Origin of the sequence: Streptomyces adelaidensis (assembly GCF_016598475.1) — a bacterium.
Lineage (GTDB): Bacteria > Actinomycetota > Actinomycetes > Streptomycetales > Streptomycetaceae > Streptomyces > Streptomyces adelaidensis.
On sequence record NZ_JAEMUX010000047.1, the window covers coordinates 1 to 56373 of the forward strand.

The window sequence follows — 56373 nt, forward strand, 5'->3', positions numbered from 1 at the left end:
GGCGGAGACGAGCTTGGAAGGGCAACTCGACGCCGGCTCATTCGGAGCATGGCTTGTCGCGCGCCGGGGGCGTGACCGGTACGTGGTGCGGGGCCGGGGGTGCCTGGGTTCCCGTGTCCACGCCTCGGTGTCACACGGTGAGGGGGAGGGAGGTGAGGCCGCGCATCAAGCGGGTGTGTCGCCAGTTCAGTTGCTCGGTGGAGACGGCGAGCCGGGCGTCGGGGAAGCGGGAGATCAGCGCCCCGAGTGCGAGTTCGGCTTCGGCTCGGGCGAGAGGGGCTCCCAGGCAGCGGTGGATGCCATGGCCGAAGGCAAGGTGTCCGGTGGGGCGGCGGGTGAGATCGAGGTAGTCCGGGTCCGGGAATCGGCTGGGGTCGCGGTTGGCGGCGCCGGGGGCGATGAGTACCGGAACGCCTGCGGGGATCATGGTCCCGCCGAGCGTGAGCGCTTCCGTGCTGTAGCGGAACGTGGCGATCCCGACCGGCGAGTCGAAGCGCAGCAACTCGTCCAGCGCGCTCCCGAGGAGCTGCGGCTCGGCTCTCAACCGTGCGAGCGCCTCCGGGTGTCGCAGAAGAGCCAGGGCCGCGTTGCCGATGAAGTTGGTGGTGGTCTCGTGGCCGGCCACGAGGAGGAGGACGGCGAGTGAGACGAGTTCGTCTTCCGTCAACCGGTCCTGGCCGTCGCGTACGGCGATGAGGTCGTCCAGCAGGCTCTCGCCGGGTGAGTCGCGGGTGGAGGTGACCAGGTCGGTCATGTAGCCGGCGATGGCATGGGAGGCGGCGTCGATCCGGGCGGGGTCTCCGGCGGCGAACAGGTCGCTCGACCAGGTGCGCACGAGCCGACGGTCGGAGTCCGGTACGCCCAGCATCTGGCAGATGACGGTGACCGGCAGCGGTACCGCGAGGCTGGCGACGAGGTCCACCGGTCCGTGTTCCGGCCAGGCGCCGAGCAACTCGTCGACCAGGCCGGCGATGTAGGGGCGTAACCGCGTGACGGCGCCGGTGGTGAACGCCTTCGTCACCAGCGCCCGCAGCCGTGCGTGCTGCGGGGGATCGGTCGCCAGCATGTTCTGGGAGACGGCCTGATGAAGGTCGCGCCGCGACGGCCGACCCGCGAAGAACCGCGTGGTGTTCTTCGAGAGGCGAGCGTCGGTGAATGCCTCCCGGGCCTCCGCGTAGCCCGTGACCAGGTAGCTGTGGCGCCCTTCCGAACCGGTGGGCACCTTCCGCACCGGCGCCGCGTCTCGCAGGCGGGCGTAGGTCGGGTAGGGATCGGCGAAGAACCGCGGGTCCTGCAATGGGTCGGTCACGCCGGCGGGTCCGTTCCCGAGGGGGCCAGTACGTCAGTGACGGTACGTGCGATCTCGCCCTGCGAGTAGGCGTGGGCGACGAAGAGAGGCGGTGGCGGGGGGTGGTCTGGCGAGGTGCCGGGCCTTCTGGCGCACACCTGCATGCAAACGCTTCCAGTCGATGGGCGTGCCTGTGACTGGGCTCGTCAATAGTGGTCAGGGATCGCGTCGCTTCGTCCGTCAGGGCAATGACCTGATGAGATGGGGCTCGGCAAGCTCCCCCGACGTCACCGCGCCGGCAATCTTGACGCGTACTCATCACGGTGCTTCCATCGCAGATGTGTAAACGATTTAACTCTCCCGGGTTTCCAACCGGGGCCGACCCTGCCCGACTCTGCCCGCCCCGCCCCGCCCCGTCCCGACCCGGGCAGCCCACCCGCACCCCGACCGCGAGCAGCTCCAGGGAGTGGATTGTCATGCACATGATTAGCAATAAGCCCCTGAAACGCCGCCGAGCAGCCCACCGGGCCGCCCCTCTCACCCTCGCGGCGGTTCTGGCCGTCTGCGCCACGCTGGGCATCGGCCCCACGAACCCCGCCTCGCCCAGCGCGACCACGGCCACCACCACAGCCGGCGGCACGGCCGTGCGAGCCGCGCGAGTGATGGAGAACCTCGGGCGTGGGGTCGTGGCGGTGCGTTCCGGCGCCGCCCAGGTGCTGGTGTCCTGGCGGTTGTTGGGGCTCGACCCTGAGGGGCTCGGCTTCAACGTGTATCGGTCCACCGGGGGTGGCGCGTACGTCAAGCTCAATGCCGGTGTCCTGACGGGCGGAACGAACTACGTCGACTCCACCGCCGACCTGACGCGGTCCAACAGCTACCGAGTGACCCCGGTCGTGAGCGGCCAGGAGCAGGCGCCCAGCGGGGCCTTCACGTTGACGGCCGACCACGCCACCGAGCCCGTGGTCCGCGTGCCGTTACGTTCCGGCGGCCCGGTGAAGTTCGTCTGGGTCGGCGACCTCGACGGCGACGGTGAGTACGACTACGTGGTGGACCGGCAGACCTCCCCCCAGACACTTGAGGCCTACAGCGGCGACGGCGACTTCCTCTGGGAGGTCGACCTGGGACCGAACAGTCAGAACCAGGACAACATCGAGCCGGGGTCGTCCGCGATCGACCTGGGCCACTGGGACGGCGTCACGGTCTACGACTTCGACAGCGACGGCCGCGCGGAGGTCGCCCTGCGGATCGCCGACGGCGTCACCTTCGGCGACGGGACGACCTGGACGCACGCGGACGACGCGCGTCAGTTCATGGCCGTCCTCGACGGCCGGACCGGAGCGCTCCGCAACTGGTCCGCGGTGCCGACCACCTATCTGGGCGACGGTCCGATGGGCGCGCGTCTCGGGGTGGCGTATCTCAACGGCACCACGCCGAGCCTGGTCGCCTACATGAAGAACCGGCGCGACGACGGGTCGTTCAACCTGATGATGGGCGCCTGGAAGTTCGACGGCGACTCGCTGGACCGCCAGTGGACGTGGCTGCGCGGCAGCCAGGACGCGCCCGACGGGCACAACACGCGCGCCATCGACGTCAACGGTGACGGGACGGACGAGGTCGCCGAGATCGGATTCGTACTCGACGGCAACGGCTCGCTGCGCTACTCGATGGCGCCCCAGGGCATCATCCACGGCGACCGCTTCCACATCGCGGACATGGACCCCGCCCGTCCGGGCCTTGAGGGCTACGGCGTACAGCAGGACAATCCGAGCGGCCTGCTGGAGTACTACTACGACGCCGCGACCGGCTCCGTCATCTGGAAGCACACCGGCAGTCCCGCCGACGTCGGGCGCGGCATGGCGGGCGACGTCGACCCGCGCCACCCCGGTATGGAGGTCTGGTCCTTCTCGGGTCTGTACAACGCGCCCGCCAACACGCTCGCCGAGCCGAACGCGTCCTTGCGCCCCTGGCCGCAGCTGGGCCTGTGGTGGGACGGTGACCTCACCATGGAGCTGCTCAACGACGGCAAGATCGAGCAGTGGGACCCGGCGAACCCGACGCCGAGCGGCAGCCTGCCCCGGCTGGTCAGCACCTGGAACTACGGCGCGGTCGACGCCGCCCAGGGTGTGCAGCCCACCTTCGTCGGCGACATCCTCGGCGACTGGCGCGAGGAGGCCGTGTACACCAACGCCTCCTACGACGAGTTGATCGTCTTCTCCACGAACCAGCCGACGACCACCCGGCTGTACACGCCGGCGCACAACCCCGCCTATCGCAACGCCATGACGTTCAAGGGATACCTGCAGTCCCACCACCCCGATTACTTCCTCGGAGCCGGCATGGCCCAGCCGCCCCGGCCGAACATCGCCTACGCGGGGAGCGGTTCCGCCGCCGTCACCACGGGAGCGCCGGTCCGTCCGGCCGGCCCCGGCAAGTAGGCCAACGGGCGCGGGTCGCCGGGCGCGCGCCGGGCGCCTCGGTCTCCGCGCACGGGCGGCACGGCGGCACAGAAATGCGGCGGCACGGAGATGCGGCAATGCGGCGACAGTCACAGTGCGCGGGCCGAGTACGTGCGCGGGCCGAGGTCGGCCAGAATTCTGTCTTGGCCGCATCACATGTCCGGACTCGGCGGCGCTAGGGTTGGCGGGCGAGACAAGTAGTTGGTGTTGGAACGGGCGTAGCTCGAGTGGTGCGAGGGGCACGGTCGTTGCGGCGTCCTGGAACGAAGGTGTCATGTCCGCCGAGAACGCTTCTGTCGTCGGCCGTCTCGATGACGACGGCTACCCCGCCTACACGATGGGGCGGGCCACTGACGTGCTCGGGATCACGCCTGCGTTCCTCCGGGCCGTCGGGGAGGCCGGGCTGATCGTTCCCCTACGGTCGGAGGGAGGGCATCGACGGTACTCGCGGCGGCAGTTGCGGGTCGCCGGGCGGGTCCGTGAGCTGGTCGATCAGGGGACGCCGATCGAGGCCGCGTGCCGGATCATCTCTCTTGAGGACCAGTTGGACGACGCCCTCCGCCTGAACCGGGACATGCGCCGGAAGCTGGGCGAGGCGGGGCAGATACCTGCTGCCGCCGGTGCAGAAATTCACCCTCCGGCCGGGTGAGGTTTCCCGGTTGATCATCGAAACACATGGGAGATCCCTCCCGACCTGTGTTAACGTGATAACAGTTGCAGTTTTGGTTGCCAGAGACTTGTTTCAGAGACTTGTTTTCTTAGCAAAGCTTTCCGGATGTTTCAAAGAATCTTTCCGGAGGGGCGATCATCGCGGCGACTCGGGGTCCACAAAGTACGGACTTCGAACACTGCCCCAAGGGAGATTCAATATGGCATCTGGCACCGTGAAGTGGTTCAACGCGGAAAAGGGCTTCGGCTTTATCGAGCAGGAGGGTGGCGGCCCGGACGTCTTCGCCCACTACTCGAACATCGCCACCCAGGGCTTCCGCGAGCTTCAGGAAGGCCAGAAGGTTACCTTCGACGTCACGCAGGGCCAGAAGGGCCCCCAGGCCGAGAACATCGTTCCCGCCTGACGCTGACGCGAATTATTGTGGCTGGGGCCCGCGCTCTTGGGGTGCGGGCCTCAGCCCATTGCTTTTCCAGATTTCGAGGGTCCATCGATCCGGAAGTCTGTAGGTCTGTGGGTTCATGAGGTATCCGGGTGTTTGAGTTCCCGGCTTCATGGGTTCCCGAGGTTCTGAGTTTCGCGCACCGCCGACTGGGTCGGCCGCAGCGCTGATCAGCTCGGCTTTTTGTATTTTCTTCGGCTCATTCTTGTGAATCCTCGTGCGGCTCTCCACCGCCGGGCGGAATTCCTCGATACGTGCCGCATCGAGGAAGGTTCCGCTATGAACCGCACCCGTCGTACCGGCGGCAGTTCCGGTCGTCATCGCACGGAGAGAGTCGCGGAGCGAGTAGAGCGAGGTGCCGCCGGCTCGGCAGGCTCCGGCCGCGGCAGTCGCTCCCGTACGCAGGACTCGCGTCCGTTCGGTTCTCGTCCGACCGGTGGCCGCAATGGCGGTCAAGGGGCACGCTCCGGCGCGCGCCGGCAGGAGTTCGCGCTGCCGGTGACAATCACCGAGCCGCTGCCGGCGGTCGGGACGTTCGCCGAACTGGACATGCCCGAACGGCTGCTGACCGCGCTCGGCACCGAAGGCGTGACCGTCCCGTTCCCGATCCAGGCGGCCACGCTGCCGAACTCGCTGGCCGGCCGGGACGTCCTCGGCCGGGGGCGTACGGGCTCGGGCAAGACGCTCGCCTTCGGTCTGTCCGTGCTGGCCCGGCTGGACGGTAAGCGGGCCCAGCCCCGGCAGCCGCTGGCTCTCGTCCTCGTACCCACCCGGGAACTCGCGCAGCAGGTCACCGACGCGCTCACCCCGTACTCCCGTGCCATGCGGCTGCGGCTCGCCACCGTGGTGGGCGGGATGTCGATCGGCCGGCAGGCGAGTGCGCTGCGGGGCGGGGCCGAGGTCGTCGTCGCGACGCCCGGCCGGCTCAAGGACCTCATCGAGCGGGGCGACTGCCGGCTGGACCAGGTCACCATCACGGTGCTGGACGAGGCCGACCAGATGGCCGACATGGGCTTCATGCCACAGGTCACCGAACTGCTCGACCAAGTCGGCCCCGGCGGCCAGCGGATGCTGTTCTCGGCCACCCTGGACCGCAACATCGACCTCCTGGTACGGCGTTACCTCCACGACCCCGTGGTGCACTCGGTCGACCCGTCCGCGGGCGCCGTCTCCACCATGGAGCACCACGTGCTGCACGTGGCGGACGCCGACAAGCACACCGCCGCCACCGAGATCGCCGCCCGCGACGGGCGGGTGATCATGTTCCTGGACACCAAGCACGCGGCGGACCGGCTGGCCAAGCACCTGCTGTCCGTCGGCGTACGCGCCTCGGCCCTGCACGGCGGCAAGTCGCAGCCGCAGCGCAACCGGACCCTCGCACAGTTCAAGGACGGCCACGTCACGGTCCTCGTGGCCACCAATGTCGCCGCCCGCGGGATCCACGTCGACAACCTCGACCTCGTCGTCAACGTCGACCCGCCCGGCGACCACAAGGACTACCTCCACCGCGGCGGCCGTACCGCCCGGGCCGGTGAGTCCGGCACGGTCGTCACCCTCGTCCTGCCTCACCAGCGGCGGGCGATGGACCGGCTGATGGCCGACGCCGGCATCACCGCCAACGCCGTGCGGGTCCGCCCGGGCGAGGCCGAACTGCAGCGCATCACCGGCGCCCGGACCCCCTCCGGCGTGCCCGTCATCGTCGCCGCGCCCGCCGCGCCGGCCTCCGAACGACGCGCGCGTTCGGGTGCCCCCGGCCGCGGTCGGGGCAGCCGAGGCGGACAGGGGGGCGGCCGACCCCGTCGCTCCGCCCCGCGGAACAGCCAATAGCCGGGCCAGGACCCGGGGACTGGTTCCCAGCGGTCGGGACGAGCCTTCGCTCGTCCCGGCACCCCGACCACCCCGACGAAGAGGAGAAGCCCGTGACGCCCGTTCCCGCCTGCGCCGGTACGGACCTGACCGCCCGTGACGCCATGCACGCTCCCGGGCCCCAGGTGGACGATCACATGACCGTCGACGTGGCTCTCTCCGTGCTCATCGGCGCCCGCGTCCCGCATCTGCTGCTCCGGGACGAGGACGGCCGGTGCGCGGGACTGGTCACCCGGGCTCAGCTCGCCGCGCACCGCGGCGGCGGCCCCTGGTACGGCGACCGGACGCGGCTGCGGGACATCCCGCTCGACCGCGGACCGTTCACCTCGTCCATGTCCTTTCTCGGCGAGGCGGAAGACGCCATGCGGGTCCGGACACTGGACGTGTCCCCCGTGATCGACGAGTACGGCTTCGCCCTGGGCGTCCTCGCTCTGACGCCCTGACCGCCGTCGCGCGGTCGACCACCCCTCCGGAGTTCCATCCCCAGCCTGTGGAGGCACGCATGCGCTGTGTCATCGCCCGATTCCCCTTCGACCTGACCAAGAGTGAGGTCGAGCACTCGATGGGAAGCGTCACTCCCGAGCCCGTCGAAGGCGTGTCCGTGACCATCGGCAGCCGTGTCTTCCCGGTGATGCAGGTCGGGGAAGTGATCACCAATCAGAACCGCCGTGACTTCACCGTCGGTGAGATGCGCCGCGCGCTGACCCGGCTCGGCTTCACCTGCCACGACGCGCCCCCGGCCCCGCAGGCCTGGGAGGCCCGATCCGACCAGAGCGCGCTGGGCTGGTGATACCCCTGGGCAGCGGCGACCGACGACAGCTCGGCGCCGCTCCCATGCTGTCGGGGACGTCGGCTGCTCGGGCCAGTACGGCCGAGCAGCTTCGTTCCGTCTGAGCACGCACATAGATATCTGCATACCTACGCGCCTACGCGCCCTGCATACCTACGCACTTGTACGTGAACACCTGTATGCACCTGGCTATATAGCGATCGCTTCCGTCCGGCACCGGTCCCTCCCCACGTGGGGACCGGTGCCGAACGGTGCGGGGGTGCCGATCCGCGTCCGAGGACGTGGATCGAGGACGGTGGTGGACGGGTGTGGACATCTGCGGAGCGTGTCGTCGCTGAAGCTGACCGAAAACGTACGGACTCGTGCGTGGTCTCTGCGGGCGCTGCGCCGGTTGGCCTGCACGGGCGGCGCCCGGCGGGTACTTGAGTGGTACACGGCTTGGTCTTGATCCTGCCAGTCGGGGGGCCCGGCGAGGAGGGTCCGGACGTCCGGCGAAGGCTTCGCCGCAGGTCAGCCATATAAAGTGAGTTTTCCGGTCCGGATGTCCAGGCAGCGGGAAAGGTCAGGGATGGATGCCTTGAGTTACGACTCAGGGGCACGCACAGCCTTCGCGGAGCGTCTCGCGCTGCTCTACAAGGAAGCGGGCAATCCTCCCCTCAAAAGCGTCGCGGAGTCGGTCGTCCGGCTCAAGCGGGTCGACGAACGCGGGCGGCCCGTACGGGTTTCCGCCCAGCGGATCAGTGACTGGCGGCGGGCCAAGAACGTGCCCGCGAACTTCGCCGCCCTCGCCGCCGTACTGCAGGTGCTGATCCCCGAGGCGCGGCGGGCGCGGCCCGCTCCGGTGTCCAAGGGGCTGTACGACATGGGCCAGTGGCAGCGGCTGTGGGAGCAGGCGCTCGCCGACCCCGCCGGTGAGCGCCCGGCGGTCGCCGGGTCCGCCCCCGGAGAGGACGAGCAGCAACCGCCGGCCGAGGGACCGTCCGTGCCGGGCGGCGTCTGCCCCTACCGGGGACTGGCCTCGTACCGGCAGCAGGACGCCCGCTGGTTCTTCGGGCGAGAGCGCAGCACCGACGCCCTCGTCGCCCAGTTGCGCGCGGCGGAGCGGACGGGTGGCCTGGTCATGCTCGTGGGCGCCTCGGGCGCCGGGAAGTCCTCCCTGCTGAACGCCGGTCTGGTGCCCGCGGTGCGCGACGGCGCCCTCGGCGGCAGCGGGGCGGGCGAGGTGCTGCAGCTCGTGCCGGGAGCCGATCCGCTCGGGGAGCTGACCCGGCGGATACCGGAGCTGGGGCGGGTCGTGTCCGCCGCGTACGAGCCCGGTACGCCGTTGTTCGCCGAGGCGGTGCGGGAGGCCATCGGGGCGTGGGCGCGTACGCGGGCGCGGGCGGCGGGAGCGGGGGCGCGCGACGAGACGTCCGCCTCCATCCCCGGCTCCACCACCCCCACCACCCGCCCCGTCCTCATCGTCGATCAGTTCGAGGAAACCTTCACCCTCTCCGCCGACGAGGCCGACCGGCGCACCTTCGTCCAGCTCCTCAGTGCGGCCTGCACACCAGGCACTCCCAGCAGTCCGGACGGTCCGGACGGTCCGGGCACTCCGCACGAACCGGCCCCCGTCCTCGTAGTCCTCGGTGTCCGTGCCGACTTCTACGAGCAGTGCCTCGGGTATCCCGAGCTGGCGGACGCGTTGCAGCATCGGCACATGGTGCTCGGGCCGTTGACCGTCGCCGAGCTGCGGGAGGCGGTGACGGGGCCGGCCAAGGCGGTGGGGCTGGAGCTGGAGCCGGGGCTGGCGGAGCTGATCGTGCGCGAGGTGAGCGCGGACGGGCCGAGGGGGGCGCACGACGCGGGCGGGCTGCCCCTGCTGTCGCACGCGCTGCTCGTGACCTGGCAGCGGCGGAAGGCCGGGCGGCTGACGCTGGCCGGGTACCGGGCGTCGGGCGGTATCCAGGGCGCGGTGGCGGCGACCGCTGAGCAGGCCTGGTCGGGGCTGGACCCGGCGGCCCGGACGGCGGCGCGGCTGCTTCTGCTGCGGCTGGTCCGGCTGGGCGAGGACACACAGGCCACACGGCGGCGCGGCACGCGGCGGCAGCTGGCGGACGGGTCGGCGGACCCGGACAAGACGGAGGAGTCGCTGGAGGCGCTGGTCCGCGCCCGGTTGGTGACGCTCGACTCGGAGACCGTGGAGATCACCCACGAGGCACTGCTGCACGCCTGGCCCCGGCTGCGGGGCTGGATAGACGAGGGGCGCAACGACCATCTGCTGCGGCAGCGGCTGGAGGAGGACGGCCGGGCCTGGGAGGACTCCGAGCGGGACACCTCGCTGCTCTACCGGGGCTCACGCCTCGAACAGGCCCACACCTGGGCGAAGTCCGCCGGGAACACCTTCCTGACCCGGAGCGCGGTGGAGTTCCTGGCCGCCTCGGTCCGGCTGCGCCGGCGTACCGTCTGGATCAGCCGGAGTGCCGTGGCGGCGCTGGTGGTGCTCTCCCTGGTGGCCGTCGGCTCGGCGGTGGTGGCGTGGCAGCAGCGCAACGACGCGGTGTTCGAACAGGTGGTCGCCGAGGCCGATCGGGTCCAGTACACGGACCCGTCGCTGTCCGCCCAGCTCGACCTGGTGGCGCACAGGCTGCGGCCGGACGACGAGGGCACGAACAACCGGCTCGTCTCGATCGTCAACGCGCCCCTGGCCACCCCGCTCCTCGGCCACGGCGGCGCCGTCTACCTCACCTCCTTCAGCCCGGACGGCAAGCGCCTGGCCACCGCCAGCTACGACCGGACCGTACGGCTGTGGGACGTGGCGGACCCGTCCCGGCCCAAGGCCCTGGGCAAGCCGCTGACCGGGCACACGAGCTGGGTGAGCACCGCTGTCTTCGGTCCGGACAGCCGTACGCTCGCCAGCGCCGGCGACGACGGCACGATCCGGCTGTGGGACGTACGGGACCCGGGTGCCGCGCGGACGCTCGGCGCGCCGCTGACCGGGCACGACGGCACGATCTATCTGCTCGCCTTCTCCCCGGACGGGAAGACGCTGGCATCCGTGGGTGAGGACCGCACCGTCCGGCTGTGGGACGTGAGCGACCCGGCGCACGCGACGGCGCTCGGCGCGCCGCTCACCGGGCACACCGCTCCCGTACGCGCCGTCGCGTTCAGTCCCGACGGGAAGACGCTGGCGACCGGGGGCGACGACGACACCGTCCGTCTGTGGGACATGGCCGATCCGCGTGATCCGGCGCCGCTCGGCACCGCGCTCGAAGGCCATACGGGCCTGGTGCACTCCGTGGCCTTCAGTCCCGACGGGAAGACGCTGGCCAGCGGCAGCTCCGACAACACGGTCCGGCTCTGGGACGTTGCCGATCCGCGGCACGCGAGTGCGCTCGGCTCACCGCTGACCGGGCACACCGGACCCATCTGGTCGGTGGCCTTCAGTCCCGACGGGGGTCTGCTCGCCGCCGCCAGCGCGGACAGTACGGCGAGCCTGTGGAACGTCGACGACCCGGCGTTCCCCTCGCAGGTCGGCGAGCCGCTCGCCGGGGCCAGCGGGGAGATGTACGCCCTGGGTTTCAGTCCCGACGGCCGGACCCTCGCCACCGGGAGCGGCGACAGCAAGATCCGGCTGTGGTCGATACCGGCCTCGGACGTGGTCGGCCAGAACGGGGTGTTCCGCCCGGACGGGCAGGTGCTCGCCACGGCCGGGCGCGACGGCCGGATCCGGCTGTGGAACGTGCGGGAGCCCGGCCGGCCCGTACGGCTGAGCCAACCGTTCATGGCCAAGGACGGCGGCAACCGCACCCTGACCTTCTCCCCCGACGGCCGCACGCTCGCGGTCGTGGCCGGAAACCGGGTGCTGCGCCTGTGGGACGTCAGCGATCCCACCCACCCGGTCCCCCACGGGTCGCCCGTCACACTGCGGACCCGCTACGCCGACGCGATGACCTACAGCCCGGACGGGCGCACGCTGGCCACCCCCTACGACGATCACACCATCCAGCTGTGGAACGTCAGCGACCCGTCCCGGCCCGTGCCGCTCGGCAGGCGGCTCAGCGGCCACAAGGGCTATCTCCTCTCCCTCGTCTTCAGCCCGGACGGCCGCACGCTCATCAGCGGCAGCGCGGACGGCACCATCCGTCTGTGGAACGTGGCCGATCCGGACCGCGCCACCCGGCTCGGCGAACCCCTCACCGACCACCGCGGCCCGGTCAACACCCTCGCCCTCAGCCCGGACGGCAGGACCCTGGCCAGCGGCAGCGACGACGACACGGTCCGCCTGTGGAACGTCGGCGACCCACGCGACGCGACCCGGCTGGGCTCCGCCCTCACCGGCCACACCGAGGCGGTCGTGTCGCTGACCTTCAGCCGGGACGGCAGGACACTGGCCAGCGGCGGCAACGACAACACCGTCCGCCTGTGGGACGTCACCGACCCCGCCGACGCCTCCCCCATCGGCCAGTCGATGAGCCCCCACGCCAGGACCGGCAACTTCCTCTCCTTCAGCCCCAGGAGCCACATGCTCGGGGTCTCCAGCGGCGCGGACACCGTACGGCTGTGGAATCTGGACGCCGACGAGGCCGTACAGCACATCTGCGGGACGACCCGCGGGGTGCTCACCCGGGAGAAATGGGACGAATATCTGCCCCGGTTGCCGTACGAACCGCCGTGCGGTGAGCGCTGACGTGTACGTGATACCGATCACAACTGCTCGACGTACCCGAGCAGTCTGCTCCCGTCGCGCGGGCAGCCTTGTTAGCCTTGGCCATAGCCCGGTCGCTGGTGCATCCCCCGTCGCCAGCGACCGGGCGCTTTGCGTGGCGTTCGACGGATGGTGGGTGGTTCAGCCGTGACCCGGCGCATCGTCGTCGTCACCGCCGTCCACGCCCCCTCGGCCCCGTTCCTCACCGAGGCGCACAAGTCGCTGTGCGAGCAGGAGTTACCGCGCGGCTGGGACTGGCACTGGGTGATCCAGGAGGACGGCACCTCGGCCGACGTCGTCCCGTACGTTCCCGACGACGACCGCGTGACCTTCCGCCAGGGCCGCCCCGGCGGGCCCGGAGTCGCCCGCACCATGGCCCTCTCGCAGGCCGACGGCGCGTACGTGAAGGTCCTGGACGCCGACGACCGGCTCACCCCGGGCACGCTCGCCCGCGATCTGGCCGCCCTCGAAGCGGACCACAGCATCGGCTGGGCCACCTCACGCGTCCTGGACGTCCTGCCCGACGGCTCCACCGTCGGCTTTCCCGGCGACCCCGGGCACGGCCCGATCGAACGGGGGTCCGTCTTGGGCCACTGGACGGCGCACGGCTTTCTCGCGCCCGTCCACCCCGCGACACTCTTCGTCCGCCGCCAGCTCGCCCTCGCCCTCGGCGGCTGGATGGCCCTCCCGGCCTCCGAGGACACCGGCCTGCTCCTCGCGCTCGACTCCGTGAGCCGAGGCTGGTTCTCGGCCGAGGTCGGCCTCCTCTACCGCAAGTGGGAGGGCCAGGCGACCGGCCAGAGCGCCCACACCGACTCCACCGAGCGGAACGCCCGGATGGCGGTGATAGAGGCCAGGGCCCGCGCCCTCGCGAACTTCCGCTGGAGCTACCCGGACCGCCTCGAAGCGGTGGGCGCCGGCACAGGGCGGTGACGGTTCGCCGCCGGACCGCTCGCTCGACCGCTACCGGTCACCGCCGGACGCGGTGAGCCAGTGGGCGACCCTGCGGACGGTCGTCTCGTCCAGCCCGTCCACGACCGCCCGTACGGCGGCCAGGTCGTCCGGCCCGAGGTCGTACAGCCCCGCCTTGCTCAGCCCGGCCATGAGCACCTGCTGCCGTCGGCCGGTCATCCGCTCCTCGAACTTGCCGGGTGCGGCGCCGGGGGCCTTGGCCTCTACGGCCTGGGGCTGCGGCGCGGCGACGGCCGACGGGTCGTGCCGCTCCCACTGCCCGTCCTCCCCCTCCCCGCCCTTGGGGCCCCACAGCGTGACGGCCGGATCCTCACCGCGCGCCCGCAGCGTCTGGCTCATCTCCCCCATCGCGTACACCACGGGGAAGCGGTACGGCGACTGGGCGCCCACCCGCCAGGAGGCCGAGGAGGGCTGGTAGAACATCGCGACCCAGCGCGGGGTGCCGGGGGGCTGCGGACTGTCGGGGCGGGTCTGCACGGCGCTCATCCCTGCTCATCCCTTCGCGGTACGGCGTTACGGCTGACGGTATCTGACGGGCCGTCAGCTAGCCAGGGTGCGTGGCGGCAACACGACCGTCAGCCGTTCCAGGCCTCGTCGTACGGGTCCTGCGGGGCCTTGACCGGCTTGGTGGTGGTGACGTCGAGGAAGGGGACGGCGGTGCCGTTGACCGGGTCCTTGGTCTGTTTGGGGGTGTAGGTGCCGGTGACCTCGATCCAGGTGTCGGGGCGGAGGACGGCCGGGAGTTCGCCGGAGAGGGCGATCTTGACGGGCTGGGCGTCGGCGGCGCAGCAGTTGAGGGCCATGCGGACGAGGTACGGGGTGCCGGCGCCGTCCAGGGCGAGGAAGCCGGTGACCTTGAGCGGGCGGCCGGCGAGGGCGCGGCCCTTGTCGTAGACCGCGCGGCCCGCGTAGTCGGCGACGCTGAGGCGGAGGGTGCCGTCGGCGGGGAGCGTGGGGTAGCCCCAGGGCTGTTGCTGGAGGGCCGCGCCGGTGCGCATGGCGGTGTAGGAGCCGACGGCGGGCGGGGCGACCAGGACGAGGGCGAGGAGGGGGAGGACGAGGAGCCAGGAGACTCGGGGTTCGTGGTGTGCGTGGGCTTGCTCGTGCTCGTGGCCCTGGGTCTGGGTCTGGGCTTGGCTGTGGCGGGTGGTCCGGCGGTCGTACCAGAGCGTCGCGATCGCCACGGCTATCAGCACCACGCCCGCGCTGATCAGCAGCGGCTGCAGGCCGGCCTTGACGTAGCGGAGATAGAGGTCGGTGAAGCCGGCGTGGAGGAGGGCGCCGCCGGTGAGGAGGAGGACGACGGTCTGGGCCTGGCGGTTCACAGGAGCACCGCCCCGACGAGGGCCGACACCAAGATCGCGAGGGCGAACGTGGCGGGGGCGAAGCGGAGCGCGAAGGCGCGGCCGAAGGTGGCGGTCTGCATGGCGAAGAGTTTCAGGTCGATCATCGGGCCGACGACCAGGAAGGCCAGCCGGGAGGTCAGGGAGAACTGGGTCAGCGAGGCGGCCACGAACGCGTCCGCCTCGGAGCAGATCGAGAGCAGTACGGCCAGGACCGCCAGGGCGAGAATCGCGATGAGCGGGTGGTCGGCGGCGGCGTTCAGCCAGCTCGCCGGGACGACCGCCTTGAGCGTGGCCGCCGCCATCGCGCCGACCACCAGGAACCCGCCCGCGTGCATCACGTCGTGCCGTACCGAGCCCCAGAAGGCCGCACCCTTGCTCTGGCCCTCGTAGGACGGGCGCTCCGGCGGGCGCATCCACTCGCCGCGGCCCACCCGTTGCCACAGCCAGCCCATCGCGCACGCCACCAGCAGGCTCGCCACGAATCTGGCCAGCACCATCTCGGGGTTCCCCGGGAACGCGACGGCGGTCGCGGTCAGCACGATCGGGTTGATCGCCGGGGCGGAGAGGAGGAAGGCGAGCGCCGCCGTGGGCGTCACACCCCGGCGCACCAGCGCACCCGCCACCGGCACCGAGGCGCACTCGCAGCCCGGCAGCACGACACCGGCCAGGCCCGCCGCCGGCACCGCCAGCGCGGGGCGCTTCGGTAGGGCGCGGGCGAAGAACGACGCCGGCACGAACACCGCGATCACCGCCGACAGCAGTACGCCCAGCACCAGGAACGGCAGGGCCTGGACGACCACCGCCACGAACACGGTCATCCAGCTCTGCGTCACGGGGGCGTCCAGCAGGCCGCGCAGGGGGTCCTGGGCGACGACCGCCAGGATCAGCAGCATGGTGAGGACGAGGGGGGCGTCGAGGTGTCGGCTGCGGTGGGGCGAGTCGGGTGAGTCCGGTGAGTCGGGTGAGTCCGGTGTGCGGGGGGCTTCTTCCTTGGTCATGACCACGGGGGACGGTACCTCCGTATGGAACGGCTGGGCTGTGCGGGCTGGTTCGCCCTTGTCTGTGGTCATACGGCTGGCGGGGCGGGGTTGCTCATGGCCGGTGCGCCGACCCTTCTTCGTAATGGAATCCATTTTCATGTAGCGTCTCGGGGAGTCGCCTGTCGTTCGTCGAGGAGAGTGCCATGGCCGTACCCAAGCGGAAGATGTCCCGCAGCAACACCCGCCACCGCCGCGCCCAGTGGAAGGCGAGCACCCCGCAGCTGGTGCCGTTCACGGTCGACGGCGCCACTTATCTCGTACCGCAGCGGCTACTGAAGGCGTACGAGCGCGGGCTGATCCAGCCCACGGGCTGAGGGCCGGATCAGGTCATGGCCTACGAACGGCTCCCCGTCACCGTGCTCTCCGGTTTCCTCGGCGCGGGCAGGACCACCCTTCCCAACCATGCCCTCGCCAACCGCGAGGGGCTGCGGGTGGCGGTCATCGTCAATGACATGAGCGAGGTCAACATCGACGCGGCCCTCGTGCGCGGCGGCGAGGCCGCGCTGTCGTGCACGAAGGAGCGGCTGGTCGAGATGACCAACGGCTGCATCTGCTGCACCCTGCGCGACGATCTGCTGGAGGAGGTGGACCGACTGGCCCGCGAGGGCCGTTTCGACTACCTGCTCATCGAGAGCAGCGGAATCTCGGAGCAGATACCTCACTCACACCCGCAACCGGCGATGGCCCACACGAGGATCCCACCCAGGCCGAACAGCACAGCGAGGTAGCCGACGAGGAACCGGCGATCAGGCTTCACTACAGGTCTCCTTGGTAGCGCGGATGTACGTGGGGAGCCCCTTGATGAAGTGAGTGACCCGCCGGACAGCGGCGGCGGGTCACCGGCCACCCGACCCCTCAGTGAGGGGCGATCCCCCGGGCGGCCCGAATCCCGGCACCGGCCACCCAAGAGGGCCGGCGCCGGGGAGTCAGTGGCGGAGGGAGATCGGGGCGGGCTGTGTCGGGGGCTGGGGGCACAGCTCCGCGTGGAGATAGACCGTGGGGGCAGCGCCTGTTCCCGAGTCCGGGACGTACGTCGTGTGCTCCTCGTCGCCCCGGATCGGCTTCTGGCAGCGTCCGCAGATCATGTGCCCTCCTTGCGGGCCGCGCGCCGCGCCGCCCTATGGGCCTCGATCAGGCGGTCGCCATTGATGCACATGCCGTTGCCGAGCTTGATGCCCTTGTCCCGTATCAGCTTGCAGGCCCAGCAGGCCGCAGCGTGCTTGATCAGCTCCCCGTACGCCGCCTGCACGGCGGGCGTGGAGTCGACTGACGTCATGACAGATCACCCCTAGACCGAGCGTTGGCCGCTGCCACGCCCGCGCTCAGGGCCTCGCCGGGCGTGGCCTGGCGAATGTGCTCCGGCTTCGCGTCCCACTCCCGCCCGCCGCCGGGCGGCCGGAGTTGTACGTACGGCCCCTCGTGGCCCATGACCCGGCCGATCCTGTCCCGCTTGGTGTCCTTGACGATGTCGCCGAGGCTCGGCTTGAACGCGGTCATGGTCACCGGGCCTCCCTCGTCGGAGAGGCCAGAGTTCGGGTCCTCGCGTCCTCCGGTAGCACGTAGGCGCGCACGAGGGCGCCGGTGATGGAGTCGTCCTCGACGGCGGGGAGGCCAGGGCACGGCCACAGGTGAGGGGCTCTGCGGCGTCGGGCTGTCGCCAGGAGCGCGCCCCATGTCTCAGGTGAAGTGGCCCCGGTCGGGCGTGGACTGGCTTCCGGCGCCGGGGCGCTGCAGGCGACTTCGCTGGGCAGTCGCACTGCGAACAGGTGTTTCATCACCCTTTTGAGTGCATGTGATACACAATGCATGTCGATCTCCTTACTAGATCGGCCATGCCCCGGGGCTGTTGCTGGCAGCTGCCGGGGTCAGTTCCGTTCACGCATTGAGACTCGCGTCCTGCACGCAACTCCGGGATGACCAGCAGGTGTTACCGAGGCGGTAATACACTCGTTTCTGATTCAGCGCGGGCAGCCCCCGTGCATACGATCACTCCGGAAGTTGGCCACCATGGACGCCACACCCCCTGGCCCGCTCGCCCCCGAGATCCTCGACCGAGACGACGTCAAGCGAGCTCTGGCAGAGCACGACTTCGCTGCTGCCTTCACCCTCGTCAAGAAGTGGGGCGGCCTCTCCCAGAACAGGATCGCGTCGGCCTGCCAGCTCACGCCCGGCAAGGTGAGCACGATCATCAGCGGGCAACAGCAGGTGACAAGCTTCGAGGTGATTCGCCGCATCGCTGACGGGCTACGGATTCCGGGCCGCATGGTCGGACTCGCAGAGCGTCCGTGGGAGAGGCAGTCCGACGACCCCGACCCACCGAAGCCGCCGACCACAGGGCTCCCCGTTGACGAAGCTCCCTGGCGCCCCACCACGACCGTGCACCTGGCATCAGAACTGACCAGGAACGACCTCGTGATGGATCGCCGCGCAGCCACGCGCGCCCTAGCCGGCGCCGCCATGGGAGGCACCGCCCTTCTGGATCCACTCGAAGCCTGGCTACAGCCGACCATCGCGGCCGACCCGTCGCCCAAGCGCGGACGACTCGACAAGCGAGACGTTGAAGAGCTGGAGGCCACCACCCGGGCGTTCCGGGCCTGGGACCACAAGTTCGGCGGAGGCCTTCGTCGCAAGGCTGTCGTCGGACAGCTCAACGAGGTTGCGGCCCACCTCGAAGAGCACCAGGCACCCGTCGTGGAGCAGCGTCTGTACCGGGTGATGGCGCAGCTCGGAGGCATGGCGGCCACGATGGCGTGGGACTCCGGGTATCAACAGCGGGCCCAGGACTATTACCGCCTGGCTCTGCGGGCGGCGCACGCTGGAGCGGACCGTGCGTTCGGCGCCAACGTTCTGGCAGGGATGGCCCGCCAGATGCTCTACCGTGACCGGCCGCAGGACGCCCTTGAACTAGTGCACCTCGCGCAGAAGGGATCGGGCAGGGACTCGGGCCCGCGCGTGCGAGCCATGCTCCACACCCGGGAGGCCTGGGCATACGCCGCGCTCGGTCGCTCTGCGGCATTTCAACGGGCCACTGACGAAGCCGTCGCGGCGCTAACGGATGCTGAAGCCGGGCAGGAGCCGTACTGGATCGCCTACTTCGACAGCGCCGAGCTGGCTGGCGTGACTGGTGGCCGCCTGCTCGACATGGCCCGCAACAACCCGCATCGCCACGCCGAGGCCGCCGCTGGATCCATCCGCCAGGCCCTGTCAAGGCGAGGGCCGGAGGCCGGCCGAAGCCACGCCCTCGACCTGATCGGCCTGGCCGAGTGCCACTTCCTCGTCGGAGACGTGGCGGGCGCCGTCGAGCACACCCGCAGTGCGGTCGACGCCGCGTCGCGCACACAGTCCAGCCGAGTGCGAGCCCAGCTTGGCCAGCTGTACCCGTACACCGTCGGTCGGAGTACGTCGCGCGCAGTGGGCGAGGCACGCACTATGATCCGCGAGCTGCTGTCGAGCTGAAGGAGCAACGTGACCACCATCGCCGTGACCGGGCACATGGACCTGACCGAGGCCAGCGTGCCGTTGGTGCGCGACGCACTACGGCAAGCGCTGAAGCCGTACGCCGATGGCGAGCTGACAGGTGTGTCCTGCATCGCCAAGGGCGCCGACTCCTTGTTCGCCGAGGCCGTCCTTGAGGTCGGCGGACGCCTGGTCGCGGTCATCCCCTCACAGGACTACCGCCGGAACAAGGTCAAGCCGGACCACGCGGCGACCTTCGACCGGCTCGCTGCGGCAGCCTCCGAGGTGCTCGTACTCCCCAACGAGACAGCCAACCGAGCCGCCTATGGGGACGCCAACCGCACATTGCTGGAGCGAGCCGACCGCCTGATGGCTGTATGGAACGGCGAGCCGCCAAACAGCAAGGGAGGCGGGACTGCTGACACCGTCATCGAGGCACAGGAATCCGGTCTGCCCGTCGACGTCGTCTGGCCGGACGGCGCAGCACGTCGGAGCTGAATCAGCAGAACGACGACGTGCCCCCTGCACGACCCGTGAGGGCCGTGCAGGGGGCACAGTGTCATGTGTTGTCGGTGTCGGCTGTGAGGGTCCATGTACGGGCGTCGACCCAGTCCACGGCGTCCCTCAGCGACTGCCCGCTATTGGGGGCTGCAGCTCGTGCTCGACGGAGGTCAGACGGACCGCGATCTGACGCAGGCGCGCCATCACGCCCAACCGTCCCGGCACACCCGGCCGTTCGGGCACACCGTGCCAGTCGTCAACCAAGTCATCCATCCGGTCGACAATCCGACGCACGCCCCGGAACGTCCTCCAGACCAGCGCGGCCTGGCCCGCGACCGCCACGGCGGCCACGCTCCAGATGACCAGCACGTCGACGGCGGCGCCCGCAGCCCTGTTGACCACGGCGGACACCCGGTCGAGGAGCGCGGCGGCGGCCCGGGCGCGCCCCACCACCGGCCGCTGCGCGACCCGCGCGGTGGGCGGCACGACGAGCGTCACCTGCTCCTCGTACACGTTCCGCAGTTGGGCGGCGAGCCGGTGCGCCAACCCGTCGTCACCGCAGACGACCATGTGCGCGCCGGAGTCGGCGGCTGGCCTCCCCTCCCGCTCTGTCCGCTCGGTCCGGGCCGACGCCGACCGGAGCGGCGGACGGTGCCGCTGTGCCGGTCGTACCGCCCGCGTCGGCCGGACCCGCCTGTCTGCCCGGACCGGTATGGCTGCTCTGGCTGCTCTGTCGCGAAGGGCTCCCCACGAGGCAGAAGACTGCCTCATCGGGGCAGCCGGTTCCTTCGCGCGTGATCCAGATCACAGTTGACGGTGTGAGTGCGACGACGGGTGGACATCCGTACTCAAGAAGGACGGGGTGACGACCGGTGTCCGGATGCGAGGATGGGGCGCCATGACCGCAGGGTGGGGTTCCCGCACAGTACGAGCCGCGATGTTCGCGGCCGTCTGTGTGCTGCTCGCCGCCCTGGGCCACGTGATGATGTCCGGCAACCATGTGCCCTGGTGGGCGCTGTCCGCCGGGGCCGCCGCGACCGGCGCCGTGGGCTGGTTCCTGGCCGGACGTGAACGCGGCCTCCCTCTCATCACGTCCGTCGTGGTCACCGCCCAGACGGCCCTTCACGCCGGCTTCGAGCTGGCGCAGTCGTCGAGCCCGATGGGCTCGGGCGGTTCCATGGACATGGGCTCCGCCCACATGATTCACACGGTCCACACGGGCGCGGCCGGTCACATGAACCATGCGAACCCCACCGGGTACTTCCTCGACGGCACCTCGTCCGGCATGGTCGCCGCGCATCTGCTGGCCGCGCTGCTGTGCGGGCTGTGGCTGGCGAGCGGCGAACGCGCCGCCTTCGATCTGCTGCGGGCCGTGGCCGGCTGGCTGGCCGCGCCGCTGCGACTGTCGCTCGCGCTGCCCGCCGCACCGGAGCGGCCGCGTCCGCGGGTACGCCGCGGACGCTCCGACCGTTCGCCGCTGCGGCTCCTCCTCGTCCATGCGATCACCTCTCGGGGTCCACCCGCCGGAACCGCTGTCATCTGACGACAGCCGGTGCCCCGAGGCCGCTCTACGCGCCTCGGGCCTCGGCCGTACGCCGCCGAAGCGCGTGCCGTACGGCCGGTTCCTCCTCCCTCACCGAACCGCCGCGCGTGCCCGTGCCGGCGGTCCGGATTCCGGATGCTCCGCGAAGGACACCACGTGATCACCCTTACTCCCCTGCCCGCCTCCGTCCCCCAGCCGAGGTCGGCCACGACCGACGAGTCGATAACCGCCTGGGCGCTCGCCGCTCGTGGGGGTGACCCCGAGGCCGTCGAACGGTTCGTCGGTGCGCTGCACCGGGACGTGCAGCGGTTCGTCGCCCATCTGTGCGCCGATCCGCAGGCGGTCGACGATCTGGCCCAGGACACGTTTCTGCGGGCGCTCGGCAGTCTGCATCGGTTCGAGGGGCGTTGTTCGGCCCGCACGTGGCTGCTGTCCATCGCCCGGCGGGCGGTGACCGACAGCTTTCGGTATGCGGCGGCTCGGCCGCGGTTGTCGGACGCGGCGGACTGGCGGGTGGCTGTCGAGCGGGCTCAGCCTCGGGGGTTGCCCGGGTTCGACGACGGGGTCGCGCTTGTCGATCTGCTGGGGGCTCTGCCGGATGAGCGGCGTGAGGCGTTCGTGCTCACGCAGGTGCTCGGGTTGTCCTATGAGGACGCGGCGGAGTTGACCTCCTGTCCTATCGGTACCGTGCGGTCGCGTGTGGCGCGGGCTCGGGCGACGCTTGTGCAACTGCTGTCTGCCTGAGCCCCGATTTTGGCTGCGGGTGCGTGGGGGCTTGTCGCGCAGTTCCCCGCGCCCCTGAAAAGCAGGGGCTGCGCCCCGTGCTTTTCGCCTTCAGGGGCGCGGGGAACTGCGCGAGCAACCCCCACGCACCCGCAGCCGACCGACAACCCGCTACGGGCTTACGCCGAGGTGGCGTTCCGCGAAGGCCAGTTCCAGGCGGAGTTGTTTGATGCGTTCGTCCACTACGAGGGAACCGTGGCCGGCGTCGTAGCGGTACACCTCGTGGATGGCGGCCCGGTTCACCAGGCGGGCGACGTAGTTGTCGACCTGGCGGATGGGACAGCGGGGGTCGTTGACGCCGGCGGAGATGTAGACGGGGGACTTCACCGCGTCGACGTATGTCAGGGGCGACGACGCCTCGAACCGCTCGGGCACCTCCTCAGGCGTGCCCCCCAGCAACGTACGGTCCATCGCCTTGAGGGCCTCCATCTCGTCGTGGTAGGCGGTGACGTAGTCCGCGACGGGCACGGCGGCGATGCCGAGGCTCCAGGCGTCCGGCTGGGTGCCGAGGCCGAGGAGGGTGAGGTATCCGCCCCAGGAGCCGCCGGTGAGGATCAGCCGGTCGGGGTCGGCGAAGCCGGAGTCCACGGCCCAGTCCCGCACCGCCGCGATGTCCTCCAGCTCGATGAGGCCGACCCGGTGCTTGAGGGCGTCGGTCCAGGCTCGGCCGTAGCCCGTGGAGCCTCGGTAGTTGATGCGGATCACCGCGTACCCGTGGTCCAGCCAGGCGGCGGGGCCGGCGGCGAAGGAGTCGCTGTCGTGCCAGGTCGGGCCGCCGTGGATGTCGAAGACGGTGGGGCAGGGGCCGGCCGGGAGCCCCGCCGGGCGTTGCACGAGGGCGTGGACCCGGCCACCGGGGCTCTCCACCCACACGTCCTCCACCGGCACCGAACCGGGCGACTTCAGGCCCGGCGGATCCAGCACCACAGCACCCGTCGTCGACCGGACGACCGGCGGCTCGGCGGCCGACGACCACAGGTACTCGACGCTGCCGTCGGGGCGGACCGTGGCCCCGGAGACCGTGCCCCTCGGGGTGTCCACGCGCTCCAGGCGGCGCGTCGCCAGGTCATAGCGGAACAGCTCGCTGCGGGCCTCGAAGCTGTGGGCGACGAGGAGGGCGGAGCCGTCCGGATACCACTCGGCGCTCAGGTCGCCCGCCAACCGGCCGGCGAGTCCGAGGTCGGTCTCCTCGCCGGACACCACGTCCCAGACGAGCGGCTCCCAACGGCCGCTCCGCTGGTGCCCGATGAGCAGCCGGGTGTCGCCGTCGACAGGTGCGAAGCCCATCACCTCCAGGCCCAGCTCGACCGTGCCGCCCTTGGTGTCGTCCAGTTCGGCGACCGCCGTGCCGTCCGGCCGGACCACGCGCAGCGCCGAGTGCATCGCGTCGCCGTGCTCGGTGTGCTCGATCGCGATGAGCGAGCCGTCGTGGGAAAGGTCGCCGACCCCGGCCGACTCGCGGTGCCGGTAGATCTCGACGGGGGCCGCGTCCTGCCGGGACAGATGGATCGTGGAGCCGTCCTCGTCCGTCGAACGGCCGACGATCGCCGTACGGCCGTCGCGCCCGATGGCCAGGCCCGCCGGGTACGACGCGTCCAGACCAGGTGCCGCCTCGTCGTCCGGGCCGCCGTGGAAGGGCTGGCGCCGCCAGACGCCGAACTCGTCGCCGTCCTTGTCGTCGAACCACCAGATCCACTCGCCGTCCGGCGAGAGCACACCGTCCGTCGTACCGTTGGCCCGGTTCGTGACCTGGCGCTGATCGCCGGTCTCGCGGTCCCACGCGTACAACTCGTACGTGCCCGTGGCGTTGGACACGAACAGTGAGCGGTGCGGTGCGTCTTCCGCCCAGTCCGGCAGGGACACCCTCGGCGCCCGGAACCTCTTCTCCCAGTCGGGCATCTGCCCGCTCTGCTCCTGCGGGGTGGACCCGTTGCTCTCAGTCATGGCCCCATACTGCCCCGCCCGCATGACAATGTGCCGCCGAGGTCCCCAGCCTGTGGATAACTTCCGACCGGCCGGGGCCCCGCCGGTACCGCCCCGATGCCAACTCGGTGCCGTATACCCAGGTCAGGACCGATTGTCAGTGGCCGGGTGCAGACTCTGCGCATGACCTCAACGACCGATCTACGCAAGACCGTCGAGAGTTTCTGGGCCGCCGCCGAGGGCCGGGACTGGGCCGCGTTCGCCGAGACGCTGGCCGAGGACGTGGTGTACGAGCTGCCGCAGACGCGGGAGCGGATCCTCGGCAGGCAGCGGTATGTGGAGTTCAACCGGGAGTATCCGGGCGACTGGCACGCCCGGATCGAGCGGATCGTCGCCGAGCCGGGGCAGGTGGTCAGCTGGACACACGTGACCGTGGGGGTGGAGGAGATGCACGCGATCTCCTTCTTCACGGGGGACGAGGAGGGCCGGATAGCCACGGTCACCGACTTCTGGCCCGAGCCCTACGAGCCGCCGGCCGGTCGTGAGCATCTCGTCGAGCGGTACTGAGCGGCGGGCCGCCGCCTTCCGGGTGCCCGTGGGGGCCGAGACCGCAGCCGACCCCGCAGCCGGGCGCCCGGCGCGGGCCCCGTACGGTGGACGACGTGTACCGGTTTCTGCTGACGCCCCGATGGTGGGGGATCAACGTCTTCGTGCTGCTCGCCATCCCCTTCTGCGTGTTCATGGGGTCGTGGCAGCTGAGCCGGTTCGAGGACCGCATGGCGGACCACCGCGCGGCGACCGAGCGGATCGACCCGGCGGACCGGGCCCCGGCACGGCCGCTGGCCGAGCTGCTGCCGGTGGACAAGGTGACCTCGGGCGAACTGGCCACCGCGACCGGCCGGTACGGCGAGCAACTCCTCGTGCCCAACCGCGAGTTGGACGGCAGGAACGGCTTCTACGTGCTGACGCTGCTGCGCACCGACGAGGGCAGGGCCCTGCCTGTCGTACGGGGCTGGCTGCCCGGCACCGCGGACCCCGACCGGGCCCCGGCCGCGCCCACCGGCGAGGTCACCGTCACCGGTTCGCTCCAGTCGGCCGAGATCCCGGGGTCGAACGGCGTGCCCGCCCAGGGCGGGCTCCCGGCCGGCCAGACCGCGGCGATCAGCGCGGCGGCGTTGGTGAACCTGGTGCCGGACGACCTGTACGACGGCTGGATCACGCTCGAAAGGGGCGACTCGGGGATGAAGGCGGTGCCCGCGACGACCCCGCAGGACACCGGGCTCAACCTGAAGGCGTTCCAGAACCTCGGCTACACCGGCGAGTGGTTCGTCTTCGCCGGCTTCGTCGTCTTCATGTGGTTCCGGCTGCTGCGCCGCGAGGTCGAGTTCATCCGGGACGCGGAGCTGGGCCTGGTCCCGGACGAGGACTCCGGCGACGGGGACCCCGTCGACCAGGACTCCGTCGAAGCGGACTCCGCTCAGGAAACCGCCACGAGCCCCGTCCGGTAGACCACGCCCGCGCAGGCGTTGCTCACACTGGTCGTGAGGGTGGTCACGCCGCCCTCGGCCGTGTGGGAGACGAGGACGCTGCCGTCGACGACGCCGTCCTCGGTGAGGAGCTGGGTGGTCGCGGAGTTGGTGCCGTCGGTGGTGGTGCCGCCGGTCTCCTCCTCCGTGGGGGTCGGGTCCGCGGTCGGGTCCGTGCCGCCGTTGCCGCCGCCGTCGGTCGTACCGCCGGTGGAAGTGGTGGGGCAGGTCTCGGACGGCACCCAGGCGAACCGCACCTCGTACGCGGCTCCCGGCGCCAGCAGCAGCTGGGCGGGGGAAAGCGACGGGTCGGGCAGTCCGGCGGCGGCGTCACCGGCGACATGGTTCACCACGGTGATCTTCGCGGCGTCCGCTGCGCCCTGCGGGGTGGTGCTCACGGCGCCCGCGCCGGCGACCGTACAGCTGCTGCCGGAGATGTTGGAGACGCGGAAGCTGCCGTAGACGGCGCCGCCGGAGTCCGGGGAGCCCGCGGCGGCGCTGCCGCCGAGCTGGGCGCCCGTGCAGGCGGGCGCGGCCGCGGACTCGGGCGTCGGCTCGGCGCCGCCCGTGGACCCGTTGCCCTCACCCTTGTCCTGGTCGCCCTTGTCCTTGCCGCTGTCCTTGCCGGCGTCCTGGGAGCCGCCGGAGGAACCCCCCGACGAACCGCCCCCTCCGGTCTGCCCCTTGGACTGGCCCGCGGACCCCTGGGTCTGCGAGCCGTTGCCGACGGCGGAGGGGTTGATCTCGGAGCCGGTGGAGTTGGAGACGTGGACGAGGGCCGGGATCGCCGTGCCGATGAAGAGCGCGGCGGCCGCCATACCGACGACGGCCTGACGCTTGCGCGCCCGCCGGGCCGGCACCGCTCGCCGCAGGTGTTCCAGGGTGCCGTCCGTGGGCTCCATGTCCGACACCGCGTGATGCAGCAGATTGCGCAGCACCAGCTCGTCCGAGTCGAACCCGCCCAGGTCCGGGGCGGGGACCTGGTGCGCCGGCTCGGCCGCATCGGCCATGTCCGTACGGGAGACGTCCGTACGCGAGACGTCCGTACGCGAGACGTCCGTATCCGACTGGTCTGGGCTCAGGTCGTCCGGAGCGTCCGGAGCGCGGCCTTCGAGACCCTGGCCCTTGGGTGTGGGGCCTTGTTCTTCGGGGCCGTGATTCACAGTTCCGTTCCCAGCGTGCGATTGCGTTTCGTCGTGCTCGTCGAGCCCGCGCCCCCCGGCGCGCCCGTCCCGCTCGCGCTCCTCGGCGCGTTCCTCGGCGCGTTCCTCGTCGTCCCGGCGTCCCCAGGAGGCACGCCTCCGGGCGTCGAGCTCGTCGTGCCTGTCGGGCCCGTCGTCCCTGCCGTGCGCGCTCATGCCGACGCCTCCATGGCGACGCGCAGTGCCGCGATGCCCCGGGAGCCGTACGCCTTGACCGAGCCCAGCGATATGCCGAGCGTCTCGGCGACCTGGGCCTCGGTCATGTCGGCGAAGTAGCGCAGCACGAGGACCTCGCGCTGACGGCGCTGGAGACCCTTCATCGACTTGATGAGGGCGTCGCGCTCCAACTGGTCGTACGCGCCCTCCTCCGCGCTCGCCATGTCGGGCATCGGCTTCGACAGAAGCTTCAGGCCGAGGATGCGGCGGCGCAGGGCGGAGCGCGAGAGGTTCACGACCGTCTGGCGCAGATAGGCGAGCGTCTTCTCCGGGTCGCGGACGCGCTTGCGGGCCGAGTGCACGCGGATGAAGGCCTCCTGGACGACGTCCTCGCAGGAGGCGGTGTCGTCGAGGAGGAGGGCCGCGAGGCCCAGAAGCGAACGGTAGTGAGCGCGATAGGTCTCGGTCAGATGGTCGACCGTCGTGCCGGAGGCCGGCACCGTGGACGTGTCGTCCGCGCCGTCGCGCTGATTGGGTATGCGGGTCGGCCGCGCCGCGGGCATCGGCGCGATCACCGGCATGCCGCCGGGCGAACCTGGCATACGGGGACGGCGGGGTGGACGAAGGGCGGTGCCCCTCGTCTGTACCGCGGTGAAATCCAGAACCTCTGCCACGCCTGTTGGACCCGCGTCCCCCCCTCGGGGTTGTACGCGACAGGCATCACTTTTGCGTCAGACCGCACGCGTGTCCGTATGGCAGCTGCGCCCGCCGGTTCGGCGGACATGCCGGGCGGCACGCTCCGCGCCCCCGTCTGCACGACCCACCGAACACCGGACAGTGCGTCGAACGCCTTCATGCGTACCAGCTCTTCCCCTGTGCCCGAGTGTGCGACGCCCAGCCCCGCCGAAGGGCGCCCGTTAAAGACGCTCCCCGTCCTCCGCTCGGTTGCGGACGACGGGGGGAAAAATCCGCGATCACCGGGAGGCCTGAATCAACCCGGAGATCTGGCGGCCGTCCGGCCGGAAATACTCCGTCCGCCGGACCGCCGACTCGAAGAACTTACACGCCGCCACCGACAACGGCCGACGCCAGCGAGCCGCGATCTACGCGCGGCAACAGCCGTTCTACGCACGGCGACACGCCGTCCGCAATCGGAACCGGCGCACAGTGCACCGAAAGGCGACGGACAGTGCGCTCTCAGGCAAGCGCCGGTGCCCTCATGGGCAGAGAGCCCTCGGGACGGCGAGCCCTACGCCGTCCGCGGATTACGCTCCGCCGCCACCAGCTCCGCGATCTGCGCCGTGTTCAGGGCGGAGCCCTTGCGCAGGTTGTCGCCGCAGACGAAGAGTTCGAGGGCGGTCGGGTCGTCCAGGGCCCGGCGGAGGCGGCCCACCCAGGTCGGGTCGGTGCCCACCACATCGGCGGGGGTGGGGAACTCCCCCGCGCCCGGGTCGTCGTAGAGCACGACGCCTGGGGCGGTGGCGAGGATCTCGCGCGCCTTGGCGACGGTGACCTCGCTCTCGAAGCGGGCGTGGAGGGTGAGGGAGTGCGCGGTGACGACGGGGACCCGGACGCAGGTCACGGCGACCGGCAGTTTCGGCAGCCCGAGGATCTTGCGGGACTCGTCCCGCACCTGCATCTCCTCCGACGACCAGCCGTCCGCGCGTGGCGACCCGGCCCACGGCACCACGTTCAGCGCGACCGGCTCCGGGAACGGCCCGGTGTTGTCGCCCACGGCCCGCCGTACGTCACCGGGGTTGGTCCCCAGCTCCGTACCGGCGACGAGGGCGATCTGCTGCCGCAGGGTCCGCACCCCGGCCCGTCCCGCACCGCTGACTGCCTGGTACGAGGAGGCCACCAGCCCGCGCAGGCCGTACTCGGCGTGCAGCGCGCCGAGCGCCACGATCATCGAGAGGGTCGTGCAGTGGGGGTTGGCGATGATGCCGCGCGGCCGCACCCTGGCGGCGTGCGGATTGACCTCGGGGACGACGAGGGGCACCTCCGGGTCCATCCGGAAGGCGCCCGAGTTGTCCACCACGACCGCACCCTTGGCCGCCGCGATCGGCGCCCAGTGCTCCGCCACCTCGTCCGGTACGTCGAACATGGCGACGTCGACCCCGTCGAAGGCCTCCTCCGACAGGGCCACCACCTCGACCTCCTCCCCGCGCACGGCCAGCTTGCGGCCGGCTGAGCGGGGGGAGGCGATCAGCCTGATCTCGCCCCAGATGTCCGCGCGGTGGGACAGGATCTGGCGCATGACCGTGCCGACGGCCCCGGTCGCACCCACGACCGCGAGCGTCGGCCTGCCGGACCGCCCGGCGTCGGCGGCCATCAGCCGACCGAGGTCTCCGCCGGAACAAACGGGCGGGTGGAGCGGACGCTCATCGTCCGGTGCCTCCGTAGACGACGGCCTCGTCGCTGTCGGAGTCGAGCCCGAAGGCGGAGTGCACGGCGCGCACGGCCTCCGGCACGTCGTCGGCGCGGGTGACCACCGAGATACGGATCTCGGAGGTCGAGATCAGCTCGATGTTGACCCCGGCGTCGCTGAGCGCTTCGAAGAAGGAGGCGGTGACCCCCGGGTTGGTCTTCATCCCGGCGCCGACCAGGGAGATCTTGCCGATCTGGTCGTCGTAGCGCAGCGAGTCGAAGCCGATGCCGTCCTTGTTCTTCTCCAGGGCGTCGATCGCCTTGCGGCCCTCCGTCTTCGGGAGGGTGAAGGAGATGTCCGTCAGGCCGGTCGTCACGGCGGAGACGTTCTGCACCACCATGTCGATGTTGACCTCGGCGTCGGCGATGGCGCGGAAGATCGCGGCGGCCTCGCCCGGCTTGTCGGGCACCCCGACGACCGTGACCTTGGCCTCGGAGACGTCGTGGGCGACTCCGGAGATGATGGCGTGCTCCACCTTGTGGTCCCCTTGCGACTCAGGCTTCTCGTTGCTGACCCAGGTGCCCGGCAGTCCGGAGAAGGACGAGCGGACGTGGATCGGGATGTTGTAGCGGCGGGCGTACTCGACACAGCGGTGGAGCAGCACCTTCGAACCGGACGCCGCCAGTTCGAGCATGTCCTCGGAGGCGATCCAGTCGATCTTCCGTGCCTTCTTCACGACCCGCGGGTCGGCGGTGAAGACGCCGTCGACGTCGGTGTAGATCTCACAGACCTCGGCGTCCAGCGCGGCGGCCAGCGCGACGGCGGTCGTGTCCGACCCGCCGCGGCCCAGCGTGGTGATGTCCTTCTTGTCCTGGCTGACGCCCTGGAAGCCGGCGACGATCGCGATGTTGCCCTCGTCGAGCGCGGTGCGGATCCGGCCGGGCGTGACGTCGATGATCCGGGCTTTGTTGTGGACCGAGTCGGTGATGACGCCTGCCTGGCTGCCGGTGAACGACTGGGCCTCGTGGCCCAGGTTTTTGATCGCCATGGCCAGCAGAGCCATGGAGATACGCTCTCCGGCGGTCAGCAGCATGTCGAACTCACGTCCGGCAGGCATGGGTGACACCTGCTCGGCGAGATCGATCAGCTCGTCCGTCGTGTCGCCCATCGCGGAAACGACGACGACCACCTGGTGGCCGTTCTTCTTCGCTTCCACGATCCGCTTGGCGACGCGCTTGATGCCCTCGGCATCGGCTACGGAGGAGCCTCCGTACTTCTGCACGACAAGGCCCACGTGCGCTCCTCGCTCGGTTCAGTCCCTATCCGCACATACACACGTACTGCGGTCGGCTCAGTTTAACGAGCGGCCGAATATCCCTGCCCCGGTACCGCATGGTGAGATGTCCCGCCCACCCTTTGATCGCCTGGGCTTTCTCCGGACGTCCCCCGGATTTCCCCCGGCTTCTCGCCCGGACCTTCGACCGCTCCGGGAACGTCTCTGCCCAGGTCGGGGCCGAACAGTCGACGCGAAGGGGTAAAAGTGCCTGGAGTCACATCCCGGTCCCGCCCACGCGTTTCTGGTGTCGGCGGAAGCGCAACTTTCAAGTACTAACGTCGGTGCGTGCGCGTACTTCTGGTGGAAGACGACGAGCCGGTCGCCGAGTCGCTCCGGCGCGGACTCCTGCGATACGGCTTCGAGGTGGAGTGGGTGTCCACGGGCGGGGCGGCGCTGTCGTACGAGGAACCGTACGACGTCGTGCTCCTCGACCTGGGTCTGCCCGACACCGACGGCCTCGACGTCTGCAAGGCGCTCCGAGGCCGCAGCGATGTGCCGATCATCGTGATCAGCGCGCGCAGCGACGAGACGGACCGCGTGGTCGGCCTCGAACTCGGCGCCGACGACTACGTCTCCAAGCCGTTCGGCGTGCGCGAGGTGGCCCGGATAAGGGCCGTCATGCGCCGCATGCAGCCCCGCGCCGCCGACGCGCCCCCGGCCGGCCCCGACCGCTACGGCCCCCGCCTCACCGTCGACCGCAAGGCCGCGCGCGTCCACCTCGACGGTACGGAGGTGGGGCTCGCCCCCAAGGAGTACGACCGCCTCTCCTTCCTCACCGAGGAGCCGGGCGCCCTGATGTCGCGCGAGCAGATCATGGAGGCGGTCTGGGACGCGAACTGGTTCGGGCCGACCAAGACGCTCGATGTGCACGTGGCGGCGCTGCGGCGGAAGCTGGCGGGGGCGATCACGATCGAGGCGGTGCGGGGGGGGGTGGGCTTCCGGCTCATCGTCGATGAGGGCGAGAGCGGTAGCGGTAGCCGTAGCGGCGGCATCGGCGGGAGTGGCGGCGGCGTCTCATGATCCGTCAGCTCATCCGCAGCTACGTACTCCTCGTGGCTGTGGCCATCGCCCTGTTCACCGTGCCGGTGGCCTTCACGCTCACCGATCAGTTGCGGGGCGACACCGAGCACTCCGTCGAGCGCGAGGCCGAGACGATGGCCCGGTTGCTCGGTACCGGAGGCAGCGCCTCCTGCCAGGCCCTGGGGCAGATGGCCAAGGCGTACCCCGAGACGGTCGAGGTGACAGCCACCAACGGGTGCGCCCCGAAGGGCCTGCGCGCACCGGCCCGCGACACCGCGCTGACCACGGCCCTGGAGAACGGCGAGCCCACCACCGACTGGGGCTCCGACTTCATCTGGGGCAAGAACCTGGTGATCACGGTCCCCGCCCATGAGCGCACGGCGGACGGGAAGATCGACGAGGACAAGGTCGTCGGCGCCGTACGCGTCGTGTTCGCGACCGACGAACTCACCGACCGGCTCTGGCAGATCTGGGGTTTCCGGGCGGCGCTCGCCGCGCTCGTCCTGTCCGCCGCCGCGTTCATCGGTGTCTTCGCCGCCCGGCGCCTGACTGCTCCGCTGCGCCAGCTCAACGAGATGGCGAGCAAGATGAGCGACGGCGACCTGACGGCCCGTTCCCCGATCACGGGCCCCCAGGAGACCCAGACCCTGGCGCGCACGCTCAACCAGGCGGGCGAGCGCCTCGACACGCTGATCGCCTCGCAGCGCATCTTCGTCGCGGACGCCTCGCACCAACTGCGTACGCCCCTCACCGCTCTGCGGCTGTCCCTGGACAACATCGCGGACGGTACGGACGACGAGTTCGTACGGGAGGACGTGGAGCAGGCCACCGCCGAGGTGGTCCGGATGAGCCGCCTGGTCAACGGCCTGCTGGTGCTGGCGCGGGCCGAGGCGAAGGTGACGGCGGCGGAACCGCTGGCCCTTCGGGAGGTCATTCAGGAACGTCTCGACGTGTGGAGACCGGCCGCCGACGAGCGCGGAGTCACCATCACGCTCAGGGGGAGTGCCGACGGCCGGCCGCTTGTGCTGGCCAGTCCCGGTCATCTGGACCAGGTCCTGGACAACGTGCTTTCGAACGCCCTGGAGGTCTCACCGGACGGTGCGACCATCACCGTTCTGGTGGAGGCCAGGGGCGATGTGGTGGTGCTTTCGGTGCTGGACGAGGGGCCCGGTATGTCGGACGCCGAGAAGTCCCGCGCCTTCGACCGCTTCTGGCGCGGCCAGGGCCTCACCGGGAAGTCCGGTTCCGGCCTCGGCCTCGCCGTCGTCAAGCAGCTCATCACCGACGACGGCGGGACCGTGGCCCTCAAGGACGCGCCCGGGGGCGGGTTGTGCGTCGCGCTCACGTTGCGGGCGGCGCGGCACGGGGGTGGCTGAGCCGGGGGGTGGAGGGCTCAGCCACGGCCTGGGGTACGGCTGGTGATCAGCCCTCGGGCATCGCGGAGGAGTGGTGGTTCACGATCTTCCACACGCCGTTCCGCTTCTCGTACTCGTACGTGTAGCGGGCCTTGACGACGCTCTTCTCGCCGGTCTTCTTGTCGGTGAGCGTGAACTGGTACGTGCCCGCGTCGATCGCCGAGTTGCTGTCCAGCACGTTGATGATCGTCTGGATCTTCTTGCCCTTGGGCTTGTTCTCCAGGAAGTGGTCGAAGTGGTCGACGATCCCGGCGCGGTCCGTGCGGACCTTGTTGGAGACAGTCGGCAGCAGCACCGCGTCCTTCGCGTACCGGTCCGCCACCTTCTTCGAGTCGCCGGTCTGCAGCGACTTGTTCCAGCCGTCGAAGAGCGCCGCGATCTCCTTCTTGGAGGGCTTCTTCGGGGCGGCCTCGGCGCCGGCCATGCTGACTCCGGCGGTCACCGTGCCGACGGTGACGAGGGCGGTGGCGGTGACGATGGCGGCGCGTATGCGGTTCTTGCGGGTCATCGCGATCTCCAGTGCGAAGTGGGGTGTTACTGCCTCCGCTTCTTGTGCGGTGGAAGCGACTCAAGATTCGCGTGACGCCGGTTAGGGGCTGTGCAGTGGACGTACAGGCCCGGGGCAACGTTCGTACAAGGTGTTCCGGAGGGGTCACAACGGCAGGTCGGGGGAGCTCGGGCGGTCGGGTCCGGCCATGAGCCAGCGCACGTTTCTGCCGATCCGCGAATTGCCGAGCGTACGCAGGGCGTCGTCGCTCACGCCGGCCGCCAGCGCCTCGGCGCGTTCGTTCTCCCCGGCCTTGCGCAGTTCCATGACCTGGTGCGCGCGGACGAGGAGGGTCACGGGCGAGGTGTCACCCAGGTCACGGCGGGCCTGCTCGAGGGCGAGTTCGGCCAGCGCGACGGCCCGCTCCGTGTCGCCGTCCCTGGACGCCGCGCGGGCGAGGGTCAGCAACTGGAAGGGGTCTTCCGGGTCGTCGGAGGAGTCCGTCCCGGGTGTCGCGTCGAGCGCCCCCTGTACGGCGGCGTCGGCGCGTGGGCGGTCCGCGCCCAGGGCACGCTCCGCCTCTCGGGTGTGCCGGTAGGTCACCCCGAGATCACGCGCCTGGGCGGCCGCCTCCGCGAGTGTCCGGGCCAACTCGTCCCGTACCCGGACCGTGGCCTCGTGGTCGGGGCCGAGCAGACGCTCGTGATCGGCCAGCATCCGGGTCCTCAGCTCAAGGGCCCGGTCGACGTCTCCGGTCAACGAGCAGGCCATCGCCAGGGCCTCCCGTACGGCGTCGGTCTCCACGTCGTACGGGCCGAAAGCGCGCAGCGCGGCGACGAGCGCACGCTCGCACAGCGACACTGCGCGCGGGGGTTCGCTCATCACGAGCATCACGCCTGCCTGGGCGAAGAGATCCGCGGTGTCCGGCGTGTCCTCCTCCGCCGGATACAGGGCCGCCAAGGCCTCCACATGCGTCGCCCAGACGCGCCTCTCGGGTCCCAACGTGTCCTGTACGACGCTTCCTTCGACCCGCTCGCCCGCCCGCGACCGGTCCAGTCTCGCCTGCGCCTCGGCCAACCGCGCCTCCGAGTCGGCCCGATTGAACCGCGACTCGGCGAGAGACAGCAGCTGGACGGCGACGCGGCGACCGCCGACCGTGTCGGTCTTCGTCCGGTGGGGGTCCTCGGGATCCGGTGTACGGGTCACCGCCCGCACGAGCCGATGGACCGAGATCGTCCCGTCCCGCACGGTGATCATGCTGTGCGCGGTCAGCCGCCGGATCGCCTCCGTCGCGCCCAGTGGGTCGCCGGGCAGCTCGACGTACGCGCGGGGAACCCCCTCCGGGCCCAGCCAGGCGAGGGTCTGCAGCAACATGCCCGCCTTCGGGGTGTCCGCGAGCCGGTCGAGGGTCACCCGCCAGACCCGCGCGACGGTGCGCTCCGCGTCACCGCCCTCCGGACCTGAGGCGTACAGGGCGGCGGGCCGCGCGGCCAGGAGCCCCAGATACGCCCTCGGACCGATCCCCGCCTCCCGGCAGTACGCGGCGGCCTGGTCGATCGCCAGGGGCAGGCACCCCAGTTCGGCGCACAGTTCCTCCACGCCGTCGGCCGGTCCGCCGTAGATGCGGGTGAACAGCTCCACCGCCTCGCCGAGTCGAAGGACATCCAAGTCCAGCGTCCGTGCGAGTGCCCGCCAACTCGTCGCGCCCCGGCGGGTGGTGACGAGGAACCGGCCGTTCGCCGCCCGTGCGAGCAGCGGCTCGATGTCGGCGGGGTCGTCGACGTTGTCGAGGACGAGGAGCCAGCCGTCGTGGGCGGCCAGCCACCGAAGCGTACGTTCCCGGAGGGCCGCCTCCGGGAGGGTGCCGGCCAGCGCGGGCTGGAGGGCCCGGCCGAGGTCGGCGAGGCCGGTGTCCAGCTGGGTCCGGGACTCGGCGGTGATCCACCAGACGGGGTTGACGTCGGCGGCCCGCCGGGCGGCCCACTCCGCCGCCAGTGTGGATTTGCCGACGCCGCCGAGCCCGTGCACGGCGTGCACCACGACTCCACCGGGCGTCTCGAACGCCTCGTCCAGCAGGGCCAGTTCACGTTCACGGCCGACGAACTGCACGGTACGCCGGGGCAGATGGCGCACCGGTCCGCCGACCGGCGCGAGCGCGAGCGCCTCCACGGGCAGTACGGTCGCCCGCTCGACCTGCGTGACGAAGTCGCCGGTGGCGACCTGCCCGATGTCCCGCCCGGCCGCGACGGACCGCTCCCCGGACGCCTCCACCGAAGGCTCGCCGGCCCCCTCCCCCGATGCGCCACTCACGCGTTCGCCCCCGTCCGTGCCCGATCCGTGGGAAACATCATGACGGCTGTGGTGCGGTGAAGTCAGGGGGCCGGGAGCCCGGACGGGGCATGGCGTTCCAGTTCCTCGAACTCCTCGACGGACACCTGCGGCGGCCGGTGCTCGGCCCCCGGGGTCATGGCGTCACCTCCTCGACTCCATGGTGCGCTGACCGGCGCGTCCTGCACGCTCATACGTCCCTCCCGTCCGACGGGCCCCCGACGGGAGGCCCGCCCTGCGCGTCGTCCGCCCAACCCATGAGGCGGTCGATCCAGGCGTCGGCCGCCGCCAGTTCCTCCGCCGTGAAGGGCCCGTGTTCTGCCTACGGGCGTCGGGTCCCGGGGCTCAAGCTCCGGTTCGATCTTGCTCCGGAGATCGTTCTGCTGGACGCTGAGGCATGCAGAATCTGCCGACATTCGTATTGGTTCACGGGGCCTTCGCGAACTCGTTCTCGTTCGCGCCGCTACAGGCCGAACTCGCCTTGCTCGGGCACCGATCGGTCGCGGTCGACCTTCCGGGGCACGGATTCGAGGCGACGTTCCCCGCGGCCTACCAGGCTCCCCAGGATCTCGACGCACTCGCCGCGGAACCGGGGAGCATCAAGGGAGTCACGCTCGCCGACAATGCCGCCCGCGTGATCGAAGTCCTCGAACGGGCCAAGCGGAACGGGCCCACCATCCTCGTCGCCCACAGCAGGGGCGGCATCACGACCACCGCCGTCGCCAACGCCCGGCCCGAGCTGATCGACCGGATCGCTTACGTCTCCGCCTGGTGCCCCGTCGATCTGGACGTGAGCGACTACTACGCGCAGCCGGAGATGGCGGACGTCGACGCGGGGGCCTTCGTCGCCACGCTCGTCGGGAACCCGGCCGAACTCGGTCTGCTCCGGACCAACTTCCGCACCGCCGATCCGACGGCGCTCGACGCGTTCAAGCGAGCGTTCGCCGCCGACCTCACCGATGACGAATTCCGGACCTTCCTGAACACCTTCCAGCCTGATGAGAACCTCGACGCCGGTACGTCCGCCGACCGGGCACAGGCCACGACCTGGGGGCGGATTCCCAAGACCTATGTGCGCCTGGACGCCGATGCCAGCCTTCCGCTCGCCGTGCAGGACCGCATGATCCGCGAGGCCGACACGCTCACACCCGACAACCCCTTCGACGTCCGGACACTCGAGGGGAGTCACCTGCGCTGGCTCGTCCACCCGAAGCCCGCCGCCGAGCTGCTCGCCGGACTCGCAGCGCGCTGAGCCGCGTACGTCGCGTGGTCAGAGGGTCCCCAGTGCCGGTGCGAAGGCGATGAGGAGCGGGAGGAGGGCGAGGAGCGCGGCGGCGGTCGTGGTGGCCGCGCGGCTGGTGCGGTCCAGGCGGGGCGGCGGCTCCAGCAGGCGGTCCACCCGGTCGCCCAGCAGGCGGTGGGTGTTGGCGCAGCTCAGCACGCCCCGGTGCTGGTTGAGTTCGATGAGGGCGAGCGCGGTGGTGAGGTGGCCGCAGCGGCGCGATGCCGTGTCGTCGGCGGCCAGTTCGACGAGGCGGTGGGTCTGGTCGGCGAAGTGGGCGAAGAGGGGGATGCGCGGGAAGCCCGTGGCGAGGGCGGTGGAGAGGTGGAGCAGCCAGTCGTGGCGGGCGCGGGCGTGGCCCAGCTCGTGGGCGAGCACGGCGTCCAGCTGACGGTCGCTCAGCTTGGTCAACGCCCCTGTGGTGACGACCAGTTGGGGTACGGCTCCCGGCATGAGCCAGGCGTCCGGGTACTCGTCCTCCAGGACCAGCAACGGCCCCTTCGTCTGCGGCAGACCGGCCGGCAGGTCAGGGGCGCGTTCCCGCAGTTGCGCGCGCCGCAGCTGACGGCGGCGCCGGGCATCGACGAGCTCCCGCGCGAGCATGGCACCGCTCCACGCCGCCCCGCAGGCCAGCAGCAGCGTCAGTACGGCCGTCCAGGGCGGCGCGGCCGTCAGGTCGTACGCGGCGGTCACGGCCGGCGGCGCCGGCGCGAAGGCGTGGGTCCGGACCGTCTCGAACACCCCCGCCGCGCCGAGCACCAGCGCCGCGAGACAGCTCAGCAGTGCCGCCGCCACCAGGCACTGCCACACCCACAGCGCGACCACGGGTTCCCGCTCGGGCCACACCGCCCTCAGCAGGGCGCGGGGGCCCAGCACTGCGGCGGTCAGGGCCACGGCGGTGAGAAGCAGCAGGAGAACGGTCACGTCATTGGGTCCGGTTCCTGTCGGGGGTCGGGCGGGGCGGGAGGAGCGAACGAAGCATCCTCCACGGCCCGAGTGAACACGCTACCGGTGAACGGGGCGGATGCCACCGGCGTAAGCACTCCTGATCGCGTCGGTCCGGCGGGCCCGACGAAGGTCGGGACCGCGTGGTCCCCGGTGAAGGCCATGTTCCCGGTGAAGGCCATGCCGATCGACCGGCCCGCCGCGATCGATCTCTCGCCCGACGACTCCGCCGCCGCCCCGGTGTCCGTACCACCCATCAGGTGCCCGTGGACGCCGAGCCGATGTCACCGCCCGCCGCGATGGAGCCGTGGCCGGAAGCGGTCACGCTTCGGTCGGTAGCGGGTGTGCCGGCGGGCGGTGGGGTGGGCGGGTTCTGCGGCGGGACGGCCGGCGGGGTCGCGCCACCGGTCGAGGCCGCACCGATGCTGCCGCCCGCGGCGATCGCGCTCCGGCCGGAGGCGGTCACGCTGTCGGCCGGGGCGACCGGGGCGGGGGCCGGAGCAGGGGCCGGAGCAGGGGCCGGAGCGGGGGCCGGAGCGGGGGCCGGAGCCGGCGGCGTGACGGTGGTTCCGGCCGTCGACGCGCTGCCGATGTCGCCGCCCGCGGCGATCGCGCCGGCACCGGAGGCGTCGACGGTCCGCGAAGGGGGCGTGGGCGGGACGGGAGGGGGCGGCGTCGAGCCGCCGAACTGCACGATGGCGGCGAGCACGAACCCGAAGACACCCACGGACCCACCAGCCACACTCGCGATCTGGTCGGCCGACCCCAGATCGACGAAGGCGAACCCGACCAGCGCGACCACACCCACCCCGGCGATCCCTAGACCGGCCCATGCCCATGGTTTCAGCGTCATGGGGGCATTGTGGCGCGCATCGGGGGCGTATGGGGGTGGAGCCACCCAAGTCGGTACGGACGGACGGACGGGCCGGCAGGGTTCACCCGGCGATGCTCGGGCTGCCGCCGCTCCGCTCGCCGGTGCCGACCAACAGGGCTGCCCGGGAAGGGAGGTTGGTGAGCATCGGCGGGCAGTCCACCCAGCGGCGAACGACTGGGGAGTCGGACGCGTCGTGTTCTTGCGTCCAACTCCCACCGTGGGAAGCGTGCCTCGCCGTGGACCGTGTCCCGCCGCCCCGTCGGCGGCCGGTTACTTCACCTTCCGCAGGCCCAGCGGTCCAGCGATCTCCTCCGCCATGACCTTGCCCGCCTCGAACTCCAGGGTCTCGTCGCCCATCAGTTCCTCGTCGGTGTCGAGGCCGTCGAGCTCGGCGAGGGGCTGGTTGAGGCGGACGTGGGCGACGATGGACTGGAGGGCGCGGAGGGTGGCGGAGGCGGTGGAGCCCCAGTTGGAGAAGTAGGAGAACTGCCACCACCAGAGGGCCTCGGTCGTGCGGCCCGCGCGGTAGTGGGCCATGCCGTGGCGGAGATCGGCGATGACGTCGGAGAGGTCGTCGGAGATACGGGCCGGGACGGGCGCCTTGCGGGGCTCGTACGGGTCGAAGACCTCGGAGTAGACATCGACCGGTTCCAGCATCAGGGCGAGGCGTTCGCGCAGGTCGTCGACGTCCGGCTCCGGGCCCGGGTCGGGCTCGTAGCGCTCGTCGGGCACGATGTCCTCGTGCGCGCCGAGGCGGCCGCCCGCCAGGAGGAGCTGGGAGACCTCCAGGAGGAGGAAGGGGACGGCCGAGTCCGGCTCGTCGCCCTTGGCCACCTCGGTGACGGCGACCAGGAAGCTCTCGATCTGGTCCGCGATCTGGACCGCGAAGTCGTCCGGGTTGAGGCCGGTCGCGTGCAGCGTGGCGTCAGACATCCAGCAATCGTCTCCCCTCGAAGGCGCGACCGAGGGTCACCTCGTCCGCGTATTCCAGGTCGCCGCCCACCGGGAGGCCGCTGGCCAGGCGGGTGACCTTGAGGCCCATGGGTTTGATCATGCGGGCGAGGTACGTGGCCGTGGCCTCGCCTTCGAGATTCGGGTCCGTGGCGAGGATCAGCTCGGTGACCGTCCCGTCGGCCAGGCGGGCCAGCAGTTCTCGTATGCGCAGGTCGTCGGGGCCGACGCCCTCGATCGGGCTGATCGCGCCGCCGAGGACGTGGTACCGGCCGCGGAACTCACGGGTCCGCTCGACGGCGACGACGTCCTTCGGTTCCTCCACGACGCAGATGACCGAGAGGTCGCGGCGGGTGTCGCGGCAGATACCGCACAGCTCTTCCTGCGCGACATTGCCGCAGGTCGCGCAGAAGCGGACCTTCGCCTTCACTTCGAGGAGGGCGTGCGCGAGACGCCGTACGTCCGTCGGCTCCGCCTGCAGGATGTGGAAGGCGATCCGCTGCGCGCTCTTGGGACCGACGCCGGGCAGCCGCCCCAGCTCGTCGATGAGGTCCTGGACCACGCCTTCGTACACGGACTGCCGTCCTTCCTGGTGTCTATCAGTACGTACCGTAGTCGGCCGCGGCCGCTCCGAGGAAGGCGGTACGGGGCACGGATGGGCTCGGAGGGGGGTCGCTCGGGAGTGTCAGAAGGGCAGACCGGGAATGCCCGCGCCACCGCCGCCGAGGCCCTGGGCGAGGGGGCCCAGTTTCTGCTGCTGGAGGGTCTGGGCGTTCTCGGTGGCCGCCTGGACGGCCGCGACGACCAGGTCGGCGAGGGTCTCGGTGTCCTCGGGGTCCACGGCCTTGGGGTCGATCTTCAGCGCGCGCAGTTCGCCGGAGCCCGTGACCGTGGCCTTCACCAGGCCGCCGCCCGCCTGGCCGTCGACCTCCGTGTGCGCGAGCTCCTCCTGTGCCCGCGCCAGATCCTGCTGCATCTTCTGGGCCTGCTGGAGCAGCTGCTGCATGTTGGGCTGGCCACCACCGGGGATCACGATCAGCTCCCTAGTACTTAAGTACTTAATGAGTTCTTGCGGTCGTTCCTGCGACCTGTGCGGTCGTCACGAGCCTACGTGGTCGATGCGGCCGCTGCCTTGCCACTCTTTCGAGTGAGTCGGCGGGGATTCGTATACCTGATCAAGGGCACCTTCCAGGGGGAAAAGCGATGAAAACGGGGTCTTCGCCACCCATTGGGAGGTAGGAAGGGTCCGGCCGCGTCAAGGTGCGTCAGCTCCGCACCTACGTGTGTCTCGCACTGTCGTCAGCAGCAACGTCAGTAGGGAGTGCCGGGTGAGCCAGCCGGAGATGCAGCCCGAGGGGGGTCCCCAGGACGGGCGGGGTGAGGGGCCCGGGCTGTGGGCGGAGCCGTGGCCGTCGGCGGTGGCCGGGCCATGGGTGGGAGAGCTTGCCGGGCGGCCGTTTCCGCACGGCGACTGGGGGGCGCCGGCGGAACGGCTGGACGAGTTGTACCAGTGGGTCGAGCGGGCGGCGCTGGACACCGCCGCGTGGTATCTCGCGGACCGGGTGTGGAAGCGGCTGGCGGCGCGGGTGCTGCGGGGCGGGGCGTCGCTGGGGGCGCTCGCGGGGGCGGCGCTGCCGCTGCTCGACCTCACGGGGGTGGTGGGCGGGGCGGCTCCCTGGGGATATCTCGCGCTGCTGTCGTGCGTGGCGTGTGTCGCGGTGGATCGGTTCTTCGGGGTGACGTCCGGGTGGATGCGGGATGTGGCTACGGCGCAGGCGGTGCAGCGGCGGCTTCAGGTGTTGCGGTTCGACTGGGCGTCCGAGAGTGCGCGGGAGGTGTTGGGGCCCGCGGAAGGGACGGCGGGGGAGGCGGCCGAGCGGTGTCTTGGGGTGCTGCGGCGGTTCTCCGAGGACGTGACGGAGCTTGTGCGGGTGGAGACGGCTGACTGGATGGTGGAGTTCCGGGGTGGGGGGGTGCCGCTCGGTGTGCCTGGCGGGGCGGGCGGCACGCGGCCGGAGGCGAGTCCCAACGGGCGGTTGTCCTTGCCGCCGGGGGCTCGGCCGAACATGCCTCGGCAGCGGCCGCCGGAGGCTCGGTGACGGTGGGGTGGCGATGGGCTGGGGTGGATGGGGTGGAGTGGGGTGCGTTTTCGGCTGTGGGTGCGCCGTGGTTGCTCGCGCAGTTCCCCGCGCCCCTGAAAAGCAGGACTGCGCCCCGCGCTTTTCGCCTTTAGGGGCGCGGGGGACTGCGCGCCCCGCCCCCACCCGGCCCGCAGCCGAAAACGCACCCCGAAGAGTGGCACCACCTGGCGCCACTTGGCACCACACAACGTCACCGTGGTGCCACTATCACCCGCGTAGGCGCCATAGCGTTATCGCAGGTCAGGGCGGCCTCATCAGTTTTGGCACCAGAAGTGCCGCCATACGGCTTGCCGGTGGAGCCATAGTGGTGCCATGATGGCGTCATGGACCTCACCCCCTATGTCGACTCCCTCCGCCGTGAACTCGCGGTGGCCGCCGAAGCCGGCGGTGACGAAGCGCGCGAGCTGGCCGAGAGGCTCACCGCTCCCCTGGAGTCGGCGACCCGGCTGACCATGCTCAATGTGCTCTCGGCCGCGATGGACGAGGTCACCCGTGAACTCGCCCCCGGCTCGGTCGACGTACGGCTGCGCGGGCTCGACCCCGACTTCGTGGTGACACGGCCGCCCACCGAGGGGGGCGGCGGCGCCGTGGAGCCGACCGCGCCCGCCGAGCCGTTCAGGACGCCGGCCCCGGCCGACGGCGACGAGGGCGGCACCGCCCGCGTCAATCTGCGACTGCCGGCCCACCTCAAGGCACGCGCCGAGGAGGCCGCGAACCGCGAGGGCCTGTCGGTCAACGCGTGGCTGGTGCGCGCCGTGTCGGCCGCGGTCGAGGGCGGCACCCGGCCGCGCCCGGCGGAGCGGACCCAGACCCTCGGCCAGAGCTTCACGGGCTGGGTGCGCTAGCCGCGCCCAGCCCGCCCCGCTCCACCCACACCACTCCACCCACACCACGTCCCACCAGCGGGGACGCCCCAAGAACACAAGAGGACGGGACAGCCATGCCTTCTTTCGACACTCCCGAACCGATCTCGGTCACGGCGCACGTGGGCGCCGGTTCCATCCAGTTCACCGCGAGCGACCGCCTCGACACGGTCGTCGAGGTCCGGCCCGGGGACCCGAAGCGGGACAAGGACGTACGGGCCGCCGAGCAGACCGAGGTCACCTACGCGAGCGGCGTTCTGACGGTCAGGACGAAGGAGCGACGCCTCATCGGACCCTCCGGTTCCGTCGGCGTGACGGTCGACCTGCCCACGGGTTCGCGCATCGACATGACCGGCTCCTGGACCCAGGTCATCGGCGAGGGTCGGCTCGGCGAGGTCCGGGTGAAGGCCTCGGGCGGCGACGTCCGCCTCGACACCACGGGCCCGCTGGAGCTGACCGCGTCGCACGGCTCGGTCACCGTCGACCGGGTCGAGGGCATGGCCGAGATCACCACCAGCAGCGGCAACGTACGCGTCGGCCTCATCGACGGCCCGGCCGTCCTCAAGAACTCGCACGGCACCACGACCGTCGGCGCCGTGACCGGCGACCTGCGGATGAACGGCGCCAACGGCGGCATCGACATCGAGCGTGCCGAGGCGTCGGTCACCGGCACCTCGACCCACGGCCACCTTCGCGTCGCCGAAGTCGTCCGGGGCGAAGTCCAGTTGGAGACCTCCAACGGCTCCATCGAGGTCGGTGTCCGCGAGGGCACCGCCGCCTGGCTCGACGTCAGCTCCAACCGGGGACAGGTACGCAACAGGCTCGCCGCGTCCGAGGCCCCGGAGCGGACCGAGGACACCGTCAAGGTCCGCGCCCGGAGCAACTGGGGCAACATCGACGTCCTCCGCGCCAAGGCCTGAGCGCCCGCATCCCCCGCACCGGCCCCATCTCTGCCGGTCCCCCACCCCCTCAGCTTTCGAAGCCTCCAACACCTCCAACCACCTCCAACACCTTCACGCCTTCACGCCTTCACGCCTTCACGCCTTCAAACGGAGAACCCCATGCCTTCTTCTGTCATGCCCACATCAATACCACCACAGAGCGGCGGTCACCCGTCCCCGGCCGCCGTCTCCACCGTCGGTCTGCGCAAGTCGTACGGCGACAAGACCGTCCTCGACGGCATCGACCTGCGCATCCCGGCCGGGTCCGTGTTCGCGCTGCTCGGCCCGAACGGTGCCGGCAAGACCACCGCCGTGAAGATCCTCTCCACCCTCATCACCGCCGACGGCGGGCAGGCCCAGGTCGCGGGCCACGACATCGCCACGTCACCGGACGGGGTGCGTGCCGCGATCGGCGTGACCGGGCAGTTCTCCGCCGTCGACGGCCTGATCACCGGCGAGGAGAACATGCTCCTCATGGCGGACCTGCATCACCTGTCCAGGCGGGAGGGGCGCCGCGTCGCCGCCGAACTGCTGGAGCGGTTCGACCTCACCGACGCCGCGAAGAAACCCGCCTCCACCTACTCCGGCGGCATGAAGCGCCGCCTCGACCTCGCCATGACCCTGGTCGGCGACCCCCGCATCATCTTCCTCGACGAACCGACCACCGGCCTCGACCCCCGCAGCCGCCACAACATGTGGCAGATCATCCGCCAACTCGTCTCCGACGGCGTCACGGTCTTCCTCACCACCCAGTACCTGGAGGAGGCCGACGAACTGGCCGACCGCATCGCCGTACTCAACGACGGCAAGATCGCCGCCGAGGGCACCGCCAAGGAGCTCAAGCGGCTCATCCCCGGCGGACACGTCCGACTCCGCTTCACCGACCCGGCCGCGTACCGCAGCGCCGCCTCCGCACTGGGCGAGGTCACCCGGGACGACGAATCCCTCACCCTCCAGATCCCCAGCGACGGCAGCCAACGCGAGCTGCGCACCATCCTCGACCGGCTGGACACCGCCGCCATCGAGGCCGACGAACTGACCGTGCACACCCCCGACCTCGACGACGTGTTCTTCGCCCTGACAGGCAACACCGACCAGCCGAACAAGCCGAACCAGCCGAAGGAGACCGTCCGATGAGCACCCTCTCACTCGCCGTGCGCGACTCGTCCACGATGCTGCGCCGCAACCTCCTGCACGCCCGGCGCTACCCGTCCCTCACCCTGAACCTGCTGCTCACCCCGGTCATGCTGCTGCTGCTCTTCGTCTACATCTTCGGCGACGTGATGAGCGCGGGCATGGGCGGCGGCGGGGCGGACCGCTCCGCGTACATCGCGTATCTGGTCCCGGGCATCCTGCTGATGACCATCGGCGGCACCACGGTCGGGACCGCGGTGTCCGTCTCCATGGACATGAGCGAGGGCGTCATCGCCCGCTTCCGCACGATGCCGATCCACCGCCCTTCGGTGCTCATCGGACACGTCGTCGGCAGCGTGCTGCAGTGCGTGATGAGCGTGATCCTCGTCGGGGCCGTCGGTGTGGCCATCGGGTTCCGGTCCACGGATGCCACGGCCCTGGAGTGGCTGGCGGCGTTCGCACTGCTCGTGGTGTTCGCCATGGCGCTCACCTGGATCGCGGTCGGGATGGGCCTGATCAGCCCGAACGCCGAGGCCGCCAGCAACAACGCGTTGCCGCTGGTCTTCCTGCCGCTCATCTCCAGCACCTTCGTCCCGGTCGACGCGATGCCGGGCTGGTTCCAGCCGATCGCCGAGTACCAGCCCTTCACCCCGGCCATCGAGACCCTGCGTGGGCTGCTCCTCGGCACCGAGATCGGCCACAACGGATGGCTCGCCGTCGCCTGGTGCCTGGGACTGGCCGTGCTCGGCTACTTCTGGTCCAAGTCGGTGTTCGATCGCGACCCGAACTAGGGAGCGGCGGCCCGAAGGCCGCGGCCCGCAGCTCGTCCCACTCCGGGGCGGCGTACTCCGACACCACGTCGGCGTGCGCCGCCCATCGGCGTTTCCGCCGTCTGCCGGGCCCCGGCTCAACCCCTGCTCAGTCCGCCTTCGTGTACGTCAGCGACTCCCCCGAGTCGGTGTTGACGCGGCGGAGGCGGCCGTCGGGGAGGAGGGTGACCGTGGTGGCGCCGCCCGCGGAGCAGGAGGTGGCCGGTTCGCCGACGGTGACGGTGGAGGGACCGATGTCGAGGGGGCCGCCGTCGGCCGGTTCCGCGGTCAGCTCCGCCTCGAACACGCAGTGGTACGTGCCCGCGCCGGCCGGGCCGTCGGCGGTGAGCGAGAGCACGGTGTCGCCCACCTCGCCCTGCTGGATGAGGAGTTGGCGGGTGTTCTCGCCGTCGTCGTTGGCGATGCCGGCGTTCCAGGTGCCGAGGAACTCCTCCGGGATCGTGCCCGCGTCCGGCGACTCGGTGGTCTCGTCCGGCGAGGTCTCCGGGACCGACGGCTCGGCCGAGGTGGGCCCAGGCGTCTCCGGCGCGCCGGTCGCCTGCCCGCCCTTGGCGTCGTCCTCCTTGCCGCCGTCGCCCCCCTTCTTCATCAGCGCGTACACCCCGCCGCCCGCGCCCAGCGCGACGACCAGGGCGACGATGACGAGGAGGACCGAGGAGCGGTTGCCTCTGCGCGGGGGCTCGGGCGGGACGGCTCCGGGGGCGCCGACGGGGGCGACTCCGGGGGCCTGAGCACCGTACGGCGCCTGCCCGTACGGCGGCGGCGCCTGCCCGTACGAGCCGTACGAGCCGCCGTACGGGCCCTGCGGGTAGCCGTAACCGGGGGCGATGGGCTGTGGAGGCTGCTGAGGGTGCTGAGGCTGGGGGTGCTGAGGATTCTGGGGGTACTGCTGCGGGAAGCCGTATCCGGCGGGCGGCGGCCCCGGCGGCGCGGCCGGCGGAGGCGGCTGCACGCCCGCAGCGCCCCCTGCCCCCACCGCACCCGCCGCCCCCACGATCTGCGTCGGCATCCGGTCCAGCGGGGCCGCGCCCGGGGCTCCGGGCGGAGGCGGCGGTACGGCACCGCTCCCCGCGGCGGTGGGAGCGGCGGCGGGCGGCCGCTCGGCGAGACCGGGCGCACCCTCTCCCGAATCAGCCCCCGATCCAGCCCGCGTCTCCCCCGCCTCCTCCGGGTCCTCCACCTCCAGCAACTGCACCGCGTGCCGCCCCAGTTGGGCCACGAGGGCGCTCGGCAGCCAGGGGTCGCGGGAGCGCCCGGCGAAGACCGTGTCCTCGGCGCCCGTGCGTTCCAGGATCTGCGCGAGGGTCGGGCGGGCGGCCGGGTCCTTCCTCAGGCAGTCGCGGACGACGTCGTGGAGGCCCTCGGGAAGGCCCTCCAGGTCGGGTTCCTCCTGGGCGATGCGGAACATCAGGGCGTGGACGCCGGAGTTGGCGGCGCCGAAGGGCAGGTTGCCGGTGGCGGCGTAGGAGAGGACGGAGCCGAGGCAGAAGACGTCGCAGGCTGGCGTGATCCGGTCGCCGCGCACCTGCTCGGGGGCCATGAAACCGGGCGAACCGACGAGCGCGCCGGTCCTGGTGAGCCCGCCGTCCGTGACCGTCTCCAACGCCCGCGCGATGCCGAAGTCGATGACGCGCGGCCCGTCGATCGTCACCAGCACGTTGGACGGCTTGAGGTCCCGGTGGATGAGCTCGGCGGCGTGGATGTCCCGGAGCGCGTGGGCGAGCCCGGCGGCGAGGATGCGTACGGACCGCTCGGGGAGCGCTCCGTGGTCGCGCCCCACCACGGTCTGCAGGCTGGGCCCGGCGACATATCCGGTGGCGACCCAGGGGATGCCGGCCTCGGTGTCGGCGTCCAGCACCGGCGCGGTCCAGTACCCGCCGACCTGCCGCGCGGCCTGCACCTCCTGCCGGAAGCGGGCCCGGAACTCCTCCTGCTCGGCCAGCTCCTGCCGGACGAGCTTGACGGCGACGGTGCGGCCGCGGTCGGACCGGGCCAGGTAGACGTTACCCATCCCGCCGGCGCCCAGCCGTGCGAGCAGCCGGTACGCGCCGATCCGCTGTGGATCCCCAGGCCCGAGCTTCTCCATGGCCACCGTCCCCCGATTTCCCCGTAGCCCCGTGCCGTCCCCGCGCATGTGTGTACGCGTACGTACGGGTACGTCGTGTACGTCGTGTACGTCGTGTACGTCGTCTACGTGCGCAACGGACCCGATCGTAGTGCGGCCTTACGGGGAGGCGGGGTGAGCGGTGTCTACGGTTCCGTAACAGGCTCTCCCCGCCCCGACACACTGTCGCCCCCCACCCCCCGCCCCCCGACACCTCGCCGATGTCCCCTCCCCCCACCACCCCCCTACCCTCACCCCATGACCCCTCAGGCGAACCCCCGGCTCGGCAGCGCCATAAAGGCCGCGGACCGTGCGCACGTGTTTCACTCCTGGTCGGCGCAGGAGCTCATCGACCCGCTCGCCATCGCCGGTGCGGAGGGCTCGTACTTCTGGGACCACGACGGGAACCGGTACCTCGACTTCACGAGTGGCCTCGTCTACACGAACATCGGCTACCAGCACCCGAAGGTCGTCGCGGCGATCCAGGAGCAGGCGGCGACGATGACGACGTTCGCGCCGGCGTTCGCGATCGAGGCGCGGTCGGAGGCGGCGCGGCTGATCGCCGAGCGGACGCCGGGGGACCTGGACAAGATCTTCTTCACCAACGGCGGCGCGGACGCGGTCGAGCACGCCATACGCATGGCCCGGCTGCACACCGGCCGCCCCAAGGTGCTCTCCGCCTACCGCTCGTACCACGGCGGCACCCAGCAGGCCGTGAACCTCACCGGCGACCCGCGCCGCTGGGCCTCCGACGCGGGCACGGCCGGGGTCGTGCGCTTCTGGGCGCCGTTCCTCTACCGGTCCCGTTTCTACGCGGAGACGGAGGAGCAGGAGTGCGCGCGGGCGCTGGAGCACCTGGAGACGACGATCGCCTTCGAGGGCCCGGCGACCATCGCCGCGATCATCCTGGAGACCGTCCCGGGCACGGCCGGGATCATGGTCCCGCCGCCGGGCTATCTGGCCGGGGTCCGGGAGATCTGCGACAAGTACGGGATCGTGTTCGTGCTGGACGAGGTCATGGCCGGGTTCGGGCGGACCGGTGAGTGGTTCGCCGCCGACCTCTTCGACGTCGTACCGGACCTGATGACCTTCGCGAAGGGCGTGAACTCCGGTTACGTCCCCCTCGGCGGCGTGGCCATCTCCGCCGCCGTCGCCGAGACCTTCGCCAGGCGCCCGTACCCCGGCGGCCTCACCTACTCCGGTCACCCGCTGGCCTGCGCCGCCGCCGTCGCGACGATCGGCGTCATGGCGGACGAGGGCGTCGTCACCAACGCGGCCGCCCTCGGCGCCTCGCTCATCGGGCCGGGGCTGCGCGAACTGGCCGAGCGCCACCCCTCGGTGGGCGAGGTGCGCGGTGTCGGCATGTTCTGGGCCCTGGAGCTGGTCAGGAACCGCGAGACCCGTGAGCCCCTCGTCCCCTACAACGCCACCGGCGAGGCGGGCGCCCCCATGCTCGCCTTCGGCGCCGCCGCCAGGGCCCAGGGCCTGTGGCCCTTCATCAACATGAACCGCACCCACGTCGTCCCCCCGTGCAACATCACGGAGGCCGAGGCCAAGGAGGGCCTCGCCGCCCTGGACGCGGCGCTGGCGGTGACGGACGAGTACACGGCGTGACGCCATGACCCAGCCGTGACCTGGCCGTGCCGCTGGCCGGTGGGGCTGCCCCGGCCGCCCACCGGCCACCCACCGTCACCCACCGGCCGCCCACCGGCCGCCCACCGGCCCCCACCGCTCACCCATGAACAAGTCACAGCCCCACCCGGGACATACACGGACATCCCCACCCTCCACACCCTGCGTACCGAAACACCCTCGCGGGAACCCGAACGCGTAAGGTGACGTGCTCGTAAGAGAACTCAGAGAGCACGCACGGGAATGCGTACGCGTACGCGGATGGGGGACCCAGACCACGATGCCCGGCACCGGCACCGGCGGCGGCGGCAATGGCGCCGTTACTCGTAGCACCCTGCGGCAGCAGCTCGCGGACGCGCTCCGTGACGAGGTGCTGGCCGGCAGATTGAAGCCGGGGCAGGAGTTCACGGTCAAGGAGATCGCCGAGCAGTACGGGGTGTCGGCGACCCCCGTGCGCGAGGCGCTGGTGGATCTGTCGGCGCAGGGGCTGCTGGACGCGGTGCAGCACCGGGGGTTCGAGGTCCACGAGTACTCGGCGGGCGACTACCGGAACATGGTCGAGGCCCGCATCCTGGTCACCGACGGCATGTTCCGGCGGCTGGGCGACCGCAAGGTGGACACCCGCCTGGCCGCCGCGCTCGCCGGGGTCCGGCGGCGCGGCGACGAGGCGCGGCGGGCCGCGACCTCCGGGGACCTGAACATCCTGATCGGCTACGACCTGCGGTTCTGGCGCGAGCTGAGCGCCCTGTTCGGCAACCCGTACCTCACCGACTTCCTGCACCGGCTGCGCGTGCAGTCCTGGGTGTGCGCGGTGCGGCACCTGCGCCTGGCGGACGATCTGAGGGGACGGCTGTGGGCCGACCACACGGATCTCGTCGACGCCCTCACCCGCCGTGACGCGTACACCGCGCAGGAGATCATCGCCGGCTACGACGAGCACTCCCTGACCCTGGTGGAACGCCTGGCGGACGGATGAGCAAGCCCCGCAGGGCGGTCGGCGGGCAAGTGAGCGTCGACCTCTCCGTCGTCGTACCCGCCTACAACGAGGAGCGCCGGCTCGCCCCGACGCTCGACGCGATCGTCACCCATCTCGCGGCGACCGAGGCGGCCGCCACCTGGGAGATCATCGTCGTCGACGACGGTTCGACGGACGGCACGGCCGACGTCGTGGCCGCCGTCACCGCCCGGGACGCGCGGGTCCAGCTCATCGCCGGCGGGGACCGCAACCGGGGCAAGGGCAACGCCCTGCGCCTCGGTGTCCTCGCCGCGCACGGCCGCCGCATCCTGCTCACCGACGCCGATCTCGCCGCGCCCATCGACGAGTTGGAGCGGCTCGACAAGGCGCTCTCCGACGGGCAGGCCGCCGCGATCGGCTCGCGCGAGGCGCCCGGCGCGACCATCGACCGCCACCAGCACCGGGTGCGCGAGGCGCTCGGGCGGGCCGGGAACTTCCTGATACGCGGGGTCGCGGTGCCCGGTATCCGGGACACCCAGTGCGGTTTCAAGCTGTTCGACGGCGACCGCGCCCGCGAGGCCTTCGCCGCCTCCCGCCTCAACGGGTTCGGGATCGACGTGGAGGTACTGCGGTACTTCCGGCGCGGCGGCTGGCCCGTCGCCGAGGTGCCGGTCCGCTGGTCGCACCAGCCGGGCTCGAAGATCCGCCCGTGGGACTACGCCCGGGTCCTCGGTGAACTCGCCGCCCTGCGGGCCCGGTCCGTCCGCCCCGCCGATGTCCTCGCCGTCACCGTCTTCCTCCTGATGTCGGTGGCCCTCTACGCCGGCCGCTGGCTCGATCCGAACGGCCGCTACCTCCCGGACTCCCTCCAGGACCAGAACCAGTGGGAGTGGTTCTTCGGGATCACGGCCGACAACCTCGTCCACCTCCGCAACCCTCTCTTCAGCACCTTCCAGGGCTTCCCCGACGGCGTGAACCTGATGGCCAACACGGTCATGCTGGGCCTGTCCGTCCCCTTCGCGCCCGTCACGCTCGCGTTAGGGCCGGCGGTCTCCCTCGCCCTGGCGATGACCCTGGGCCTGGCCGCCACGGCCGCCGCCTGGTACTGGCTGATCGTCAGAAGGGCCGTACGGCACCGGGGTGCGGCCTTCACCGGCGCGGCCCTCGCCGCGTTCGCGCCGCCGATGGTCAGCCACGCCAACGCGCACCCGAACTTCGTCGTCCTGTTCGTGCTGCCGCTGATCATCGACCGGGCGCTGCGGCTGTGCACGGGCGCCCGGACGGTACGGGACGGCACCGTCCTCGGCCTGATGACGGCGTATCAGATCTTCCTCGGTGAGGAAGCCCTCCTCCTCGCCGCCCTTGGCATGCTGCTGTTCGCCGTCGCGTACGGGGCCCTGCGCCGGGACGTGGCCCGCGACGCCTTGCGTCCGCTGCTGAAGGGGCTCGGCGTCGCGGTCCTCGTCGTGCTGCCCCTCGTCGCGCTCCCGCTGTCCTGGCAGTTCTTCGGCCCGCAGAGCTACACGAGGATCGGGCACGGCGACAACGCCGGCAACAGCCCGCTCGCCCTCCTCTCCTTCGCCGAGCGCTCGCTCCTCGCGGGCGACCACGACCGCGCGGAGGCGCTCTCCCTCAACCCCACCGAGCAGAACGCCTTCTACGGCTGGCCGCTGGTCCTGCTGGCCCTCGGCATCGTCGTACGGCTGTGGGAGCGCCCCCTGGTGAAGGCGCTCGCCGTCACGGCGGTCGGCGCGGCTCTGCTCTCCCTCGGCCCGGAGTTCCGCCTTCCGCAGACGGATCTCGTGCTGCCCGGCCCCTGGGCGCTGCTCGCCGAGAAGCCGCTGTTCGAGTCGGTCGTCGAGGGCCGGGTGGCGATGATCTGCGCCCCCGTCCTCGGCATGCTGCTGGCGCTCGCCTGCGAACGGCTGGCGGCGGCGCCCGGCCTCGGCACGCGGTACGTCGGCTTCATGGCCGTCACCCTCGCCCTGCTGCCGATCGTCCCGGCCCCGCTGAAGTCCGAGGACCGCGCCGAGGTCCCGGCGTTCGTCGCGGACGGCACCTGGAAGTCGTATGTCGACACCGGGGCCGGCCAGACCCTGGTGCCCGTGCCGCTGCCGGACCCGGGCAACGCGGTGGCGCTGCACTGGCAGGCGGCGGCCGGCTTCGGCTTCCGGATGCCCGGCGGCTACTTCAACGGCCCCTTCGGCGAGGACCGCGCCGGCATCTACGGCGCCGCCCCCCGCCACACCTCCAACCTGCTGCGTGACGTCCGCTACACCGGCCGGGTCCCGGTGATCGGCGAGAACTGGCGGGCGCGGGCCCAAAAGGACTTCGCGTACTGGCACGCGGGCGCGCTGGTCCTGCTCCCGCAGTCCTACGACGAGGAGTTGCGCGAGGCGGTGGACAAGCTCGTCGGGCGACCCGGTACGTGGGTGGGCGGTGTGTGGGTATGGGACCTGCACGCAGGGGACTGAAGACGCGTTCAGCGACTACGCTTCCCTGACCACTGTGTGCCGTACGCGAACGACTCTTCACCGTGCGTGTGCGTGCCGGATGACGTAGGAGTTCTCTTTTGGCCTGTGACCTCTGGTTGGTCCCGCTCGTCGACGTGCTGTGCCACACGCCCGACAACCCCTTCGCCGAGGAACTCGCGCTCTACGACAAGCTGCTGGCCGAGGCCGGGCTGCCACCGGTGCCGGTGTACCAGTACATGCCCGGGCTGAGCGGGGAGGTCGCCCCGGTCGCTGGTTTCGACTACGACGCGCTGCACTTCCTGCGCCGGGCCTATCTGCTCCAGGTGTGCGGCCTGGCGGCGACCCCGGTGGACGCGCTGGGCGGCGACTACGAGCAGCTCCTCGAGATGTTCGAGGACACGGCCCAGCGGTCCCACCTGGTCTGGCACTACGACCACGCGGGCGCCTACGTCCCCGTCGACTTCCCGCAGCCCCTGTCCGACGACGAACTGCTCGCCGGCGGCGGCCCGTTGGGCTCCTCGCAGGGCCTGCTGCGGGAGCTGGAGTTCGTCGCCCCGTCGATCGGCATCGACCCGGCGAACCCGCCGGCGCCCCCCGAAGCACCGCTCGCACCCACGGAGTTGGAGGAGCCGGCCGTCGCCGCGCCCTACGATCCCAGCCCCTTCGCCCGCGAACGGCACGTCTGGCTGGGCCTGCACGCTGCGGCGACCCGCAGCCTGGCTCAGGGCTCGATGATCGTGTTCAGCTGAGGCCCTGAGGCCTCAGCGGCCCAGCGCCGAGAGGCCCTTCTGCAGATCCTCGGGGTTCATGACCGGGGTGTACGAGACATCGGCGCCCAGGTCGAGGAAGAACGGCTCGGCGATCGCCGGCATCTGGGAGCTGTCCTGCATGTCGAAGACCATGAAACAGGTGCGCTGACCGTGGTCGGTCGTGAAGTAGGCCGCCTCCGGCTTGACCTGCTCCATGGCGGACTGCATCAACTTCCCCAAGGTGCCGTTCCGGATGGCCTCGTTCGACCTCTCCGTGTCGAGGTTTGCCCTGAACAGGACGCGCATCGCACTCACCTTCCCTTGACTGGCATGGTCCGATATGCACGCGAACGCGCACCTTCTCAGGGTATGCCCGGCATACGTGTGTTGTCGGCTCGACAGCCGCCCCACCCCCGCCCCGGAGGGGGCCCACAACGAGCCCCCTCCGGCGCGATCACTCCCCGTCCGCCGCCATGATGCCGACGCACTCATCAAGCGCGGCGTGCAACGACGGCACGAAGGCGGCGAGTTCGGCCTCCGACGCCTTTCCCGCCTCCAGTACGGCCCCTACGACCGTCACCAGGACGGCGGCGGCCTTGAGCGCCTGCGCATCGGCCAGCCCCTCCAGCAAACCGCCCGGGCGCCCGACGACAAACGCCTCCTTGCCACTGACCGGATCAACACCGAGGCTCCGCAGCCGCGACCCACTCATACGGCCACCTCCCACGGAAACCGGTCCTGCCCCCGCGCCGCGAGCACCACCGCCCGCCGGCGATCACATCGATCCCGCTCCCGCTCCCACACGACGACGTACGGCCGGACGAGGGGCAGCGCGTCGAGGGTGATGCCGTCCGCCGGGTACGGCTTCGGGGGCGCGGGTCGGGGGGCGAGAGCGGGCGGAGGTGAGGTGAGGGGTGGCGGCGGCGCGCTGAGGCGGCGCGCTGAGGCGGCGCGCTCCGCGGGCGGGCAGGAAGAGGCCCAGGATCGCGGCCAGTAGTCTCCGCATAGGTCGACTCCGTTTCAGTCGGCTGAGGCCCCGGCTGGAAGCTCTCACCCTTCCAGCCGGGGCGTTTCACTGCCCGCATAGTATCGCCTTGTATTGACTCGTAGCGATACGTATCCCAAAGAGCCTGCATCACTTCCCTTGCCTAGCGTCGACTCCATGAACCCTGACGCCGCGATCGACCATGGCGCACCACTGACCCCGTATCGGCAGCTGGCCGAGATCCTGCGTGCGCAGATCCAGCGCGGCGACTGGCAGCCCGGGCGGATGCTGCCGAGCGAGGCCCAACTCGTACAGCGGTATGGGATCGCGCGGACGACAGTGCGGCGAGGGCTTGGCCTGCTCGCCGAGGAAGGCTGGGTCTACACCGTTCCCCAGCGGGGATGGTTCGTATCAGACCCCTTGCCGCCCTCCCCCGAACCCCCCGCCTAGGACAGATCCGAGCCGCCCCCGAGCGATCGCGTCCGGAACGAGCCCCGGTGTGGCCCGACGCCCCCTCGGCCTGCGCCAGGCCGCCACCACCCATCACGAACTCGGCGACACCTGGCACGAGGCGCCGGCCCTCGACGGCCTGGGCTCGGCTCTTCTCGACGAGGACCCGTCGGCGGCACGCAGATGCTGGGCCGAGGCCCTGAGGCTGCCGGCCGGCTTCGACGACCCCCGCGCGGGGGCGGCGCGCCGGAGTCTGGAACGCCGGCTCGGCGGCGCCCAGCAGTGAGTACTGCCGGGCGCCGCCGAGCGCCGTGCCCTGAATGAACCCCTAGATGAACGAGTTGATCTCGATCGTCTCGTCACGCCCCGGGCCCACGCCGATCGCGGAGATCGGGGCGCCGGACATCTCCTCCAGCGCCTTGACGTAGTCCTGGGCGTTCTTCGGGAGGTCGGCGAAGGTCTTCGCCTTGGTGATGTCCTCGGACCAGCCGGGGAGGGTCTCGTAGATGGGCTTCGCGTGGTGGAAGTCGCTCTGCGAGTACGGGAGTTCCTCGACGCGCTTGCCGTCGATCTCGTAGGCCACGCAGACCGGGATCTCCTCCCAGCCCGTCAGGACGTCGAGCTTGGTGAGGAAGAAGTCCGTCAGGCCGTTCACGCGGGTCGCGTAGCGGGCGATGACCGCGTCGAACCAGCCGCAGCGGCGGTCGCGGCCCGTGGTCACGCCCCGCTCACCGCCGATACGGCGCAGGGCCGCGCCGTCCTCGTCGAAGAGCTCGGTGGGGAACGGCCCGGCGCCGACGCGGGTCGTGTACGCCTTGAGGATGCCGATGACGCGGCTGATCTTCGTCGGGCCCACACCGGCGCCCGTGCAGGCGCCGCCCGCGGTCGGGTTCGACGACGTCACGAAGGGGTACGTGCCGTGGTCGATGTCCAGCAGGGTGCCCTGGCCGCCCTCGAAGAGGACCACCTTGTCGTCCTCCAGGGCCTGGTTCAGCACCAGGACCGTGTCGGCGACGTACGGCCTCAGCTGCTCCGCGTAACCGAGCAGCTCCTCGACCACCTGGTCGGCGGAGATGGCGCGGCGGTTGAAGAGCTTGGTGAGGATCTGGTTCTTGGCGTCGAGGGCCGCCTCGACCTTCTGCGTCAGGATCGACTCGTCGTAGAGGTCCTGGACGCGGATGCCCACGCGGTTGATCTTGTCCGCGTAGGTGGGGCCGATGCCCCGCCCCGTCGTACCGATCTTCCGCTTCCCGAGGAAGCGCTCGGTCACCTTGTCCACCGTCACGTGGTACGGCGTGATGATGTGGGCATTGCCGCTGAGCAGGAGCTTTGACGTGTCGACGCCGCGCTCGTTCAGACCGCTCAGCTCGGAGAGCAGGACCGACGGGTCGACGACGACACCGTTTCCGATGACCGGAGTGCACTCCGGAGTGAGGATCCCGGAAGGGAGCAGGTGGAGGGCGTA

General features: G+C 71.1%; 52 protein-coding genes and 2 pseudogenes (1 of these 54 only partly in view). 30 read left to right on the forward strand and 24 right to left on the reverse strand.

Translation table 11 applies throughout. From position 1 onward, the window contains the following. Positions 1–130: 130 nt before the first annotated feature. Complete coding sequence (locus tag I8N67_RS24950) at positions 131–1309, reverse strand: cytochrome P450 family protein (protein WP_200305715.1); 1179 nt, start codon at positions 1307–1309, stop codon at positions 131–133. A 461-nt stretch (positions 1310–1770) separates the two neighbouring features. On the opposite strand from I8N67_RS24950, the gene I8N67_RS24955 reads away from it, so the two are divergent. From I8N67_RS24955 to I8N67_RS24990, 8 genes are all read left to right on the forward strand, one after another. Further along, positions 1771–3723, forward strand: a complete 1953-nt coding sequence (locus I8N67_RS24955; protein WP_200305717.1) for a rhamnogalacturonan lyase family protein — start codon at positions 1771–1773, stop codon at positions 3721–3723. A 295-nt stretch (positions 3724–4018) separates the two neighbouring features. Then, a complete protein-coding gene (locus I8N67_RS24960; RefSeq protein WP_200305719.1) occupies positions 4019–4393 on the forward strand; it encodes a MerR family transcriptional regulator in 375 nt (124 codons plus the stop codon). Positions 4394–4613: 220 nt separating this feature from the next. Continuing rightward, positions 4614–4817, forward strand: coding sequence for a cold-shock protein (locus tag I8N67_RS24965; protein ID WP_031482971.1), 204 nt, complete (start codon positions 4614–4616; stop codon positions 4815–4817). Between the two features lie 315 nt (positions 4818–5132). Further along, positions 5133–6680: a DEAD/DEAH box helicase gene (locus I8N67_RS24970; protein ID WP_200305721.1), complete on the forward strand. Its 1548-nt coding sequence runs from the start codon at positions 5133–5135 to the stop codon at positions 6678–6680. A 143-nt stretch (positions 6681–6823) separates the two neighbouring features. Then, positions 6824–7162: a CBS domain-containing protein gene (locus I8N67_RS24975; RefSeq protein WP_234046254.1), complete on the forward strand. Its 339-nt coding sequence runs from the start codon at positions 6824–6826 to the stop codon at positions 7160–7162. Between the two features lie 59 nt (positions 7163–7221). Then, positions 7222–7509, forward strand: a complete 288-nt coding sequence (locus tag I8N67_RS24980; protein ID WP_200305726.1) for an SCO5918 family protein — start codon at positions 7222–7224, stop codon at positions 7507–7509. Positions 7510–8077: 568 nt separating this feature from the next. Beyond that, positions 8078–12178, forward strand: a complete 4101-nt coding sequence (locus tag I8N67_RS24985; protein ID WP_200305728.1) for a WD40 repeat domain-containing protein — start codon at positions 8078–8080, stop codon at positions 12176–12178. 165 nt (positions 12179–12343) lie between these two features. Then, positions 12344–13129, forward strand: a complete 786-nt coding sequence (locus tag I8N67_RS24990) for a glycosyltransferase family 2 protein (protein WP_307835369.1) — start codon at positions 12344–12346, stop codon at positions 13127–13129. Between the two features lie 30 nt (positions 13130–13159). On the opposite strand, the gene I8N67_RS24995 is transcribed toward I8N67_RS24990, so the two are convergent. The 3 genes from I8N67_RS24995 to I8N67_RS25005 all read right to left on the reverse strand — a co-directional run bounded on the left by I8N67_RS24995 (position 13160) and on the right by I8N67_RS25005 (position 15512). Continuing rightward, the gene (locus I8N67_RS24995; protein ID WP_200305732.1) at positions 13160–13654 is read right to left on the reverse strand and encodes a hypothetical protein; all 495 of its coding nucleotides are present in this window, start codon (positions 13652–13654) and stop codon (positions 13160–13162) included. Between the two features lie 89 nt (positions 13655–13743). After that, positions 13744–14493 carry a TIGR03943 family putative permease subunit gene (locus tag I8N67_RS25000; protein WP_200305734.1) on the reverse strand — a complete coding sequence of 250 codons (750 nt, stop codon included), beginning with the start codon at positions 14491–14493 and terminating at the stop codon, positions 13744–13746. Then, positions 14490–15512 carry a permease gene (locus I8N67_RS25005; protein ID WP_200305736.1) on the reverse strand — a complete coding sequence of 341 codons (1023 nt, stop codon included), beginning with the start codon at positions 15510–15512 and terminating at the stop codon, positions 14490–14492. The genes I8N67_RS25000 and I8N67_RS25005 overlap by 4 nt, the downstream gene beginning before the upstream one ends. A 185-nt stretch (positions 15513–15697) precedes the next feature. Here I8N67_RS25005 and rpmF point away from each other — a divergent pair, with 185 nt between their 5' ends. Together rpmF and I8N67_RS25015 are read left to right on the forward strand one after the other, a co-directional pair. Next, a complete protein-coding gene (rpmF, locus tag I8N67_RS25010; RefSeq protein ID WP_200305738.1) occupies positions 15698–15868 on the forward strand; it encodes a 50S ribosomal protein L32 in 171 nt (56 codons plus the stop codon). Positions 15869–15883: 15 nt separating this feature from the next. Next, positions 15884–16213 (forward strand): annotated as a pseudogene (locus I8N67_RS25015) (GTP-binding protein); the annotation flags it as partial. 267 nt (positions 16214–16480) lie between these two features. On the opposite strand, the gene I8N67_RS25020 reads toward I8N67_RS25015, so the two are convergent. Genes I8N67_RS25020 through I8N67_RS25030 form a run of 3 tightly spaced genes read right to left on the reverse strand, consistent with a single transcriptional unit; the run spans position 16481 to position 17051 of the window. Continuing rightward, complete coding sequence (locus I8N67_RS25020; RefSeq protein WP_200305740.1) at positions 16481–16639, reverse strand: hypothetical protein; 159 nt, start codon at positions 16637–16639, stop codon at positions 16481–16483. Then, positions 16636–16830, reverse strand: a complete 195-nt coding sequence (locus tag I8N67_RS25025) for a hypothetical protein (protein WP_200305742.1) — start codon at positions 16828–16830, stop codon at positions 16636–16638. The genes I8N67_RS25020 and I8N67_RS25025 overlap by 4 nt, the downstream gene beginning before the upstream one ends. Beyond that, the gene (locus I8N67_RS25030; RefSeq protein ID WP_200305744.1) at positions 16827–17051 is read right to left on the reverse strand and encodes a hypothetical protein; all 225 of its coding nucleotides are present in this window, start codon (positions 17049–17051) and stop codon (positions 16827–16829) included. The genes I8N67_RS25025 and I8N67_RS25030 overlap by 4 nt, the downstream gene beginning before the upstream one ends. Before the next feature lie 510 nt (positions 17052–17561). Between I8N67_RS25030 and I8N67_RS25035 the strand changes: the two genes are divergently transcribed. Then, on the forward strand, positions 17562–19010 hold the full coding sequence (locus I8N67_RS25035) for an NsdA family TPR-like regulatory protein (RefSeq protein WP_200305746.1): 1449 nt from the start codon (positions 17562–17564) through the stop codon (positions 19008–19010). A gap of 9 nt (positions 19011–19019) precedes the next feature. Further along, entirely contained in the window at positions 19020–19508 is a 489-nt protein-coding gene (locus I8N67_RS25040; protein ID WP_200305748.1) for a hypothetical protein, read from the forward strand. 384 nt (positions 19509–19892) lie between these two features. Here I8N67_RS25040 and I8N67_RS25050 read toward each other — a convergent pair. Then, a pseudogene (locus I8N67_RS25050) lies at positions 19893–20081 on the reverse strand (potassium transporter TrkA); the annotation flags it as partial. A 328-nt stretch (positions 20082–20409) separates the two neighbouring features. On the opposite strand from I8N67_RS25050, the gene I8N67_RS25055 reads away from it, so the two are divergent. Further along, complete coding sequence (locus I8N67_RS25055) at positions 20410–21054, forward strand: hypothetical protein (RefSeq protein ID WP_200305750.1); 645 nt, start codon at positions 20410–20412, stop codon at positions 21052–21054. A gap of 135 nt (positions 21055–21189) precedes the next feature. Continuing rightward, a complete protein-coding gene (locus I8N67_RS25060) occupies positions 21190–21798 on the forward strand; it encodes a sigma-70 family RNA polymerase sigma factor (RefSeq protein WP_234046248.1) in 609 nt (202 codons plus the stop codon). Between the two features lie 150 nt (positions 21799–21948). Here the strand turns inward: I8N67_RS25060 and I8N67_RS25065 are convergent, their stop codons facing one another. Next, a complete protein-coding gene (locus I8N67_RS25065) occupies positions 21949–23781 on the reverse strand; it encodes a S9 family peptidase (protein WP_200305754.1) in 1833 nt (610 codons plus the stop codon). Positions 23782–23943: 162 nt separating this feature from the next. Here I8N67_RS25065 and I8N67_RS25070 point away from each other — a divergent pair, with 162 nt between their 5' ends. Both I8N67_RS25070 and I8N67_RS25075 read left to right on the forward strand, forming a co-directional pair. After that, positions 23944–24327 carry a nuclear transport factor 2 family protein gene (locus tag I8N67_RS25070; protein ID WP_200305755.1) on the forward strand — a complete coding sequence of 128 codons (384 nt, stop codon included), beginning with the start codon at positions 23944–23946 and terminating at the stop codon, positions 24325–24327. A gap of 95 nt (positions 24328–24422) precedes the next feature. Then, entirely contained in the window at positions 24423–25268 is an 846-nt protein-coding gene (locus I8N67_RS25075; protein ID WP_200305758.1) for an SURF1 family protein, read from the forward strand. Here I8N67_RS25075 and I8N67_RS25080 read toward each other — a convergent pair. The 4 genes from I8N67_RS25080 to I8N67_RS25095 all read right to left on the reverse strand — a co-directional run bounded on the left by I8N67_RS25080 (position 25238) and on the right by I8N67_RS25095 (position 30306). Beyond that, on the reverse strand, positions 25238–26644 hold the full coding sequence (locus tag I8N67_RS25080; protein ID WP_200305760.1) for a hypothetical protein: 1407 nt from the start codon (positions 26642–26644) through the stop codon (positions 25238–25240). The genes I8N67_RS25075 and I8N67_RS25080 overlap by 31 nt on opposite strands. Next, complete coding sequence (locus I8N67_RS25085; RefSeq protein ID WP_234046249.1) at positions 26641–27246, reverse strand: SigE family RNA polymerase sigma factor; 606 nt, start codon at positions 27244–27246, stop codon at positions 26641–26643. Before I8N67_RS25085 ends, I8N67_RS25080 begins: the two co-directional genes overlap by 4 nt. Positions 27247–27893: 647 nt before the next feature. Beyond that, on the reverse strand, positions 27894–28976 hold the full coding sequence (locus I8N67_RS25090) for an aspartate-semialdehyde dehydrogenase (RefSeq protein WP_200305764.1): 1083 nt from the start codon (positions 28974–28976) through the stop codon (positions 27894–27896). A 49-nt stretch (positions 28977–29025) separates the two neighbouring features. Continuing rightward, a complete protein-coding gene (locus I8N67_RS25095) occupies positions 29026–30306 on the reverse strand; it encodes an aspartate kinase (RefSeq protein WP_200305766.1) in 1281 nt (426 codons plus the stop codon). A 327-nt stretch (positions 30307–30633) separates the two neighbouring features. On the opposite strand from I8N67_RS25095, the gene I8N67_RS25100 reads away from it, so the two are divergent. Next, complete coding sequence (locus tag I8N67_RS25100; protein ID WP_200305768.1) at positions 30634–31368, forward strand: response regulator transcription factor; 735 nt, start codon at positions 30634–30636, stop codon at positions 31366–31368. Then, positions 31365–32744 (forward strand): HAMP domain-containing sensor histidine kinase, encoded by a 1380-nt coding sequence (locus tag I8N67_RS25105; protein WP_200305770.1) that lies wholly within the window; start codon positions 31365–31367, stop codon positions 32742–32744. Before I8N67_RS25100 ends, I8N67_RS25105 begins: the two co-directional genes overlap by 4 nt. Positions 32745–32790: 46 nt before the next feature. Here the strand turns inward: I8N67_RS25105 and I8N67_RS25110 are convergent, their stop codons facing one another. Continuing rightward, positions 32791–33291, reverse strand: coding sequence for an SgcJ/EcaC family oxidoreductase (locus I8N67_RS25110; RefSeq protein WP_200305772.1), 501 nt, complete (start codon positions 33289–33291; stop codon positions 32791–32793). A 144-nt stretch (positions 33292–33435) separates the two neighbouring features. Next, positions 33436–35580 carry an AAA family ATPase gene (locus I8N67_RS25115; RefSeq protein WP_200305774.1) on the reverse strand — a complete coding sequence of 715 codons (2145 nt, stop codon included), beginning with the start codon at positions 35578–35580 and terminating at the stop codon, positions 33436–33438. Positions 35581–35995: 415 nt separating this feature from the next. On the opposite strand from I8N67_RS25115, the gene I8N67_RS25120 reads away from it, so the two are divergent. Further along, positions 35996–36850, forward strand: coding sequence for an alpha/beta fold hydrolase (locus tag I8N67_RS25120; RefSeq protein ID WP_200305776.1), 855 nt, complete (start codon positions 35996–35998; stop codon positions 36848–36850). Between the two features lie 18 nt (positions 36851–36868). Here I8N67_RS25120 and I8N67_RS25125 read toward each other — a convergent pair whose 3' ends face one another. From I8N67_RS25125 to I8N67_RS25145, 5 genes are all read right to left on the reverse strand, one after another. Continuing rightward, positions 36869–37804 (reverse strand): M56 family metallopeptidase, encoded by a 936-nt coding sequence (locus I8N67_RS25125; RefSeq protein ID WP_200305778.1) that lies wholly within the window; start codon positions 37802–37804, stop codon positions 36869–36871. A 277-nt stretch (positions 37805–38081) separates the two neighbouring features. Beyond that, entirely contained in the window at positions 38082–38678 is a 597-nt protein-coding gene (locus tag I8N67_RS25130) for a hypothetical protein (RefSeq protein WP_200305780.1), read from the reverse strand. 291 nt (positions 38679–38969) lie between these two features. Continuing rightward, positions 38970–39632 carry a DUF5063 domain-containing protein gene (locus tag I8N67_RS25135; protein ID WP_200305782.1) on the reverse strand — a complete coding sequence of 221 codons (663 nt, stop codon included), beginning with the start codon at positions 39630–39632 and terminating at the stop codon, positions 38970–38972. Then, complete coding sequence (gene recR / locus I8N67_RS25140; RefSeq protein WP_200305785.1) at positions 39625–40224, reverse strand: recombination mediator RecR; 600 nt, start codon at positions 40222–40224, stop codon at positions 39625–39627. Before recR ends, I8N67_RS25135 begins: the two co-directional genes overlap by 8 nt. Before the next feature lie 111 nt (positions 40225–40335). Beyond that, positions 40336–40683, reverse strand: a complete 348-nt coding sequence (locus I8N67_RS25145) for a YbaB/EbfC family nucleoid-associated protein (protein WP_200305787.1) — start codon at positions 40681–40683, stop codon at positions 40336–40338. A gap of 295 nt (positions 40684–40978) precedes the next feature. Here I8N67_RS25145 and I8N67_RS25150 point away from each other — a divergent pair, with 295 nt between their 5' ends. The 5 genes from I8N67_RS25150 (at position 40979) to I8N67_RS25170 (ending at position 45520) form a co-directional block, all read left to right on the forward strand. After that, positions 40979–41749 carry an SLATT domain-containing protein gene (locus I8N67_RS25150; protein ID WP_200305789.1) on the forward strand — a complete coding sequence of 257 codons (771 nt, stop codon included), beginning with the start codon at positions 40979–40981 and terminating at the stop codon, positions 41747–41749. Between the two features lie 365 nt (positions 41750–42114). Further along, on the forward strand, positions 42115–42636 hold the full coding sequence (locus I8N67_RS25155) for a toxin-antitoxin system HicB family antitoxin (RefSeq protein ID WP_200305791.1): 522 nt from the start codon (positions 42115–42117) through the stop codon (positions 42634–42636). Positions 42637–42731: 95 nt separating this feature from the next. Further along, a complete protein-coding gene (locus tag I8N67_RS25160) occupies positions 42732–43574 on the forward strand; it encodes a DUF4097 family beta strand repeat-containing protein (RefSeq protein ID WP_200305793.1) in 843 nt (280 codons plus the stop codon). A 156-nt stretch (positions 43575–43730) separates the two neighbouring features. Beyond that, positions 43731–44732 (forward strand): ATP-binding cassette domain-containing protein, encoded by a 1002-nt coding sequence (locus I8N67_RS25165; RefSeq protein ID WP_200305795.1) that lies wholly within the window; start codon positions 43731–43733, stop codon positions 44730–44732. Continuing rightward, the gene (locus I8N67_RS25170; protein WP_200305797.1) at positions 44729–45520 is read left to right on the forward strand and encodes an ABC transporter permease; all 792 of its coding nucleotides are present in this window, start codon (positions 44729–44731) and stop codon (positions 45518–45520) included. Before I8N67_RS25165 ends, I8N67_RS25170 begins: the two co-directional genes overlap by 4 nt. A 127-nt stretch (positions 45521–45647) precedes the next feature. Here I8N67_RS25170 and I8N67_RS25175 read toward each other — a convergent pair whose 3' ends face one another. Continuing rightward, the gene (locus tag I8N67_RS25175; RefSeq protein ID WP_200305799.1) at positions 45648–47645 is read right to left on the reverse strand and encodes a serine/threonine-protein kinase; all 1998 of its coding nucleotides are present in this window, start codon (positions 47643–47645) and stop codon (positions 45648–45650) included. 276 nt (positions 47646–47921) lie between these two features. On the opposite strand from I8N67_RS25175, the gene I8N67_RS25180 reads away from it, so the two are divergent. The 4 genes from I8N67_RS25180 to I8N67_RS25195 all read left to right on the forward strand — a co-directional run bounded on the left by I8N67_RS25180 (position 47922) and on the right by I8N67_RS25195 (position 53473). Beyond that, positions 47922–49277 (forward strand): aspartate aminotransferase family protein, encoded by a 1356-nt coding sequence (locus tag I8N67_RS25180; protein ID WP_200305801.1) that lies wholly within the window; start codon positions 47922–47924, stop codon positions 49275–49277. Between the two features lie 298 nt (positions 49278–49575). Further along, positions 49576–50271, forward strand: a complete 696-nt coding sequence (locus tag I8N67_RS25185) for a GntR family transcriptional regulator (RefSeq protein ID WP_200305803.1) — start codon at positions 49576–49578, stop codon at positions 50269–50271. Continuing rightward, positions 50268–52724: a dolichyl-phosphate beta-glucosyltransferase gene (locus I8N67_RS25190; protein ID WP_200305805.1), complete on the forward strand. Its 2457-nt coding sequence runs from the start codon at positions 50268–50270 to the stop codon at positions 52722–52724. The genes I8N67_RS25185 and I8N67_RS25190 overlap by 4 nt, the downstream gene beginning before the upstream one ends. A gap of 98 nt (positions 52725–52822) precedes the next feature. Then, positions 52823–53473, forward strand: a complete 651-nt coding sequence (locus tag I8N67_RS25195) for a putative DNA-mimic protein (protein ID WP_200305807.1) — start codon at positions 52823–52825, stop codon at positions 53471–53473. Positions 53474–53485: 12 nt separating this feature from the next. Here the strand turns inward: I8N67_RS25195 and I8N67_RS25200 are convergent, their stop codons facing one another. Both I8N67_RS25200 and I8N67_RS25205 read right to left on the reverse strand, forming a co-directional pair. Next, positions 53486–53779: a DUF3303 family protein gene (locus I8N67_RS25200; RefSeq protein ID WP_200305809.1), complete on the reverse strand. Its 294-nt coding sequence runs from the start codon at positions 53777–53779 to the stop codon at positions 53486–53488. Positions 53780–53927: 148 nt separating this feature from the next. Further along, on the reverse strand, positions 53928–54185 hold the full coding sequence (locus tag I8N67_RS25205) for a hypothetical protein (protein WP_200305811.1): 258 nt from the start codon (positions 54183–54185) through the stop codon (positions 53928–53930). 450 nt (positions 54186–54635) lie between these two features. Here I8N67_RS25205 and I8N67_RS25210 point away from each other — a divergent pair, with 450 nt between their 5' ends. Then, the gene (locus tag I8N67_RS25210; RefSeq protein ID WP_200305813.1) at positions 54636–54908 is read left to right on the forward strand and encodes a GntR family transcriptional regulator; all 273 of its coding nucleotides are present in this window, start codon (positions 54636–54638) and stop codon (positions 54906–54908) included. Between the two features lie 49 nt (positions 54909–54957). Beyond that, a complete protein-coding gene (locus tag I8N67_RS25215) occupies positions 54958–55194 on the forward strand; it encodes a hypothetical protein (RefSeq protein ID WP_200305815.1) in 237 nt (78 codons plus the stop codon). 42 nt (positions 55195–55236) lie between these two features. On the opposite strand, the gene I8N67_RS25220 is transcribed toward I8N67_RS25215, so the two are convergent. Further along, positions 55237–56373, reverse strand: partial view of an adenylosuccinate synthase gene (locus I8N67_RS25220; RefSeq protein ID WP_200305817.1) — the 3' portion only. Its footprint extends 147 nt past the window's final position; 1137 of the gene's 1284 nt are visible here — the last part of the coding sequence; the start codon falls outside the window, past its right edge; the stop codon is at positions 55237–55239.

Excerpts from the sequence above, each read along its gene's own strand:
- I8N67_RS24955 (WP_200305717.1), top strand. The coding sequence starts at position 1,771 with ATGATTAGCAATAAGCCCCTGAAACGCCGCCGAGCAGCCCACCGGGCC.
- I8N67_RS24960 (WP_200305719.1), top strand. The coding sequence starts at position 4,019 with ATGTCCGCCGAGAACGCTTCTGTCGTCGGCCGTCTCGATGACGACGGC.
- I8N67_RS24965 (WP_031482971.1), top strand. The coding sequence starts at position 4,614 with ATGGCATCTGGCACCGTGAAGTGGTTCAACGCGGAAAAGGGCTTCGGC.
- I8N67_RS24970 (WP_200305721.1), top strand. The coding sequence starts at position 5,133 with ATGAACCGCACCCGTCGTACCGGCGGCAGTTCCGGTCGTCATCGCACG.
- I8N67_RS24975 (WP_234046254.1), top strand. The coding sequence starts at position 6,824 with ATGCACGCTCCCGGGCCCCAGGTGGACGATCACATGACCGTCGACGTG.
- I8N67_RS24980 (WP_200305726.1), top strand. The coding sequence starts at position 7,222 with ATGCGCTGTGTCATCGCCCGATTCCCCTTCGACCTGACCAAGAGTGAG.
- I8N67_RS24985 (WP_200305728.1), top strand. The coding sequence starts at position 8,078 with ATGGATGCCTTGAGTTACGACTCAGGGGCACGCACAGCCTTCGCGGAG.
- I8N67_RS24995 (WP_200305732.1), bottom strand. The coding sequence starts at position 13,654 with ATGAGCGCCGTGCAGACCCGCCCCGACAGTCCGCAGCCCCCCGGCACC.
- I8N67_RS25005 (WP_200305736.1), bottom strand. The coding sequence starts at position 15,512 with ATGACCAAGGAAGAAGCCCCCCGCACACCGGACTCACCCGACTCACCG.
- rpmF (WP_200305738.1), top strand. The coding sequence starts at position 15,698 with ATGGCCGTACCCAAGCGGAAGATGTCCCGCAGCAACACCCGCCACCGC.
- I8N67_RS25020 (WP_200305740.1), bottom strand. The coding sequence starts at position 16,639 with ATGATCTGCGGACGCTGCCAGAAGCCGATCCGGGGCGACGAGGAGCAC.
- I8N67_RS25025 (WP_200305742.1), bottom strand. The coding sequence starts at position 16,830 with ATGACGTCAGTCGACTCCACGCCCGCCGTGCAGGCGGCGTACGGGGAG.
- I8N67_RS25030 (WP_200305744.1), bottom strand. The coding sequence starts at position 17,051 with ATGACCGCGTTCAAGCCGAGCCTCGGCGACATCGTCAAGGACACCAAG.
- I8N67_RS25035 (WP_200305746.1), top strand. The coding sequence starts at position 17,562 with ATGGACGCCACACCCCCTGGCCCGCTCGCCCCCGAGATCCTCGACCGA.
- I8N67_RS25055 (WP_200305750.1), top strand. The coding sequence starts at position 20,410 with ATGACCGCAGGGTGGGGTTCCCGCACAGTACGAGCCGCGATGTTCGCG.
- I8N67_RS25060 (WP_234046248.1), top strand. The coding sequence starts at position 21,190 with ATGCTCCGCGAAGGACACCACGTGATCACCCTTACTCCCCTGCCCGCC.
- I8N67_RS25065 (WP_200305754.1), bottom strand. The coding sequence starts at position 23,781 with ATGACTGAGAGCAACGGGTCCACCCCGCAGGAGCAGAGCGGGCAGATG.
- I8N67_RS25070 (WP_200305755.1), top strand. The coding sequence starts at position 23,944 with ATGACCTCAACGACCGATCTACGCAAGACCGTCGAGAGTTTCTGGGCC.
- I8N67_RS25080 (WP_200305760.1), bottom strand. The coding sequence starts at position 26,644 with ATGAGCGCGCACGGCAGGGACGACGGGCCCGACAGGCACGACGAGCTC.
- I8N67_RS25085 (WP_234046249.1), bottom strand. The coding sequence starts at position 27,246 with ATGCCAGGTTCGCCCGGCGGCATGCCGGTGATCGCGCCGATGCCCGCG.
- I8N67_RS25090 (WP_200305764.1), bottom strand. The coding sequence starts at position 28,976 with ATGGCCGCCGACGCCGGGCGGTCCGGCAGGCCGACGCTCGCGGTCGTG.
- I8N67_RS25105 (WP_200305770.1), top strand. The coding sequence starts at position 31,365 with ATGATCCGTCAGCTCATCCGCAGCTACGTACTCCTCGTGGCTGTGGCC.
- I8N67_RS25110 (WP_200305772.1), bottom strand. The coding sequence starts at position 33,291 with ATGACCCGCAAGAACCGCATACGCGCCGCCATCGTCACCGCCACCGCC.
- I8N67_RS25120 (WP_200305776.1), top strand. The coding sequence starts at position 35,996 with ATGCAGAATCTGCCGACATTCGTATTGGTTCACGGGGCCTTCGCGAAC.
- I8N67_RS25130 (WP_200305780.1), bottom strand. The coding sequence starts at position 38,678 with ATGACGCTGAAACCATGGGCATGGGCCGGTCTAGGGATCGCCGGGGTG.
- I8N67_RS25135 (WP_200305782.1), bottom strand. The coding sequence starts at position 39,632 with ATGTCTGACGCCACGCTGCACGCGACCGGCCTCAACCCGGACGACTTC.
- I8N67_RS25155 (WP_200305791.1), top strand. The coding sequence starts at position 42,115 with ATGGACCTCACCCCCTATGTCGACTCCCTCCGCCGTGAACTCGCGGTG.
- I8N67_RS25160 (WP_200305793.1), top strand. The coding sequence starts at position 42,732 with ATGCCTTCTTTCGACACTCCCGAACCGATCTCGGTCACGGCGCACGTG.
- I8N67_RS25165 (WP_200305795.1), top strand. The coding sequence starts at position 43,731 with ATGCCCACATCAATACCACCACAGAGCGGCGGTCACCCGTCCCCGGCC.
- I8N67_RS25170 (WP_200305797.1), top strand. The coding sequence starts at position 44,729 with ATGAGCACCCTCTCACTCGCCGTGCGCGACTCGTCCACGATGCTGCGC.
- I8N67_RS25175 (WP_200305799.1), bottom strand. The coding sequence starts at position 47,645 with ATGGAGAAGCTCGGGCCTGGGGATCCACAGCGGATCGGCGCGTACCGG.
- I8N67_RS25180 (WP_200305801.1), top strand. The coding sequence starts at position 47,922 with ATGACCCCTCAGGCGAACCCCCGGCTCGGCAGCGCCATAAAGGCCGCG.
- I8N67_RS25185 (WP_200305803.1), top strand. The coding sequence starts at position 49,576 with ATGCCCGGCACCGGCACCGGCGGCGGCGGCAATGGCGCCGTTACTCGT.
- I8N67_RS25190 (WP_200305805.1), top strand. The coding sequence starts at position 50,268 with ATGAGCAAGCCCCGCAGGGCGGTCGGCGGGCAAGTGAGCGTCGACCTC.
- I8N67_RS25200 (WP_200305809.1), bottom strand. The coding sequence starts at position 53,779 with ATGCGCGTCCTGTTCAGGGCAAACCTCGACACGGAGAGGTCGAACGAG.
- I8N67_RS25205 (WP_200305811.1), bottom strand. The coding sequence starts at position 54,185 with ATGAGTGGGTCGCGGCTGCGGAGCCTCGGTGTTGATCCGGTCAGTGGC.
- I8N67_RS25210 (WP_200305813.1), top strand. The coding sequence starts at position 54,636 with ATGAACCCTGACGCCGCGATCGACCATGGCGCACCACTGACCCCGTAT.